The 56,348-nt window shown below is 66.4% G+C and carries 56 protein-coding genes (1 of these 56 cut by a window edge); 31 read left to right on the top strand and 25 right to left on the bottom strand.

Annotated features, from left to right (window positions below; all coding sequences use genetic code 11):
- From ACIBCN_RS27675 to ACIBCN_RS27690, 4 genes are all read right to left on the bottom strand, one after another.
- On the bottom strand, positions 1-836 hold the 5' portion of the coding sequence (locus ACIBCN_RS27675; RefSeq protein WP_396994599.1) for an NtaA/DmoA family FMN-dependent monooxygenase. The gene continues 460 nt to the left of window position 1, outside the view; 836 of the gene's 1,296 nt are visible here — the first part of the coding sequence; it begins with the start codon at positions 834-836; its stop codon lies beyond the left edge, outside the window.
- Positions 837-985: 149 nt separating this feature from the next.
- Positions 986-1,897 carry a ketopantoate reductase family protein gene (locus ACIBCN_RS27680; RefSeq protein WP_396994600.1) on the bottom strand — a complete coding sequence of 304 codons (912 nt, stop codon included), beginning with the start codon at positions 1,895-1,897 and terminating at the stop codon, positions 986-988.
- On the bottom strand, positions 1,894-3,171 hold the full coding sequence (locus ACIBCN_RS27685) for a glutamate synthase-related protein (RefSeq protein WP_396994601.1): 1,278 nt from the start codon (positions 3,169-3,171) through the stop codon (positions 1,894-1,896). The genes ACIBCN_RS27680 and ACIBCN_RS27685 overlap by 4 nt, the downstream gene beginning before the upstream one ends.
- Positions 3,168-4,169, bottom strand: a complete 1,002-nt coding sequence (locus ACIBCN_RS27690) for an asparagine synthetase A (protein ID WP_396994602.1) — start codon at positions 4,167-4,169, stop codon at positions 3,168-3,170. Before ACIBCN_RS27690 ends, ACIBCN_RS27685 begins: the two co-directional genes overlap by 4 nt.
- A 666-nt stretch (positions 4,170-4,835) precedes the next feature.
- Here ACIBCN_RS27690 and ACIBCN_RS27695 point away from each other — a divergent pair.
- The 8 genes from ACIBCN_RS27695 to ACIBCN_RS27730 all read left to right on the top strand — a co-directional run bounded on the left by ACIBCN_RS27695 (position 4,836) and on the right by ACIBCN_RS27730 (position 13,972).
- A complete protein-coding gene (locus ACIBCN_RS27695; protein WP_396994603.1) occupies positions 4,836-5,948 on the top strand; it encodes an LLM class flavin-dependent oxidoreductase in 1,113 nt (370 codons plus the stop codon).
- Between the two features lie 44 nt (positions 5,949-5,992).
- A complete protein-coding gene (locus ACIBCN_RS27700; protein ID WP_396994604.1) occupies positions 5,993-7,225 on the top strand; it encodes an MFS transporter in 1,233 nt (410 codons plus the stop codon).
- A complete protein-coding gene (locus tag ACIBCN_RS27705) occupies positions 7,222-7,710 on the top strand; it encodes a cobalamin B12-binding domain-containing protein (protein WP_396994605.1) in 489 nt (162 codons plus the stop codon). Before ACIBCN_RS27700 ends, ACIBCN_RS27705 begins: the two co-directional genes overlap by 4 nt.
- Positions 7,710-8,948, top strand: a complete 1,239-nt coding sequence (locus tag ACIBCN_RS27710; protein WP_396994606.1) for an acetyl-CoA carboxylase biotin carboxylase subunit family protein — start codon at positions 7,710-7,712, stop codon at positions 8,946-8,948. Before ACIBCN_RS27705 ends, ACIBCN_RS27710 begins: the two co-directional genes overlap by 1 nt.
- Complete coding sequence (locus tag ACIBCN_RS27715; RefSeq protein ID WP_396994607.1) at positions 8,945-10,468, top strand: hypothetical protein; 1,524 nt, start codon at positions 8,945-8,947, stop codon at positions 10,466-10,468. Before ACIBCN_RS27710 ends, ACIBCN_RS27715 begins: the two co-directional genes overlap by 4 nt.
- A gap of 1 nt (position 10,469) precedes the next feature.
- Positions 10,470-11,717 carry a methylaspartate mutase gene (locus ACIBCN_RS27720; protein WP_396994608.1) on the top strand — a complete coding sequence of 416 codons (1,248 nt, stop codon included), beginning with the start codon at positions 10,470-10,472 and terminating at the stop codon, positions 11,715-11,717.
- A 20-nt stretch (positions 11,718-11,737) separates the two neighbouring features.
- Positions 11,738-12,979 (top strand): ATP-grasp domain-containing protein, encoded by a 1,242-nt coding sequence (locus tag ACIBCN_RS27725; RefSeq protein WP_396994609.1) that lies wholly within the window; start codon positions 11,738-11,740, stop codon positions 12,977-12,979.
- 141 nt (positions 12,980-13,120) lie between these two features.
- Positions 13,121-13,972 (top strand): SAM-dependent methyltransferase, encoded by an 852-nt coding sequence (locus tag ACIBCN_RS27730; RefSeq protein ID WP_396994610.1) that lies wholly within the window; start codon positions 13,121-13,123, stop codon positions 13,970-13,972.
- On the opposite strand, the gene ACIBCN_RS27735 is transcribed toward ACIBCN_RS27730, so the two are convergent.
- Positions 13,973-14,431 carry a winged helix-turn-helix transcriptional regulator gene (locus ACIBCN_RS27735; protein ID WP_396994611.1) on the bottom strand — a complete coding sequence of 153 codons (459 nt, stop codon included), beginning with the start codon at positions 14,429-14,431 and terminating at the stop codon, positions 13,973-13,975. It abuts the gene before it with no gap.
- Positions 14,432-14,517: 86 nt separating this feature from the next.
- Between ACIBCN_RS27735 and ACIBCN_RS27740 the strand changes: the two genes are divergently transcribed.
- The gene (locus ACIBCN_RS27740; RefSeq protein WP_396994612.1) at positions 14,518-15,735 is read left to right on the top strand and encodes an MFS transporter; all 1,218 of its coding nucleotides are present in this window, start codon (positions 14,518-14,520) and stop codon (positions 15,733-15,735) included.
- Positions 15,736-15,796: 61 nt separating this feature from the next.
- Positions 15,797-15,934: a hypothetical protein gene (locus ACIBCN_RS27745; protein WP_396994613.1), complete on the top strand. Its 138-nt coding sequence runs from the start codon at positions 15,797-15,799 to the stop codon at positions 15,932-15,934.
- A gap of 40 nt (positions 15,935-15,974) precedes the next feature.
- On the opposite strand, the gene ACIBCN_RS27750 is transcribed toward ACIBCN_RS27745, so the two are convergent.
- The 4 genes from ACIBCN_RS27750 to ACIBCN_RS27765 all read right to left on the bottom strand — a co-directional run bounded on the left by ACIBCN_RS27750 (position 15,975) and on the right by ACIBCN_RS27765 (position 19,397).
- Positions 15,975-16,424, bottom strand: a complete 450-nt coding sequence (locus tag ACIBCN_RS27750; RefSeq protein ID WP_396994614.1) for a nitroreductase/quinone reductase family protein — start codon at positions 16,422-16,424, stop codon at positions 15,975-15,977.
- Between the two features lie 180 nt (positions 16,425-16,604).
- Positions 16,605-17,147, bottom strand: coding sequence for a histidine kinase (locus tag ACIBCN_RS27755; RefSeq protein ID WP_396994615.1), 543 nt, complete (start codon positions 17,145-17,147; stop codon positions 16,605-16,607).
- Between the two features lie 115 nt (positions 17,148-17,262).
- Positions 17,263-18,105 carry a class I SAM-dependent methyltransferase gene (locus tag ACIBCN_RS27760; RefSeq protein WP_396994616.1) on the bottom strand — a complete coding sequence of 281 codons (843 nt, stop codon included), beginning with the start codon at positions 18,103-18,105 and terminating at the stop codon, positions 17,263-17,265.
- A 59-nt stretch (positions 18,106-18,164) separates the two neighbouring features.
- On the bottom strand, positions 18,165-19,397 hold the full coding sequence (locus tag ACIBCN_RS27765; protein ID WP_396994617.1) for a cytochrome P450: 1,233 nt from the start codon (positions 19,395-19,397) through the stop codon (positions 18,165-18,167).
- 202 nt (positions 19,398-19,599) lie between these two features.
- On the opposite strand from ACIBCN_RS27765, the gene ACIBCN_RS27770 reads away from it, so the two are divergent.
- From ACIBCN_RS27770 to ACIBCN_RS27780, 3 genes are all read left to right on the top strand, one after another.
- Positions 19,600-19,677, top strand: a complete 78-nt coding sequence (locus ACIBCN_RS27770) for a tryptorubin family RiPP precursor (RefSeq protein WP_218023992.1) — start codon at positions 19,600-19,602, stop codon at positions 19,675-19,677.
- Positions 19,678-19,758: 81 nt separating this feature from the next.
- Positions 19,759-20,820 carry a cytochrome P450 gene (locus ACIBCN_RS27775; protein WP_396994618.1) on the top strand — a complete coding sequence of 354 codons (1,062 nt, stop codon included), beginning with the start codon at positions 19,759-19,761 and terminating at the stop codon, positions 20,818-20,820.
- Between the two features lie 205 nt (positions 20,821-21,025).
- Positions 21,026-21,694 (top strand): hypothetical protein, encoded by a 669-nt coding sequence (locus tag ACIBCN_RS27780; protein ID WP_396994619.1) that lies wholly within the window; start codon positions 21,026-21,028, stop codon positions 21,692-21,694.
- Here the strand turns inward: ACIBCN_RS27780 and ACIBCN_RS27785 are convergent, their stop codons facing one another.
- The 3 genes from ACIBCN_RS27785 to trpS form a co-directional block, all read right to left on the bottom strand.
- Positions 21,695-22,939: an RNA polymerase sigma factor gene (locus ACIBCN_RS27785; RefSeq protein WP_396994620.1), complete on the bottom strand. Its 1,245-nt coding sequence runs from the start codon at positions 22,937-22,939 to the stop codon at positions 21,695-21,697. It lies immediately after the preceding gene.
- On the bottom strand, positions 22,936-23,328 hold the full coding sequence (locus ACIBCN_RS27790) for a YciI family protein (RefSeq protein ID WP_396994621.1): 393 nt from the start codon (positions 23,326-23,328) through the stop codon (positions 22,936-22,938). The genes ACIBCN_RS27785 and ACIBCN_RS27790 overlap by 4 nt, the downstream gene beginning before the upstream one ends.
- Positions 23,329-23,420: 92 nt before the next feature.
- Positions 23,421-24,461: a tryptophan--tRNA ligase gene (trpS, locus tag ACIBCN_RS27795; protein WP_396994622.1), complete on the bottom strand. Its 1,041-nt coding sequence runs from the start codon at positions 24,459-24,461 to the stop codon at positions 23,421-23,423.
- Between the two features lie 265 nt (positions 24,462-24,726).
- Here trpS and ACIBCN_RS27800 point away from each other — a divergent pair, with 265 nt between their 5' ends.
- The 3 genes from ACIBCN_RS27800 (at position 24,727) to ACIBCN_RS27810 (ending at position 27,606) form a co-directional block, all read left to right on the top strand.
- The gene (locus ACIBCN_RS27800; protein WP_396994623.1) at positions 24,727-25,614 is read left to right on the top strand and encodes an LLM class flavin-dependent oxidoreductase; all 888 of its coding nucleotides are present in this window, start codon (positions 24,727-24,729) and stop codon (positions 25,612-25,614) included.
- A gap of 38 nt (positions 25,615-25,652) precedes the next feature.
- Positions 25,653-26,714, top strand: coding sequence for a serine hydrolase domain-containing protein (locus ACIBCN_RS27805; protein WP_396994624.1), 1,062 nt, complete (start codon positions 25,653-25,655; stop codon positions 26,712-26,714).
- Between the two features lie 196 nt (positions 26,715-26,910).
- Positions 26,911-27,606, top strand: a complete 696-nt coding sequence (locus tag ACIBCN_RS27810; protein WP_396994625.1) for a DUF2993 domain-containing protein — start codon at positions 26,911-26,913, stop codon at positions 27,604-27,606.
- Between the two features lie 14 nt (positions 27,607-27,620).
- Here the strand turns inward: ACIBCN_RS27810 and ACIBCN_RS27815 are convergent, their stop codons facing one another.
- Entirely contained in the window at positions 27,621-28,526 is a 906-nt protein-coding gene (locus ACIBCN_RS27815) for a helix-turn-helix domain-containing protein (RefSeq protein ID WP_396994626.1), read from the bottom strand.
- 101 nt (positions 28,527-28,627) lie between these two features.
- On the opposite strand from ACIBCN_RS27815, the gene ACIBCN_RS27820 reads away from it, so the two are divergent.
- Both ACIBCN_RS27820 and ACIBCN_RS27825 read left to right on the top strand, forming a co-directional pair.
- A complete protein-coding gene (locus tag ACIBCN_RS27820) occupies positions 28,628-29,533 on the top strand; it encodes an MBL fold metallo-hydrolase (RefSeq protein WP_396994627.1) in 906 nt (301 codons plus the stop codon).
- A gap of 27 nt (positions 29,534-29,560) precedes the next feature.
- Complete coding sequence (locus ACIBCN_RS27825; protein WP_396994628.1) at positions 29,561-31,006, top strand: carboxylesterase/lipase family protein; 1,446 nt, start codon at positions 29,561-29,563, stop codon at positions 31,004-31,006.
- A 66-nt stretch (positions 31,007-31,072) separates the two neighbouring features.
- Here the strand turns inward: ACIBCN_RS27825 and ligA are convergent, their stop codons facing one another.
- Both ligA and ACIBCN_RS27835 read right to left on the bottom strand, forming a co-directional pair.
- Entirely contained in the window at positions 31,073-33,064 is a 1,992-nt protein-coding gene (gene ligA, locus ACIBCN_RS27830) for an NAD-dependent DNA ligase LigA (protein ID WP_396994629.1), read from the bottom strand.
- 67 nt (positions 33,065-33,131) lie between these two features.
- Entirely contained in the window at positions 33,132-33,581 is a 450-nt protein-coding gene (locus ACIBCN_RS27835) for a MarR family winged helix-turn-helix transcriptional regulator (RefSeq protein WP_396994630.1), read from the bottom strand.
- Between the two features lie 93 nt (positions 33,582-33,674).
- Here ACIBCN_RS27835 and ACIBCN_RS27840 point away from each other — a divergent pair, with 93 nt between their 5' ends.
- Complete coding sequence (locus ACIBCN_RS27840) at positions 33,675-34,409, top strand: SDR family NAD(P)-dependent oxidoreductase (RefSeq protein ID WP_396994631.1); 735 nt, start codon at positions 33,675-33,677, stop codon at positions 34,407-34,409.
- Positions 34,410-34,678: 269 nt separating this feature from the next.
- On the opposite strand, the gene ACIBCN_RS27845 is transcribed toward ACIBCN_RS27840, so the two are convergent.
- Positions 34,679-35,578: a class I SAM-dependent methyltransferase gene (locus ACIBCN_RS27845; protein ID WP_396994632.1), complete on the bottom strand. Its 900-nt coding sequence runs from the start codon at positions 35,576-35,578 to the stop codon at positions 34,679-34,681.
- Positions 35,579-36,025: 447 nt separating this feature from the next.
- Here ACIBCN_RS27845 and ACIBCN_RS27850 point away from each other — a divergent pair, with 447 nt between their 5' ends.
- The gene (locus ACIBCN_RS27850) at positions 36,026-36,415 is read left to right on the top strand and encodes a hypothetical protein (protein WP_396994633.1); all 390 of its coding nucleotides are present in this window, start codon (positions 36,026-36,028) and stop codon (positions 36,413-36,415) included.
- Between the two features lie 498 nt (positions 36,416-36,913).
- The gene (locus tag ACIBCN_RS27855) at positions 36,914-37,231 is read left to right on the top strand and encodes a hypothetical protein (RefSeq protein WP_396994634.1); all 318 of its coding nucleotides are present in this window, start codon (positions 36,914-36,916) and stop codon (positions 37,229-37,231) included.
- Positions 37,232-37,276: 45 nt separating this feature from the next.
- Here the strand turns inward: ACIBCN_RS27855 and ACIBCN_RS27860 are convergent, their stop codons facing one another.
- Entirely contained in the window at positions 37,277-38,143 is an 867-nt protein-coding gene (locus ACIBCN_RS27860) for an oxidoreductase (RefSeq protein ID WP_396994635.1), read from the bottom strand.
- A gap of 75 nt (positions 38,144-38,218) precedes the next feature.
- Between ACIBCN_RS27860 and ACIBCN_RS27865 the strand changes: the two genes are divergently transcribed.
- Entirely contained in the window at positions 38,219-38,830 is a 612-nt protein-coding gene (locus tag ACIBCN_RS27865; protein WP_396994636.1) for a TetR/AcrR family transcriptional regulator, read from the top strand.
- 90 nt (positions 38,831-38,920) lie between these two features.
- Here ACIBCN_RS27865 and ACIBCN_RS27870 read toward each other — a convergent pair whose 3' ends face one another.
- The 3 genes from ACIBCN_RS27870 to ACIBCN_RS27880 all read right to left on the bottom strand — a co-directional run bounded on the left by ACIBCN_RS27870 (position 38,921) and on the right by ACIBCN_RS27880 (position 45,387).
- The gene (locus tag ACIBCN_RS27870; protein WP_396994637.1) at positions 38,921-39,973 is read right to left on the bottom strand and encodes a fatty acid desaturase family protein; all 1,053 of its coding nucleotides are present in this window, start codon (positions 39,971-39,973) and stop codon (positions 38,921-38,923) included.
- 229 nt (positions 39,974-40,202) lie between these two features.
- Positions 40,203-41,408 carry a glycoside hydrolase family 76 protein gene (locus tag ACIBCN_RS27875; protein WP_396994638.1) on the bottom strand — a complete coding sequence of 402 codons (1,206 nt, stop codon included), beginning with the start codon at positions 41,406-41,408 and terminating at the stop codon, positions 40,203-40,205.
- A gap of 100 nt (positions 41,409-41,508) precedes the next feature.
- Positions 41,509-45,387 carry a hypothetical protein gene (locus tag ACIBCN_RS27880; RefSeq protein WP_396994639.1) on the bottom strand — a complete coding sequence of 1,293 codons (3,879 nt, stop codon included), beginning with the start codon at positions 45,385-45,387 and terminating at the stop codon, positions 41,509-41,511.
- 208 nt (positions 45,388-45,595) lie between these two features.
- Between ACIBCN_RS27880 and ACIBCN_RS27885 the strand changes: the two genes are divergently transcribed.
- On the top strand, positions 45,596-46,189 hold the full coding sequence (locus tag ACIBCN_RS27885; protein ID WP_396994640.1) for a hypothetical protein: 594 nt from the start codon (positions 45,596-45,598) through the stop codon (positions 46,187-46,189).
- A 141-nt stretch (positions 46,190-46,330) separates the two neighbouring features.
- On the opposite strand, the gene ACIBCN_RS27890 is transcribed toward ACIBCN_RS27885, so the two are convergent.
- Both ACIBCN_RS27890 and ACIBCN_RS27895 read right to left on the bottom strand, forming a co-directional pair.
- Positions 46,331-47,164: an MBL fold metallo-hydrolase gene (locus tag ACIBCN_RS27890; RefSeq protein ID WP_396994799.1), complete on the bottom strand. Its 834-nt coding sequence runs from the start codon at positions 47,162-47,164 to the stop codon at positions 46,331-46,333.
- A gap of 1 nt (position 47,165) precedes the next feature.
- Complete coding sequence (locus tag ACIBCN_RS27895; RefSeq protein ID WP_396994641.1) at positions 47,166-47,729, bottom strand: ester cyclase; 564 nt, start codon at positions 47,727-47,729, stop codon at positions 47,166-47,168.
- 114 nt (positions 47,730-47,843) lie between these two features.
- Here ACIBCN_RS27895 and ACIBCN_RS27900 point away from each other — a divergent pair, with 114 nt between their 5' ends.
- Positions 47,844-48,536: a TetR/AcrR family transcriptional regulator gene (locus ACIBCN_RS27900; protein ID WP_396994642.1), complete on the top strand. Its 693-nt coding sequence runs from the start codon at positions 47,844-47,846 to the stop codon at positions 48,534-48,536.
- Between the two features lie 94 nt (positions 48,537-48,630).
- On the opposite strand, the gene ACIBCN_RS27905 is transcribed toward ACIBCN_RS27900, so the two are convergent.
- Complete coding sequence (locus ACIBCN_RS27905; RefSeq protein ID WP_396994643.1) at positions 48,631-49,080, bottom strand: hypothetical protein; 450 nt, start codon at positions 49,078-49,080, stop codon at positions 48,631-48,633.
- Between the two features lie 44 nt (positions 49,081-49,124).
- On the opposite strand from ACIBCN_RS27905, the gene ACIBCN_RS27910 reads away from it, so the two are divergent.
- From ACIBCN_RS27910 to ACIBCN_RS27935, 6 genes are all read left to right on the top strand, one after another.
- Entirely contained in the window at positions 49,125-49,442 is a 318-nt protein-coding gene (locus ACIBCN_RS27910; protein WP_396994644.1) for a WXG100 family type VII secretion target, read from the top strand.
- A gap of 5 nt (positions 49,443-49,447) precedes the next feature.
- Positions 49,448-49,741 (top strand): WXG100 family type VII secretion target, encoded by a 294-nt coding sequence (locus ACIBCN_RS27915; protein ID WP_396994645.1) that lies wholly within the window; start codon positions 49,448-49,450, stop codon positions 49,739-49,741.
- Positions 49,742-49,900: 159 nt separating this feature from the next.
- The gene (locus ACIBCN_RS27920; RefSeq protein WP_396994646.1) at positions 49,901-50,347 is read left to right on the top strand and encodes a hypothetical protein; all 447 of its coding nucleotides are present in this window, start codon (positions 49,901-49,903) and stop codon (positions 50,345-50,347) included.
- Between the two features lie 5 nt (positions 50,348-50,352).
- Entirely contained in the window at positions 50,353-51,744 is a 1,392-nt protein-coding gene (locus ACIBCN_RS27925) for a putative toxin (RefSeq protein ID WP_396994647.1), read from the top strand.
- Positions 51,741-52,433 carry a HEAT repeat domain-containing protein gene (locus tag ACIBCN_RS27930; RefSeq protein ID WP_396994648.1) on the top strand — a complete coding sequence of 231 codons (693 nt, stop codon included), beginning with the start codon at positions 51,741-51,743 and terminating at the stop codon, positions 52,431-52,433. Before ACIBCN_RS27925 ends, ACIBCN_RS27930 begins: the two co-directional genes overlap by 4 nt.
- Positions 52,430-52,900 carry a YbaB/EbfC family nucleoid-associated protein gene (locus ACIBCN_RS27935; RefSeq protein WP_396994649.1) on the top strand — a complete coding sequence of 157 codons (471 nt, stop codon included), beginning with the start codon at positions 52,430-52,432 and terminating at the stop codon, positions 52,898-52,900. Before ACIBCN_RS27930 ends, ACIBCN_RS27935 begins: the two co-directional genes overlap by 4 nt.
- Before the next feature lie 86 nt (positions 52,901-52,986).
- On the opposite strand, the gene ACIBCN_RS27940 is transcribed toward ACIBCN_RS27935, so the two are convergent.
- Positions 52,987-54,255 carry an alpha/beta fold hydrolase gene (locus ACIBCN_RS27940; RefSeq protein ID WP_396994650.1) on the bottom strand — a complete coding sequence of 423 codons (1,269 nt, stop codon included), beginning with the start codon at positions 54,253-54,255 and terminating at the stop codon, positions 52,987-52,989.
- 291 nt (positions 54,256-54,546) lie between these two features.
- Here ACIBCN_RS27940 and ACIBCN_RS27945 point away from each other — a divergent pair, with 291 nt between their 5' ends.
- Positions 54,547-55,326, top strand: a complete 780-nt coding sequence (locus ACIBCN_RS27945; protein ID WP_396994651.1) for an alpha/beta fold hydrolase — start codon at positions 54,547-54,549, stop codon at positions 55,324-55,326.
- 7 nt (positions 55,327-55,333) lie between these two features.
- On the opposite strand, the gene ACIBCN_RS27950 is transcribed toward ACIBCN_RS27945, so the two are convergent.
- Positions 55,334-56,209 (bottom strand): LLM class F420-dependent oxidoreductase, encoded by an 876-nt coding sequence (locus tag ACIBCN_RS27950; RefSeq protein ID WP_396994652.1) that lies wholly within the window; start codon positions 56,207-56,209, stop codon positions 55,334-55,336.
- Positions 56,210-56,348 lie beyond the last annotated feature (139 nt).

The following is a 56,348-nucleotide window of genomic DNA, read 5'->3' on the forward strand; positions in this document are numbered from 1 at the left end:
CGGACCAGTTGGCGGACCTCGGCTTCGGAGGCGCCGTAGGTCGCGTGAAACGAACTCATGATCAGCGGCAGTCCGTCCGCGCGCCCCAATTCGGCTGCGCGAGCGCGGATCTTCTTCGTGTAGGTAATGGCGTCGTCGAGGGTCGGCAGCGAGGTGAAGACGACCTCGGCGAAGCGCGCCCCGAGTTCGATGCCCGCCTCGGACTGACCGGCTTGGAACTGCACCGGGCGTCGCTGCGGTAACGGCGGGATGTTCAACGGTCCGCGCACCGTGAAGTGTTTGCCCTCGTAATCGATCGGACGGACCAGATCCGCGTCCAGGATGGCGCCGCCGTGCCCGTCCGGGGTGAGCGCGCCGGGCCGCCAGCTGTCGAACAGCGCGTTGACGACCTCGAGCGATTCCGTGGCGCGTTCGTACCGTTCCTCCGGCGACGGCAGATCCTGGTCACCGTAGTTCTCCTCGCCCAGCGACGAGGTGACCGCGTTCCAGGCGGCGCGCCCATTGCTGACGTGATCGAGGGTGCCGAACAGCCGGGCCAGGTTGTACGGATGATGGAAAGTTGTTGTCACCGTGGCGATCAGGCCGACATGAGTGGTCACCGCACTCAACGCGGACAGGAAGATCAGCGGCTCCTGCGCCCCGATCGCTCCCTGCGCCCCGAAGCTCAACAGATCCGCGGCAAACAACGCGTCGAACCCGTTGGCCTCGGCCAGTTTCGCGATCTCGATGGCCGAGGCCGCCGTGGACTGCCCCGGATCCACCGCCGCACCGTATACCTCCGCCGAACCACTCACTCCGGTAACGGTTTTCAACGGCCGCCGCCGCGTAGCACCCACCCCTCGACGCTATGGCTTCCGCTCACTCCCCGCGATGGTTACCTTCTGCGTGAACGAAACCCCCCGTTTCGGGTTCGAGTCAGGCATCGGGCCGGCCCTTGCCGCCGAGTTGGCCGGGGCGGGTGCGTCAATGACCGTGAACGGCCGTTCTACTGAGTGGGGGAAGATCCGTTGCTCAACGGGGTGAGGGCGGCGACCAGTCGCTCGGTCAGGGGCACCGGGGTGGTGTGTTGGTGGGCGATGCGGAGTAAGGCGCCGCCGATCGCGTCTAGTTCGAGGGGGCGGCCCGCTTCGGCGTCGCGTTGCATCGACGACTTGGCTTCCGGGGGGAAGGCGTCGTAGAAGCGTAGGGCTGCTTCGACATCGGAGGCGGGGTTGAGTGCGGCGATTTCGGTGACTAGGTCGACCAGTTCGGTGCGGTGTTCAGTGCGCAGGGTGCCGACGGAACATTGGTGGTGGGTGGTCAGTAGGGCGAAGGGGGCGAGGAAGAAGAGTTTGGCCCAGAGCATGGCGGCTTCGTCGTCGCGTGTTTTCGCTGGTACGCCAGCGTCGTTGAGGAGCGCGACGAGGGCGTCGAGGCGTGCGGGTGGGGTGGTGGCGCTGGCGAGATCGATCTCGATGAATGGGCTGCCGTGTTCGATGGAGCCTGGTGCGACGCGGTTCGACGCGACCCGTATCACGCCGGGTACAACCAGTTCCGGGCGATACCGCTCGCGGAGGGCCGCGGGATGTTCGATTCCGTTGAGCAGCGGTACAACCAAGCCGTCACCGAGGACAGTAGGGGACACCCGGTCGACGGCCGCGGCCAGGGCGTTCTGCTTGACAGTCACCAGGCACAGGTCCACGGGTTCACGTAACTCGGTGTCCGCCTGAGCTTTTACGGTGAAGTCGCCGAACATCGCACTGCGCACGTGCATTCCGTGCTCCTGCACGGTGCGCGCCGTCACGGTTCCGCCGAGGAAGGTCACCCGGTGCCCGGCGCGGGCCAGCAGCGCGCCGACCAGCCCGCCGACACCGCCGGGGCCGAGAACCGCCACGCGCCATGGTCGCTCTGTAGTCATCGCATCCTCTCGTTGGTAGCAGGGAACCATATGTCCTCGGTGGCCAGATCGGCGGTCCGGTACTTTCCGAGCGCGCTGATCAAGAGCCGGAGTTCTAGGTCGAACGCGGCGAGCAGGTTTGTCAGTCCATGATCGGCGTTCTCGTCGGCGGCGACCAACGCGGCCCGGCCGAGGCCGACGGCCGAGGCGCCGAGGGCCAGGCATTTGACGACTCGGGTTCCCTCCCAGCATCTTCCGGAGACCAGCAGGCTGTGGTCGTGCCGGTCGCGGTCGGCGACGCGGTGCAGACATTCGGCCAACGGCAGACCGACATGATCGAGGAAACCGTGTGGTGCCCAGCCGGTGCCCGCCTCGGCGCCGTCGATGGTCACCGCGTCGGCGCCTGCCGCCCAGGCGACCTCGGCGGCGTCGGCCACGTCCCGGGCCGGCGGCAGCTTCACCCAGACACGGCAGCGCGGATAGTTGTTGCGCATCAACCGGATCTGCTGACGCAGGATCTCCTCGGTGAAGGTGCCGGGGGTGGCCGAGCGCAACACCGAGGCATCGGCGGCGTCGTAGATGTCCAGGATGTCGTACTGCGCCGACAGATGCGCGGCGCGTGCGCGGGGGATGAGGGTCATGCCGCCGATGCCGGGTTTCGCGCCCTGGCCGACCTTCAGCTCGAAGGCGAGGCGACCGGTGGCCAGCAGCGGCTCGCTGGCCGGGTCGCTGTACACCAGGTTCCAGACCTCGGCGTCGGCGTCCTCGGTGCTCTGCTGGACGATCACGCCGCCGAGATCGTCGGCGGCCCGCTTGGTGTATTCGGTGAGCCGACGCAGCAGTGAGCTCTGTTCCTCGTCGGCCATCCGCCCGTATCCCGAGACGGGCACGATGTTTTCGCCGATCACCATCGGCACGCCCGCCGCGCCGGCCTGCCCGGCGACCGCGACGCCCAGGTCGCCGTTGGCCACGGCGGTGGATCCGAACGCGGAGACATACACCGGCAGCGTCGAGCGCAGACCGCCGATGGTGGTACTCAGATCGACGTCGCCGGCCAGCGGTTCCCGGCCGAGGTCGAACATCTTCTCCGCGCGCAGCGGCACGAACACGGGCGGCACCAGCCGGGCGTGGTCGATCGCGTCCCTCGCCTGCGCACCCGGCGCGTCTGTGTCCTGACCCTGCCCGAACAGGGTCGAGCCGTACCGCGCATTGTCCGGAAACACCGAACCCGCCGCGGTCCGCGCCCGCGCCCGCACCTGCCGCTCGGGAAATCCAGGAGCCGACAGCACACTCATGGACGTAGCTCCCCAGGGATTTTGGGGTAGGCGGTGGCCTGCCAGACCGCGTCGAGCCCGCCGAGGAATCGGGTGAACCGCTCGACACCGAGGCCGAAGCCCGCACTCGGCGAGAGTCCGTCCCGGGCCAGGGTGAGGTACCACTCGTATTTGGCTGGGTTCTCGCCGGTTTCGCGCATCCGGGTGAGCAGCGTGCGGTAGTCGGACTCGCGTTCGCTGCCGCTCATCATCTCGCCGAAGCCGCCGGGGAAGATCAGGTCGAAGTTGCGCAGCATGCCAGGCTCGTCGGGGTTCTCGCTGTCGTAGAAGCCGCGTGAACCCTTGGGGTAGTCGGTGATGAAGAACGGGCGGGTGGCGGCCGCGGAGATGATTTCCTCACCCTGCCAGTCGATTTCGGTGTGCTCATGCTGGTCGTGGCCGAGGTCGCGCAGTTCGGTCACGGCGGTGGTGTGCCGCCTGCGGTCGTAGGGCGCCGCGAGCACCTGCTTCAACTGTTCGAGATCGCGGTCCAGGATCTCCAGCTCGCGCTGGGCGCTGCTCAGGACGTATTCCACCGCGTGCTTGGTGAGGCGTTCGGCCACGTCCATGGCGTCTTCGCGCGACCCGTTCGCGATCTCCACATCGAGCTGATGGAACTCCGCGAGATGCCGATGGGTCACCGCGGTTTCCAGCGGCTCGAGCCGCACGTTCGGGGCCACGTGGAAGATCTTGTCGAAGGCGAGCAGCGACGCCTGCTTGTAGAGAATGCCGCTGGTCATCAGCTTGTAGCGATGACCGTAGTAGTCGATATCCACCTGTTTCGCGCCGCGCGCCCCCGGGTCGGTGACCGGGCCGATGATGGGCGGCAACAGCTCGGTGAAACCCTCAGCGGTCAGGAATTCGCGTGCGGCGGCGAGGAATCGGGCCTGCACGGTCAATGCCGCAACGGTTCGTTTCGACGTGAGATGCGCCCGCGGTAGTGGCGGCGCGGCTGCGGTCGGTTCAATCAATTCAGGCAAAGTCCGATCCGTTCAATAGTCGTGCGGGGGAGCTTGTCGTTCACCGGCGCGATGTTCGTCGAAACCGTGAATAGCAAGATCGGACGCGTGTGGCGTCGGAACTCCGTCCCGTGTATTTCGCCATCTGAAATATGTAGGCAAGCCGAAGGTGTTAACAGACGCCCGAGGATTTCTCGTATGCAATGGGTCGACTATCGGCTAACGTATATATCCGAGATTCTTTCCAGAATGCTCGGTAACTGGTGGGAAACTATTGCTTGACGGTTTACGTCGAACCCCCCGTTCCTGTTGTGCTGGAATGCTTACGCACTGGTAGCGGCCCAATTCTCCCCTGTCTGGGCGTTGCCGTCCACCCCCCGAGCGGGGGGATTTCACGCGGAAGATCATTTGCTGGATGAGCGCAGAGTTCGGTGGCCGAACAATTGTGCAAGTGTGACGTGCAGGCAGCTTATACTCCTTTGACAGCGGCGGACAGTCGAGGTAACTTTGCCTTAACAGGGCAGGGGAAGCCGGCACGGGGGCGCGACTTCCTTTGGGAGCTTCCGGGGGGCACAGCTCCGGACGTGTGCATTCTGAGAGGGTGGTCTTGGATCGGCTATTGCCTGAATTGGTGCTGCGCGCCTTATGCTGCCTCCGTTGCGATACCGGAAGTGAAATCCGATAAAAATGAACTACGACCGTACGAACTTCGCCCCACTGTCCCAGACCCGAAACCCGGGCGAGGGGGAGCTGCGGTTCCATTGGTGTGCGCCGCTGGACAGCGGGCAACAGAAGGCGACCGAGAAGTACCGAGTCGGCGAACTCGACTTCGACGGGATGGTGGACTTCGTACAGGAGGCCGACGCGCTCGGCGTCGACTCCCTGCTGATGGGCATCGCCGACTACATGCCCGACCCGCTGCCGATGATCGGCGCGCTGGTCCGGGAGACCGAGAATGTCACCTTCATCCTCGCCTACCGGCCCGGCCTGCTGTCACCGACGCTGTTCACCCAGGTCGTGAACACGATCTCCTGGATGTCCGACGGACGCATCTCGTTGAATCTCGTCGCGGGCATCTCGCCCGCAGAACAGGCGGGATACGGCGATTTCGTCGCCCATGACGGACGTTACGCGCGCACCCAGGAGTTCCTCGACATCTGCCACCGGTTCTGGAGCGGGCAGTCGCCGCTGTCGTATGAGGGTGAGCACTACGTGATCAAGGAGGCCGCGCTCGGCCTCGGTTACAAGGGTGGCGGCAGGCCCGAGATCTACCTCAGTGGCGCTTCGGAGATCGCGCAGGAGACGGCCGCCATGTACGGCGACTGCTGGCTGCGCTACGGCGATACGCCCGAGGGAATGGGCGCCGCGGCCCGGCCGGTCCTCGACAAAGGCGCCAGGGTCGGTACCCGTATGCACATCCTGGCCAGGGCGACGCGGGAGCAGGCGCTCGCGGATCTTGCTGCCATGCAAGAGAACCCGGACGAAAAACATCGGGAGTGGGTCGCGCAGGTCGTGGCCGCCTCGGATTCCGTAGCCGTGAAAACGACCTTCCGGCTGGCCGAGCAGGCTGCCGATGACTGGCTGTCGCCGATGATCTACTCCGGCTTCGTCCCCTATCGCGGCGGACCCGCGCTGTGTGTGGTCGGCAGCTATCAGGAGGTCGCCGACTACCTCTACCTGTACAAGGCGGTCGGGGTCAGCGAGTTCATCTTCTCCGGCTGGCCCACCCGCGACGAGATGCGCATCTTCTACACCCACGTCCTGCCGCTCATCCGGGATCACGAGAGACGGCTGGGGTGAAGCAGCGGGCGGTGCCCAGGCGCCGGGGGAATGCAGCCGACGGGGTGGGTAAACGCAGCGCACTGTTCGCCACCGGGGTTCTGCTCGGACTCGTTGCCGAACAAGTTGTGCTTTTCGCGGTGCCGCTGTTGATCTTTCACGACACCAAGCAGGTCTCCACTCTCGGCTTCGCGTTCGCACTCGAGTGGCTGCCTGCCCTGATCGCGTATCCATTCGCGGGTCTGCTCGCCGACCGTGACGGTGGCGCAAGGCTTTTCACCAGGGTTGCGGTGATGCGCGCGGTGATCCTGGTCGTGGTCGTGCTGGTCTGTCTCGCCCGGCCGGGTTGGCTGGTACCCGCGTTGATGACCGGTGGTGCGTGCCTTTCGGTGTGCGTGGCGCCCATCCGGATGTCGATCGAAAGGATGGTGCCGCAGATCGCCCGCGACTCGCAGATCGCCACGGTGCAGTCGCTGGTACAGAACATGGAGTTGCTCGCCATGGCGCTCGGACCGGCCCTGGCGATTCTGGCCGCGGCCTTCCTCGGCAAGCTGTGGCTGCTGCTCGTCGCAGCGGGCGCGTTCGCGATCAGCGCGGTGACCTGGCTGCCGCTGCCACGGCCGAAGGTGCGCACCGCCGTCGGGTGGGCGGCCCGAGAAGTGCTGGCGGAGTTGGCGATCGGGTGGCAACTGATGGTGCGCATCCGTCCGGTGCTGCTGCTCGGCATCCTCAACTTCACCATCAACCTGGTGGTCGGCGTGCTGATCGTGTCGAACGCGGCACTGGTCACCGACGTCTTCCACGCGCCCGACTCCGCGTACGGCCTGCTCAATGCGGCCGTCGGTGTCACCGGGCTGCTCAACCTGCTGCTGATGCCCGCCCTGCTGCGCCGCTTCGGCGTCGAACCCATTGGGGCGTTGGGCTTTTGGCTGATGTGCGCGACCGTACTGATAGCCGCCCTCGCACCCTCGTATCTGGTCTATGCCCCCGCTTTCGTCGTGATGCTCGTCGGCGACGCGCTCTACAACATCTACAACCGCACCCAGCGGGTGAAGGTGATTCCCCGTGCGCATCTCGGCAAGGTGATGGGTCCCTTCTATCTGCTCAACCTGTTGTCCTATCCGATCGCGGGCCTGCTGATCGGCGGTCTGGGCGCCGACATCGGCGCACAACGACTCGCGCTGTGGCTGGGCGGCCTGCTCTGCCTGTTCGGCGCGGTCTTTCTGCCGTTGACGATGGCCAGTTTCCGAAAAGCCTTGCTGGCCCGCGAGAACGCTAACGTTGAGGTCGTGACATGAACGCTCGTTTCCGGTGTGTGCTGAGCACCGTCGAATCGGATTCCCATCTCTGGAACCTGGTCTACCTGCAGAAGCTGCTCGAGGAGCACGGCGCGACGGTCAACAACCTCGGCACCTGTACGCCGGTGCGGCACGTGGCCGACGCGATCCGCGCGGACCGGCCCGACCTGCTGGTCGTGTCGAGCGTCAACGGTCACGGTTTTCACGGCGCGCAGGTGCTGCTGTCCGGCCTGCGGGAACGCGGGCTGGAGGTGCCGTGCGCGATCGGCGGCAAGCTGACCACCGCGGTTTCCGACGACGACCGGGTCCGCCGCACACTGCTCGAACTCGGCTACACCGACGTGTTCCTCGGCGACGACGCCATCGAACGCTTCCGCGGCTTCCTGCGTTTCGGTCTGGCCCAAGGGTTTTCGGCCTGGCACGCGGACCCGGCGCTGATCAGCCCCTGGGACAGCGCGGACGCGGCGACGCGAGAGGTGTTCTGATGCATATCGTCATCGTCAATCGGTGGCCGCGGTTCTTCGACGGAATCCGATGGGACAACGAGCTCACCCGCTACGAGGAGTTCGTCGATCACGAGGCCAACCGGGTGAGTTACGTCGTGGATGGTCCCGGCGCCGACGGGGTGCTCGCGGATCCGGCGAAGATCGCCTGCCTGGTGCGGGTCGAGGACGTCAACGATGTGACGGCCCTCGGTGCGGCCGTCCGGGAGATCACCGAGCGGGTCGGCCCGGTGGACGAGCTGATCGCCCTGTCGGAATTCACCCTGGAGATCGCGGCGAAAGTCCGTGCGGAGCTGGGGATTCCGGGGCCGACCCTCGATGAGGTCGCCGTCTACCGGGACAAGGTGCGGATGAAGCAGGTGCTGGACGAAGCGGGCATCCCGGTGCCGCGCTTCGCCGCCTGCGAGAGTCCCGACCAGGTGCGGGATTTCGCGGAATCCTGCGGCTATCCGCTGATCCTCAAGCCGCTCGGCGGCGCCGCCAGCATCGGGGTGCGACGGGTGGACAACGCCGCCGAATTGGCTGCCGCGCTGACCACCCTCGAGCTGGCCGATTATGAGATCGAGGAGTTCATCGCGGGGCAGATCTACCATGTGGACGGCTTCGCGGATGACGATGCCCGCGTCGCGTTCCAGGCGGTCTCGCGCTACATCAACGACTGTCTGTCCTTCGCGCACGGCACGCCGCTCGGCTCGGTCCTGATGGGGCCTTCGCCGCAGCGCACACTGATCGAGGAATTCTCGCGGCAGATCATCTCGGCACTTGGGCTGCGGCGCTTGCCATTTCACCTCGAGGTATTCCTCACCCCGTCAGGTGATCCGGTGTTCCTGGAGATCGGCGGGCGAGTGGGTGGCGCCGAAGTACCGCACCTGCTGTACCGGGTGTTCGGCGTCAATCTGTACGAGATGTTTCTGCGCGTGCTGTCGGGTGGTCCGGTCCCGCCGGTGCCCGAGGTGGTCGATTCCTCCGGGGGTTGGCTGATCATGCCCAAGTCCGCCGAGCGGACCGAGCGGGTGGTGCGGGCCGCGTCCATGCGGGACCAGGTGCCGATCGTCTGGCGTGAGCTGTTGCCCGCGCCGGGCGAGGTGCTGGCGCCGGGCGGCGCGTACGACGCGCTGCATCGGGGGCGCTTCATCGTGTTGCACGAGGATGAGCACGTCGTCGAGGCCGGCATCCGAAAGATCATCGAGAACTTCGACTTCGAGGCGGAACTGCTGTGAACAACGGACATGCGGCCTCGGACCTTCGTCGCTCGCAAGCGCTCCATGATGCCAACGCCGACCTAGTGCGCTACGAGCAGCTGATCGGCTTCCTCACCGCCGACGAGCGCCTCGGCGTCGCGGCCGTCGGCGACAAGTTGATCGAGGACGCGGGCGGCCTCAGCAAGCTCGCCGACTACAAGGTGATGGTGGCTTACGGCGGCGGCAAGGACAGCACCTATGTCGTGGCCTTCGTGCGCGCCGTGCAGTTGCGTCTGCAACTCGCGTACGGCAGAACCTTCCTGATGCGGGTGGCGAACATGCGGCACGCCGGGGTGGTCAGCGCGGTGATGGAGAACATCGATCGGGTGTATTCCGCGCTGGGCCTGCTCGACGATGAGCGGGTCGACCTGCTCACCATCGACCACACCGAGATTCGCCGCTTCCGTGTCGATCTGCCGCTGCCGGACAAGCTGGTGGCGATCAACCGGCTCGACGTGCTGATGAACGGGCACCGCTCGGCCGGTGACGGACGGCCCACCTTCTGCAATAGCTGCAACCTCGCGGTCGCCGACTTCTACGGTCGCGCCGCCTGGTGGCGCGGCGGTGTCGACGCGATCATGACCGGCGACTCGCGGCGCGAACAGGCTCTCTATGCCGCGTGGATTCTGCGGCTGGCCAAGGGAATCGGCATCGACGTGCAGCGCAAGGGCATGACGTTTCAAGACCTGCTCGCCGCGTTGCGCGGGGTCGGCGACGCGTATTTCCGTGAATTGTTCGGCGACGACGAGCACGAGCCCGCCGAACGTGAAGTGGCGGTGGGTGATCGGTCGGTGCAGCCCACCTTCGTGTCCATCTATGACCTGGTGAGCTATCGCGTGCACGATCATTGGGATCTGATCGTCGATTTCCTCGGCTTCCGATTCGATGATCTTGCGTTCAGCTTCACCGAATCCGATTGCGCCAACCCGACTCTCATGGCCCACCTGCGGGGGCTGCGGGTCGAATGCGTCGAGGGGCGGACCTATCAGGCCGGGATCCACGAGTACCTGGAGTTCGCCGAGACGATGATGCGCCGCAAGGAAATGCCGGACCGGCTCATCGATCTGGCGCTCGGCCGCTACGACTCGCCGGAGAAGATCGACAGGCAGCGCGAAGTGGCGGCGACGTATGCCGAGAACGCGTTCGGGCTTGGCGAGGACGAACTCGTCGCCATGGTCTTCTCGCCGTTCACCAATGCGGGTGCGCGACTGGCAGAATTCGTCGAACGGTGCCATCCCGAGCGGGTCGACGAGATACCGGCATTGCATGCCGCGCTGCGCGGCGAGCCGGGCACCGACAGCGCCGCCGGATGGCTGGCGGAGGTGTCCGGGCTGTCCATCACGCACCTGCGCACGCTGTACCGAAGCGCGCTGGTCGATTTCGCGGCCGGTGACACCGTGATGGCCAGGGTGCGCGCGGGTGATCCGCACAAGTCCCAGGTGCACACGGTCGATGCGCGATCGGGATTACCCACGCTCGAGCTGATTTCGGGCCGGTGACGTGGCGGGGTTCTTCGACAGTTTCGTGGCGGACCGGGCCGCCGCGGGGCAGTTGATTGTCCAGCCGCGGATGGGCATGGGCAGCCTCTCGGCCATGCGGTCGGGTCTGGCCAGGGTGGCCCACCTGGATTTTCCGGTGATCGGGACGCTCACGCTAGACAGTTACACCCGTGTCGGCGATTACCAGAGCCCGCTGGAACGCCTGGCCGCGGGGGAGGAGTTGAACGGGTATCCGCTTGTCTCGCACTCGGTGTCGGACACCCGGAAGGTGCTTGCCGGGCTGTACGGGCCCACGTTTCCGGTCCAGGTGCGCCACGGCACCGCGCTGCCGCTGCGGGTGTTCCAGCGGCTGGTCGAGGTCGGTCTGGACGCGACGGAAGGTGGGCCGGTCTCCTACTGCCTGCCCTACAGCAGGCTGCCGCTGCGCGAGGCGATCGAGGCGTGGGCGGAGAGCACCCGGTTTCTCGCGGGCGCGGCCGAGTTCGGCCATATCGAGAGCTTCGGCGGCTGCCTGCTCGGTCAGCTGTGCCCGCCGTCGCTGCTGGTGGCGATGGGGGTGCTGGAAGGGTGCTTCTTCCGGCAGCACGGCTTGCGGTACATGTCGTTCAGTTACGCGCAAGGGACGCTGGCCGAGCAGGATCGTGGCGCGTTGCGGGCGTTGCGAACCCTCGCCGCCGAGTACCTGGGCGACGTGACCTGGCATGTGGTGTTCTACACCTACATGGGTCTTTTCCCGAGGACGCCCGATGGCGCGACTCGGCTGATCCGCGACAGTGCCCGGCTGGCCATGGCGACCGGGTGTGAGCGGATGATCGTGAAGACGGTGTCGGAGGCGTGGCAGATTCCGTCCGTCGCCGAAAACATTGCGGCGCTGCGTATCGCGTCGGAAGAGGCGGACGGGCCGCTCGATCCGGCTGCTCCGGCCGAGGCGCAGTATTTCGGTGAGGTTCTCGATGAGGCGCGGACTCTCATCGACACGGTGCTCGACCTCGACCCGGATGTGGGGGTGGCGCTGCTGCGGGCGTTCGCCGACGGGCTGCTCGATGTTCCCTACTGTCTGCATTCCGACAATCTCGGTGCGACCACCTCGGTCATCGACGAGCAGGGTGCGCTGCGGTGGGGGAAGTTGGGGCGACTTCCGTTGCCCGCCTGCGCCGGTCGCGAGGACCTTGCGCGGCTCGGCTCGGACGCGCTCTACGGGATGCTCGACCACGTCGCGAATAGTTATGACAGCAGGCTGATTCCATGAACGAGCAGATGAGATGTGTTATGCCCAAGAATGATTCGTCCACCGTTGTGCTGGTTGACGCGTTCTCCACCGGGGCGCTGCTCGCTCGGCAGGCGCGGCACCAGCATCGGTTGATCCATGTCCAGTCTCGTTCGCACCTGCCCGCGACGTTCTCCGCGAGCTTGCCCGCCGAGTTGTTCGCCGCGGATCTGTCCTACGCGGACCAGGCCGACGATGTCTTGCGCAGGCTCGCCGACTTGGCGCCGGTCGCGGTGATCGCGGGCAGCGAGTACGGCGTCGAGGTGGCCGACGAGATCGCCGCGAAACTCGGGTTGCGCGGCAATGATCCGGCGCTGTCGCATGTGCGTCGGGACAAGTTCTACATGCTGGAGGCGGTGGCCGCCGCGGGGCTGCGGACCGCGCGGCAACGGCGCGGCAGTGACGCGACGGAGCTGGTGGAATGGCGGCGCGCCGAGGGCCTCGGGCGGGTGGTGGTCAAACCGCTGGACAGCGCGGGATCCGATGACGTGTTCATCAGCGACTCCGCGGCGGAAGTTCGTGCCGCGGTCCGGGCGATCATCGGCAAGACGAATTTGATGCTGCGGACCAACTCGGCCGTGCTGGCACAGGAATATCTGGTGGGGGACGAGTTCATCGTCAACTCGGTCAGCCGGGACGGTAAGCACTGGTTCACCGACGCGTGGATCAGCCACAAGGTGACGGTGCGGGACAACCGCAGGATCTACGACTGCGAGGACCTGCTGCCGGAGGACGATCCGCGCTGCACTGAGATCCTCGACTACGTTTCCGGCGTGCTCGACGCGCTCGGCATCGCGAACGGGCCCGCGCATACCGAATTGATCTATACCGCAGCGGGTCCCGTGCTGTTGGAGACCGCGGCGCGGCTCTCGGGGCTGGCCGATCCACGCGCGCTCGATCGCGGCACGGGAGTGAACCAGGTAGACCTGACGATGGACTGCTACCTCGGCGAAGGACGCGCGCTGGCGGCACAGCCGTCGGTGTATACCCGGCGGGCGCACGCACGATGCGTGAATCTCATTGCGCACCGGGAGGTTCCGCTGCCCGCCCAGGCGCTCCGGGATGAGCTCGAACGGCTGCCCGCCATCGAGAGCGTGCGCTTCCGCATCGCCGATCAAGCGATGACCAGGCCTACGGTCGACCTCAATTCGTCTCCGGGCGTGGTGTTTCTCGTGCATCAGGACGCAGCCGAGATCGAACGGTCCTATCGGACGCTGCGTCGGTTGGAGCACGAGCTGCTGTAGAAGCCGCCGGACGGGCAGCGAGCGGCGACGACGAATTAGCCGCTTGGCCAAGTCGTTCACGTAGCACCGCGCACCTGATCGAAATCGCGGCGGGTGGTTAACTCGTCAGGGAGACTGGGGTTGTCGAGTGCGGAGGGTGTCGTGGCGGACGCGAACGGGATGACGGATCTGAAGCAGGGGCAGGCGCATAGTGCCCGCATTTACGACTACTTCCTGGGCGGCAAGGACAACTATGCGGCCGACCGGGCGGCCGCGGCGCAGATAGAGCAGGCCATTCCGAATGTTCGGGTGGTCGCGCGGGAGAACCGCGAGTTCATGAATCGTGCGGTCGGCTATCTCGGCGAACAGGGTATCCGCCAGTTCGTCGATATCGGCACCGGGATTCCCACAGCGCCCAATCTGCATCAGGTGGCTCAGGAGACCGCCCGCGACGCCAGGGTGGTGTACGTCGACAACGATCCGATCGTGCTCGCCCATGCCCGCGCGCTGCTGACCGGGACACCGGAGGGACGGACCCAGTACATCGAGGCCGATGTCACCGAACCGGCGAAAATCCTTGCGGCGCCGCAACTGCGCGATACCGTCGACTTTGCCGAGCCGGTCGCGTTGAGCCTGATCGCGCTGTGCCACTTCGTGCCCGGCGAGCAGATGTACGACATCATCGACGAGCTGCTGGCACCACTTGTGCCTGGCTCGTTCCTGGTGATGACCCACCTCACCGCCGACCTCGATCCCGAGACGGTCCAGGGCACGGTGCGGGCCTACCAAGCGAGCGGCATCAAGATGGAGGCGCGGACCTATGACGGGGTTGCCCGTTTCTTTTCTGGTCTGCAACTGATCGAACCGGGCATCGTGCCGATCGGCCGGTGGTATCCCGATGGCGCAGCGCCGGATTTGACCGCGCCCGGTGTTGTCCCGCTGCCCGTCTCGGATTCCGCGACCGCACCGAAACCGCCTGCCGCCGGGTATGCCGCGGTGGGGCGTAAGAAATAGTCAGGGCGCGCCTACCTTGTGAACTCGGGTGGTTGCCACGGTGACGGGGTTGCCCGCGTGGTCTTCGGTGCGCAGTCGGGCGACGGGTCTGCCGTCGTGGTCGACGAGGGTCGAGCGGGGTTCGTCGGCGGTGAAGGCATGGCGTTCTCCCCACTGGCGTAATGCGACGACGACGGTGAAGAGGTCTCGGCCTGCCGTGGTGAGTTCGTAGCTGTGCCGCTTGCCGCCGGGGGCGGTGCTGGTGGTGAGGATGTTGTGGTCGACGAGTTTGCGCAGGCGATCGGTGAGGATGTTTCTGGCGATGCCGAGCCGTTGCTGGAATTCGGTGAACGTCGCCGCGCCGTCCATGGCGTCGCGCACGATCAGCAAGCTCCATCGGTCGCCGACTAGGTCGACGGTGCGTGCGACGGGGCAGGTGGGGTCGGTCCAGTCGCGGCCGGAACCGGGCGTCGCGGTCATGCGCCTCCGTTCGATCAGTTGCAATATGAAACTATTATGCCTTATCTTCGAATAGTTGCATTTTGCTACTAATTTCGGGAGGTGTTGTGGCCGTAGGAGTCACGAGATCGCAGCGGTGGGTGCTGGCGCTGGTGTGCGCGGTGGCGGTGTCGACGATCTATGCGATCCAGCCGGTATTGGCGACGGCGGGCACTGGATTGGGACTGGCGCGCGAGTCGTTGGGGTGGCTGGTCGCCGCCGGACAGGTCGGCTATTTCGCCGGTCTCGTCCTGCTGGTTCCGCTCGGCGATGTGTTGAATCGTCGTCGGCTCATCACCGTGCATCTGGTGCTCACCGCCGTGGGCGCCGCGGTCGTGGCCGTCGCGCCGAACGGTGTGGTCGCCGTGGTGGGGTTGGCGGTCGCGGGTCTGTTCGCGGTCGTGGTTCAGGTGACCGTCGCCTATGTCGCCGCTGTTTCCGCGCCGAACGAGCGGGGGCGCAATATCGGCGCGGTCACCTCCGGTGTGGTGATCGGCATTCTCGGCGTTCGTGTCGTCGCGGGTGCGCTCGGTGACACGGTCGGCTGGCGTGCCGTGTACGCGCTGCTGGCCGTGCTCTGTGTGGCACTGGCGCTCACCGTCCGCGCGATACTCGACCCGGACAGCAGAACTTCCGGCGCACGGTACGCGCAGGTGCTGGCATCGATGGGTCGGCTCGTCCGCACGGATCGCCTCTTCCTGAGTCGAGGGCTGATCACCTTCTTCCTCTTCGCGTCCTTCGGAACCCTCTGGAGCGGGCTCGCCCTCCCGCTCGGCACCGACCCCTGGAATCTCGGCACCACACAAATCGGCCTATTCGGAGTGGTCGGCCTGGCCGGAGCATTAGGCGCCGCCCGAGCCGGACAATGGGCCGATTCCGGTCGTGCACAGGCGATTACCGGCTCCGCGCTGGTGCTACTCACCGCCGCCTGGCCATTCATCGCCCGAACAGGAGCAACCCTGTGGTTGCTCATCGTCGGCATCATCCTGCTCGACTTCGCCGTCCAGGCCGTCCACGTCAGCAGCCAGCACCTGCTGACCGCGGCGCACCCGAACCACGCCAGCAGCGTCATCGGTGCCTACATGGCCTTCTACTCCCTCGGATCCGCGGTCGGCGCAATCACCACCACCTGGGCCTACAGCACGTGGGGATGGTCGGGTTCCTGCTGGGTCGGCGCCGCCTACTCCGTCGCCGCACTGATTCTGTGGGGAGTAGCCCAGGTCAGCGGCATCACCCGGCGCGGTGCCGCGAGTCACTCACCGGCCCATCAGCCAGCCAGGGTTTGACGCTCGAGGAACCGGGAATCGCGGTGCTATCCCCCCGCCCGACTACCGGAGGTTTCCATCCATGGCAGTCTCACGCTCGTACCGCACCGAACCCGCTCTCATCGACAACATCCCCGGACCCTTACTGGGGCTGTTGCTGCTGGTGGTGATCGCCGCGATCGGCCTCACCTGGTCGCTGGCCGCCGCGAGCCCGTTCTGAGCACCCCGGGTCCCGGCGGCACTCACGGCTCCGTTCGGCCTTACCCGGGTTCGACGCGGAACACGGCGATCCGATCCGCGGCATCGGCGACCGCCTGCGGAGTCGGGTTGTCGACCAAGCCGGTGGTGACGAACAGATTGCCTACTCGCGCATGACTGTTCGCGATGTGGTCGTGCAGGATCGGCCGTCGTTCCTCGACCGGCAATTCGACCAACCGCACTACCGAGGACCGGCGACCCCTGGACAGGGTGACTGTCTGCGCAGCGCGCACGTTGGCAACCCAGGCGGCCTTCGGATACGCCTGGAAGATATAGCGCTGTCCGGCAATGGGGATCACGCCGATCGCCGCGATTCGTGTCTGGCCGGTCCGGCGCCCCTTCGTGGTGATCAGGTAGTGCGGGCCGAGCGCGATCCCCATCTTCTGCAGCCTGATGACCACCTTGTTGAACTTCCTGACCTTGCGAAGCCACGCATCGGCGTCCTGCGCCATAACTGTCATCCTCCCCATCAGACCTACCCGGCCTGGAAATCTCCGATACTCGACAGCGTGCGCGCACCCTGTCGAAAGGTGCTGTCGGAAAATGGCTTTGATACGTTACGTACAGAACAGCGCCTCTCCCCGGCAGGCGTGCCCGCCGGGGAGAGGCGCTGCGTGGCTGTCGAAGGGAGCTCAGCCGGCGTCTGCCGAGGCCAGCAGTCCCGGCACAGTCTTAGTGGTGTTGTGGCGGAAGATATTGACCGCGCCGACTACCTCGTCGGACTCGTCGCGGATGGGGAAGACGTTGACCAGCGCGAGCAGCCGGAAACCATCGGGCTGTTCACAGATAACGTCGGCGTCGCGGACGGTGCCGCCGTTATTGATGACCACCGAGGGCGGAGCCGCTTCATGCGGCATGACCTCGCCGGAGGGGTAGCGTAAGCGGAACGCGCCGCAGTACTTCTCGCTGGTGCCCAGTTCGGGACTGCGTCCCCAGGCTCCGATGGCGGTCTTGTTGCAGGCGATCAGCGTGCCGTCCTTCTCCAGCACGTAGATGCCGACCTCGATGTCGTCCATCGCGGCCTGATCGCCGAGCAGGCCATCGGGCACCAGATGCCCGTCTTCGAGCTTGCCGTGAAACGTGAGATTGTCCAGTTCGCCAGCGGCGATTTGTTTGCTGATGCTCATTTCGTTCCCGTCACTCGGAATAATGCGTTCGATGACATTCGGGCGCATCGCTCAGCCAAGAGGACGTGACACCCGCACCCTTTTCACCGTGGGTAAGTGTATCGAAATCGCCTGTCCGGACGGTCTGTTCACACAAGAGGAGCTCACGCGGATCTGGAACTATTCATCCGCTTTGACGCTGCCAGATGTCGATGCCGATCTCGTGGGTGTGCTCGCTGAACATTCCATTCGGGCTGGCGTTGTGTAAGAGCTGGCGGAGTTCGGTCTCGAAACTGGCCAGGGTTTCGCCGAACAGATGTGGTGTCGAGCTGGATAGCGAGAAGACCACTGCCACAACGTCATCGGTCGTGCGTGTGACAACGCTGCCCCGGACATCGATTCGGCGCTGTCGGGTGAAGCCCGCGGCCTGGTAGATCGCGTCCTCGCCGGACGCTGTGCCGTTCGGGAGCAGGCTCGCGCCCGCGCGGCGCACCGGACCGAGGTAGGCGTGCACCAATTTCTCGATCGCCGCATGCGGTGGTTTGGGGTACGGAGTCGCTATCGTGCCGGCGATCCCTTGATATGTCTTCGCATGAACGTGGGCGCAAACACCGCCGGGCTCGAGCATATGATGCACCGCCGCAGCGACTTTCGGCCGTTCCATCCAGTGAAACGACTGCGCGAAGGTGATCAATTCGAAGCGGCCGAGTCCAGCGGGAAGATCCTCGGCGCGCATGCACACCCACCGGGTGTTGGGGATCGCAGCCTGTGCGGCGAGCCGACCCGCTTCGCGGATCATATCGGCGTCGGCGTCGATCCCGATGGCTTGCTCGAACCCGCCGGCCAGCAGCAAAGTCAGCGAACCAGGACCGCATCCGACGTCCAACAGTCGACCGGAGCCATCGAGACGAAGCTCGACGGTCAGCGCCTCGGCAAGCGCCGTCGGATACGGCAACCGACCGCGCGCGTAGTACGCGGCACTACCGCGGTACAGCGAAGAATCCCATTCCCACCCGTTTCCCTCCACCTGGTGAGCATAAAGACCATGAACGGGCCTCTGCTGACGGCGGTCCCCGTAGTCAGGTGTCACCCTCGGCTAGCGCTGGTGGGACCCAGGCGTACCGGGAGTTCGGTGAGGGTGGGAAAGCCGAAGTTGTTGTGCCAGGTCAGGTCTGGGTAGGGACAGGCTAGGTGTAGGTTTGGGAAGCGGTGGAGTAGGGCGGAGAAGGCGACTGTTGCTTCCATGCGTGCCAGGGGGGCGCCTACGCAGAAGTGGGCGCCGTGGCCGAACGCTAGGTGGTGACCGGCGTCGCGGGTGATGTCGAGGCGGTCGGGGTCGGGGAAATGTGCCGGGTCGTGGTTGGCGGCGGCGATTGCGATGTGTACGAATTCGCCGGCTGGGATTTCTGTGTCGCCGATTTGTATCGGCTCGGCGGTGTAGCGGATGGTGGAGAAATGGATCGGGCCGTCAAATCGGAGGAACTCGTCCACGGCGGCAGGTAGCGTTGAAGGGTTGGTGCGCAACGTATTCGATAGCGAATCATCACGTAACAGGGCGAGTGATCCGGTGGTCAACAGATCGACTGTCGTTCCGTGGCCGGATACCAGCAACATGACGGCCATGTCTTCCAGCTCTACTTCGCTGAGAGACTCACCGTTGTCATGGGCGTGGATCAGCCTGGAGAGCAGATCGACGCCTGGGTGAGCTCGCTTTCGCGCCACCAATCCTCTTAGGTAAGAGCGTAATTCGCGGAATGCCTGCGCGCGCTCGTCGCCGACGATTCGGAACAGGTCCCGAGCCCACTGCTGAAATCCTGGTACGTCGTCGCGGGGGATGCCGAGCATGTCGCAAATCATCCGGACCGGCAGCGGCAAGACGAAGGCCGTGAGCAGATCGATCTCGTCGTGCTCGGCCATCTCGTCGAGTAGCGCGTGGGTGGTCTGCTCGATGTGGGGACGCAGCTCGGCGATGGCTCGGTGGGTGAAGGCCTTGTTGACCAGTCGTCGCAGTCGGACGTGTTGGGGCGCGTCACTATTGGCCATATTGTGGTCGAGGTTGGCGAGCGGCGCGTTCGCCGGCGCAGCCGGAAACTTCTGGCGGAAAAGCTCTTTCATGCCGTCGGCGCTCTTGCGTAACCGTGGATCTCGTAGCGCGGCGCGGGCCTCGGCGTAGCCGACGACCAGCCAGGTCACCACGCCCGATGGCGCGTGTACGCGCAGCACCGGGCCCTGCTCCCGCCAGCGGTGGTAATACCTGTGCGGGTGCGCGTGGAAGTCGTCGTCCAGCGTTTCGATCCGTGTCGATGCCGCTATACTCATTGTGCGCCTTCGTTATTCGACGACAGGCAGGTGTGGCCAAGCGCCACGTTACGTCGCGCAGCGTAATGTTCGCGTCACGCCCATAGCATTTGACGATAACTTCACCGAAACGTCCCTTTCGCCAACAGGTCTCACTTACTCTCGACAGGTGCCTGCGATCCAGGTGCGCCTACCGGACACACTCACAACCGAAGGTGGAGTCATGACTCTCGTACGTATGGTCAAGCGGATGAAGCAACAGAAGAGCCTGAAGAAGTACGCCTGGTACGGGTGGATCTGACGCTTCCGGATAGTTGTTGCACTCGCGCCCGCCGCTAACCCTGGCGGGCGCGAGTCCCGTCCTGCCATCCGGGAGTTCGTCATGTCCATACGGCACAGTGCTGGAAATTCACGGACCGTTGTCTTCGCGCCGCGAATGGCCGAACTTTTCGAAAAGTACCGTGGCGCCGACCTTTTTCGCCTCGAGCCCGACACCATTGGAATCGCCGGGGCCGATCTGATGGAAGCGGTACTCGGCGCCAGGCCCGCGCGACCCGACGAACGTCCGACCTTCAAGCCCGTACATCGGCGGCTGGTCAGCCGGGTCGACGCGTCCACCTTCATGCAGGCCGTCGGCGGGGATGTGCGCGCGGCGTTGAAGGCTCCGCTCGAGACGGATAGCCCGCTTGTCGGCGTCTGGCCGCAGCGGGCGCACGATTATGTTCGCGATCTCGTGTTCGGCGGTGAAGATTTCCGATTCCGGATGCTGGTCGACCGCAGGCTCGAACTGACCCCGAAGCTGACCTGGTCAGCGGTCACCTCGGGTGCCGCGCTGATCGGCAGAACGGGTCAGGAGCGACCGCTGTCGAAGCTGGCGACACAGGTTTTCCAGGCCAACGGTTTTCGGGATCGCCGATACGCGATGTACCTCTATCGCAGGGTCGCCGCGCCGGTGTGTTTCACGGTGGCCGCCTTGGTGACCAGCGCCGTGTGGCTGGCATCGCCGCTGGATCCCGAGGCCTCGAACCGCAACATCCTGCTCGAGACCCTGCGGCTGCTGCCGCCGTCCTGGAATCTATTGCGCCTCAAAGGTTCCGAGTATTCGGCGGTCGACGCACGGATCGGCGTGGGCGACGACCTTCTCCTGCTGCCCTTGCTCAGTCAGCGCGACCCGCGCCTATGGGAAGCCCCGGACGAATTTCGCCCCGAACGCTGGGAAAGGCTCGATCCCGAGGCGCACCCCGGCTATCTACCCTTCGGTCACGCGTCGGAACGATGCTGGGGCCGCCACATGGTCATGCCGCTGGCCGAACGCATCCTCGACCTCGCTCGCCGCGACAGCCTCTGTGTGGACGCGAACCAGACCGTCGGCAAGGTCGACCTCGACGGGCTGCTCGAGATCGCGTCAGTCCGGGTTTGCACCGGATCGGCTGTGGCCCAGTAGGTTGCGCGTCGCGGTATTCCGTAACGAGGACTGACCATCGCTCGCTCCGATCCGTTGGAGGTCACGACCTTCGATGTTGCCAGCGCGTGGCTCGCGCTGGCAACACAGGACATTTCGGGCGTACATTGACGGATTTCACTGGTACGGTTCGGTGCGTTGGGTCGGAGCGTGTCGGCCCGGTTCGAGAATGAGGGGTGGGACCTTGGTGGAGTTCGGGAAAGATTCAGGGACTGGGGAGAATTCGGGGGTTCGCGAAGGTGCTGCGGAGCAGAATTCGCCGGAGACGGTAGCGGGCGGCTCGTATGACGGGCGCCAGCTCGGATCGGATAGTGGATATGAGTCCTATCCGACGCGGCAGGGGTACGCGCCTGAGCAGCAAGGTGGATACGAGCCGTATTCGGCTGTGCCGCAGGGCGGTTACCCGCCCTATCCGGGACCGCCGCAAGGCGGATACCCGCCGAATCCATACGGCGGCAACGCATACGGGCAGTTCCAGCCGCCGATGACAAAAATGCCGGGGTCGGTGCGTGCGGCGCAGGTGGTCTCGATCATCTTCGCCACCTTGGGAATCGTGCTCATCGTGGTCGCGCTCGGCCTCGGCAGGCCCGAGCTGGCGGGCGGGCTGATGTTCGGCTTCCTGTTCGCGATCATCATGGCGGGATTCACCCTCACTTTCGGATACGCGGAAAACGGAACGCGGACCACGGTGATCGTGCTCGCCTCGATCGAGGGGCTCGTCGGGCTGGGCGGGATGGGCGCACAGCAGCCGCCGGGACTGCTCGGATGCATTGTCGGTCTCACCGTGGTCATCACGCTCTCGCGGGCCAGCGCGAGCGCGTGGTTCAAGCGGCCTCGGGGATATGCCGAGGTGTAGCTAACTGGGATCGGTAAGGCGACGTACCCGATCGTTGAGGTATCGCTGTTCGGGGACGCTCGCGGTGAGTTGCGCGGCCCGCCGGTAGCTGTCGATGGCGCCGGTGCGGTCGCCGATCATTTCCAGTAGATGGGCGCGTACCGCGTGGGTCCGGTGATGACGCCGCATGGCCGGGTTGTCGAGCAAGGGTGCGATCAGGTCCAAACCCTGCTTCGGGTCCACGGCCATGCTGAGGGCGACGGCCCGGTTGAGCGTGACGAACGGGCTCGGCGCGACTCGATCGAGCATGGCGTAGAGCACGCCGATCTGTGTCCAGTCGGTGCTCTCCCAGGTGGGCGCCTCCGCGTGCACGGCGGCGATCGCGGCGTGCAGCTGGAATCGGCCGACATGGCCGCGCGGCAGCACCCGCTCCAAAATGCCGACGCCTTCGGCGATCAGGTCGCGATCCCACCGGGTGCGGTCCTGCTCGGCGAGCGGGACTAGGTTGCCGTCCTCGGTGCGGGTCGCGGCTCGGGAACGAGTGAGCAGCATCAGCGCCAGCGCACCCGCGACCTCGTCGTGATCCGGTATCGCGCAATGTAATTGGCGGGTCAACCGGATCGCCGCATCGGTCAGACTGCCATCGACCAGTGTGCCACCGGCGGAACGGGTGTGGCCCTCGGTGAACATCAGATGGCAGACATCGAGTACGGGCGCGATGCGCGCGGGCAGGTCCGCCGGGCTCGGGAGTGCGAACACCGCGCCGGCCGTGCGCAGGGTCGACCTGGCCCGGGTCAGGCGCTGCGTCATGGTGCGCGGCGGGACGAGGTAGGCGGCGGCGATCTCGCCGACGCCCAGGCCGCCGACGGCGTGCAGGGTCAACGCGACCTGCGAGGAGCGGCTCAGGCTCGGGTGGCAGCACAGCACGAACATCTGCAGCATGTCGTCGCTGTCGGCGGTGGACGGCTGATCCGCGGGCCGCGCGAGATACGAGTCGCTGGGCTGTGCGACGGCCACCGCTTCTTCGCGTCCGGCCCGTGCACCGTCGGCGCGCGACCGGTCGATCAGCCGCCGCGACGCGACGGTGATGAGCCAGCCCCGCGGATTGGCGGGCAGCCCGTCGCGCGCCCACTGCACCGTCGCCGCCTCGGCCGCTTCCTGCGCGGCGTCCTCGCAGTCGCCGAGGTCGCCGTGCCTGCGCAGTAGGGCGGCGAGGACATGCGGCGACTCGTGCCGCCACACGTCCTCCACCACCCGGTTGCTCACTGGTCGTCGCCACCCGGCCACATCGTCGGCCGCAGTTCGACGGTTTCCCCCGGACCGGCGAACTGCGCGGCGATCTCCTCGGCGCGGGTCTGGTTTTCCACGTCGATCAGGAAGAACCCCGCCAAATGCTCCTTGGCTTCCGAATACGGGCCGTCGGTCACCAGCGGTTTCCCGTCGTCCCACCGGTACAGCCGCGACGACTCGGGCGCCCCGAGTGCCTCGCCCGTCACCAACTCGCCGTTCTCCCGCATCTCGCCGAGCAACTTCTCGAAATCGGCGGTCATCCGATCCCGCCGCTCCGGTGGCATGGCCTGGTATTCGGGCAGGTAATCACCCGTCGGATGGCCCCAGGGCTGCGGATTGGAGTGAATCAGGATCACGTACTTCATCACGGCTCCTTCGCGTCGCGGATGCGCCCGGCTGACCCATCCTCACCTGAGACGTCGGAACCGACGCCATGATGTCTACATAGTTGTTGCGCTCAATACGCGGTGCCCATCACGGCGTGTACCTCGTCGAGAGTGCGGGTTGCCAGCTCGTTGGCGCGGCGATTTCCGTCTCGCAGCACATCGCGTACGTAGTCCGGGTCGCGCGCGAAATCGCTGCGGCGCTGCCGATGCGGCGCGAGGAACTCGTTGACCGCCTCGGCGGTGACCTGCTTGAGCATTCCCGCCCCGGCCTCGCCGATGTCATCGGCCAGTGCTCGTTCGTCGCGACCGGAACACAGTGCGGCGGTGGTGAGCAGTGCGGATATGCCGGGCCGATGGACCGGATCGAAGGTGATGCGTCGTTGCGAGTCGGTGGGGGCTCGGCGGATCAAGGCGGTCGTTTCGTCGGCGGTCATCGACAGTGCGATCGCGTTGCCATAGCTTTTGGACATCTTTCTGCCGTCCAGGCCGGGAACTTCCGGTGCGGAGGTGAGCAGTGCCTGCGGTGCGGGAAAGACATCGCCGTAGCGTTCGTTGAAGCGTCGGGCGATCACCCTGGTCAACTCGACGTGCGGCAGGTTGTCCTTCCCGACGGGAACCAAGTTGCCCTTGCAGAAGAGGATGTCGGCAGCCTGGTGGACCGGGTAGGTGAGTAGGAGCCCGCTGAGTGCGCGTCCCGATGCCGCGTGCTCTGCCTTCACCGTGGGATTGCGATGGAGTTCGGCCTCGGTGACAAGGCTGAGGAACGGCAGCAGTAGTTGGTTGAGCGCGGGAACCGACGAGTGCGTGAAGATGGTTGCCCGACTCGGGTCGATACCGGCGGCTAGATAGTCCAGGACGGCGCTGTAGACGTTGTCGCGGACCTTGCCGATCGCGTCGCGGTCGGTGATGACCTGATAGTCGGCGAGGATGACGAACGTGTCCACACCCAGCTTATGCAGACGCACACGTTCGGCGACGGTGCCGAAGTAGTGGCCCAGATGTAAAGGGCCGGTGGGGCGTTCTCCGGTGAGAATGCGGTATCGATCGGGTTGCTCGGTGACCGCGGCACGTAACGTGTCGCTGCGTTCGACGGTGGCGGAGAAGGTATTCAACGTAGGGCTCCTAGGGTCAAGGGGCCGTACGAACCTCGTGCACGGGAGATGTGACTGCGGGCTGCGTACAGCCCGCGGACATGGTTAGACGGACTGTTGGACCAGCCAGCGCCATGCCTGTCGGATGTTCGTCACACTGCCACGATAGCAACTACGGCCCGGGGGAGCCCGCTGGATTACCTGCGGACGAGCAGCGCGACTCCGATCAGCTGGTGGTCGTCGAGGACTGCTGAAGGTGCGGTGACGAGGCTGGCATGATCGCGGGGTGATCTTACGATTCGGTATTCAGTGGGCGCCGACGGTGACCGAGCTGCCGCAGCTGCGTGCGATGGCGAAGGTGGCGGATCGGGAGGGCCTGGATCTGCTGGGTATTCAGGACCATCCGTACTCGGGTGGGTTGGCTGACACGTTCGCGGTGATCGCCACGGTGCTGGCGGAAACCGAACGGCTGCGGGTGTTTCCGGATGTGGCGAGCCTGCCGTTGCGCGGGCCCGCGATGCTCGGGAAGCAGGCGGCGACCTTGGATCTGCTCAGCGGCGGGCGCTTCGAACTCGCGTTGGGGGCCGGCGCGTTCTGGCCCGCGATCGGTGCCATGGGCGGACCGGTGCGGTCGAATCCCGAAGCGTTGCAGGCGTTAGCGGAGGCGACGGCGATCATCCGGGCCATGTGGCTGCCCGGGACGAAGGCGAAAGTTCACGGCACGCACTACACCGTGCACGGCGTGCAGTCCGGACCCGCGCCCGCGCATCCGGTCGGCATCTGGTTCGGTAGCGTCGGCCCGAAGGCCAACGCGCTCACCGGGCGGATCGCCGACGGGTGGGCCGCACCCATCCCGCACTACCTGCCGTACGAGAAATGGCAAGCGGCACAGGACATTATCGCTGCCGCCGCGATCGACGCGGGACGTAACCCGGCCGACATCACCCGGATGGCTCAACTCGTCGGAACGATCACCGACGCTCCTGGACCGGTCACCCTGCGCGGCGAGGAACCGATCCGCACCGACGCCGCGGGCTGGGCGCGCATCCTGGCCGATCTCGCCACGCAGACCGGCTTCGACACCTTCGTGTACTGGCCCGAATCCGCCGACGACACCCAGCTGCGCCGCTGGATCGGGGATGTCGTTCCCGCCACTCGAACCTTGTGCGCCTGACCATCCCCGTGTCCAGCCGACCAAGTGACAGGAGAGCGATGCAGGAACAGATTCAGCGGCATATCGACATGCTGGTTCGTACCGGCATGGAGGACGGGGTGCAGGTCGCTGTTTATCAGGATGGCGCGCTGATCGTCGACGCGGTGGCGGGCTCGGCCGACGGGCGACCGGTCACCTCGGGGACGCCGATCTTCAGTTTCTCCCTCGCCAAGAATGTGACGGCCACACTCGCGCAGCTGCTGGTCGCGCGCGGTTTCCTCGACTACGACAGTCCGGTCACCGAGGTTTGGCCCGAGTTCGGTGTGCACGGAAAGTCCACGGCGACACTGCGACACGTGCTGACCCACACCGTCGGTCTGCCGGCGATGCCGCGTGAGATCACCCCGGATCAGCTTCCCGACTGGTCGCGGGTATGTGCGTCGCTGGCCGCCGCCGAACCGCGCTGGCCGCCGGGCACCGCGATGGGCTATCACTCCTATACCTTCGGCTATCTCGTCGGCGAGCTGGCCCGCCGCACAACCGGGCGGTCCATGAGCGAGCTGCTGCACGAATGGATCACCGCGCCGCTCGGGATCGAGGGACAGCTCTACTTCGCCGCTCCGGAGCAGGCGTTGCCGGAGTTGGCGCGCCTGGAGCAGCAGGCTCGGCAATGGCCTGCCGACCCGGACGACGACGAGGCGATCCTCGCGCCGTGGGAAAGCCGGCCGAGTGCCGATTTCGGCAACAATGGCGACATTCTGCGCGCCGACATACCGTCGGTGGGGATCGCTAGCGCGCGTGGGCTTGCCGCGATGTTCGACGCCGTGCTGCAGGGCAAACTGGTGGACTCCGCGCGGTTGACGGAATTCTCCGCGCCGGCATTCGAGGGGGCGGATCAGGTTTTCGGTACTCCGGCTCGGATGGCGCTCGGCTTCCCGATCGGCAGAATGGGCGCCCCCGCCGAGGAAAACTCCGTGGCATTCGGGTGGCCGGGCGGCGGCGGAAGCTACGCCTACGCGGACCCCGCGCGGGGAATCGCCTTCGCACTGACCAAAACCCGGCTCGTCCCGAACTTCGACACCGCGCTGTCGGTCACCACAATCCTGGCCGACGGCTCATGACCGCCGAACTGCGCGGCCGCACCGTCCAGGGACGCGTACTCGCCGCGGGCTCGACCGCGGAACTGGTCGAGTCGACCGACGATTATGTGCGCACACTTCTCGGGTCGTAGTCGCTGAAACTGAAGCTCGAGGGGTGGTGGGCAACGGGCGGGCGCGACGCACAGCATGATGGTGGGATGACTGAGCCGGTGAGCGCATGCGCGCATTTCTGATACTGATCGTTGTGCTGGCGATCGCGCTGATTGTCGGCGACCGGGTTGCGGTGGTGCTGGCGCAGAACGAGATCGGGCGCAAGATCGCGGCCGATTACCAGCTGCCGCAGCAACCGAGCGTTGATATTCGCGGCTTCCCGTTTCTGACCCAGGCGGTGGACGGCAAATATCACGACATCGGCATTCGGGTCGGTGACTGGAGCGAGCAGAAGCTGTCCGTGCACAACCTCGATATCACGTTGACCGACGTGGCCGCGCCGTTGACCGATCTGCTCAACAACCGCACCTCGAACCTGGTCGCGGCGACGGCGTCGGCGACGGCCGTGGTGCCCTACGACACCGTAAAGGGCTTCGCGCCGGCCGGGGTGGAGTCGATGTCCGACAGTCCGGACGGACTGCGCGTCACCGGGACGTTCTCGATGGAGGGCATCCCGGTGCCGGGGACGGTTGTCGTCACCGTCGCACCGACCGACAACGGCATCGAGGTCACGCCGGTCTCGGTCCAGTCGGCGGCGGGTGGGCCGACGATCTCGCTGGCGCTGCTGCGCCGCACCCTCACCTTCACGGTGCCGCTGCAGCGGCTGCCGCTCGGCGCGAAACTGACGTCCATCGAGCCGGGCGCCGACGGCCTCCACGTGACCGCCGTGGCGCACGATGTGCGGTTCTCCGACCTGCCGTGAGTGGCGGAGCAAAGCTATTGCGCGACTGTGCCGTTCATGCCTGGTACCGGCACCTGCGCTGACGTGCGACCCTCGCCTGCCTGTCGGAGTAATGCGAGAGCTTCCTCGGCGGGGGACCCGGCGGGGGTTGTGCACACGATCAGTGCTTGGTCGGGGGCACGGGCGATCGAGAGGGTCTGCTGCGTGACCGTCATCGCGCCGACGACCGGATGGTGCAGTTCATAGGACGCGGCGTCGCAGGGTGTCACACGATGATCGCCCCACAGCGTCACGAACTCGGGGCTTTTCATCGTCAGCTCGCCGATCAGTTCCGCGAGCAGCGGGTCGTCCGGATGCTTGCCGACGGCGATGCGCAGGTTGCCGACTACGGCGCGGGCCTTGCGTTTCCAGTCCGCGTACAGCTCGCGGCAGTGCGGGTCCAGGAAGACCAGCCTGCTCATATTCGGCCGTCGCGCAGGGTCGTCCGGACTGTGGAAGTCCAGGTGTCCGGCCAGCAGCGCGTGTCCGAGGGTGTTCCATGCCAGCACGTCCGTGCGTCGGCCGAGCACCAGCGCCGGGACGCCGTCGACGGCGCGGAGGAGGTCGCGCGTCTCGTCGACGAGCTTCTCGGGTCGTGGTCGGCGCACGCGGGGGAGGTGGCGAGCGGCGTCGGCGAGGCGGTCGAGGTGCGCGCGCTCGTGGTCGTCGAGCAGCAGCGCGCGGGCGACGGCATCGAGTACCTCGGCCGAGGCTCCGCGCGACATCCCCTGTTCCAGCCGTGCGTAATACGAGACGCTGACCCCCGCGAGCTGGGCGAGTTCTTCGCGCCGCAGGCCGCTGACCCGCCTGCGGGGTCCGGTTTCGCGCAAGCCGACATCTTCCGGCCGCAGCCTGGCCCGTCGGGCTTGCAGAAAGTCGCCTAGTGGTCCGGGTCCGTCCATTGCTCCAGTATCCGGGGGCGGGTCGCGCGCAGCCACACCCTGCCAGTGGTAGGACAAAGCGGGAGTGGTTGGTTTGCGTCCTGATTGCCAGGCTCGACCACATGGAACAGATCACCCTTGGCGACGTCACCGTCACCCGAATCCGCGAGTTCTACGGCACGGTCGAGATGAGCCCGGACCAGTTCTTCCCGGACAGCCCCGACGGCTCATGGGACGAACACCGCGACCTACTGGCACCCGACTTCTGGAACCTCGAGACCAACGAATGCCACTCGGCGCTCCAGACCTGGGTGCTGCGCAGCGAGGGGCGCACGATCCTCGTCGACACCGGCGTCGGCAACCACAAGGATCGGCCGTACGCGCCGGTGTGGAGCCGCCTCGACACGAACTACCTCGACAACCTCGCCGCCGCCGGGGTTCGCCCCGAGGACGTCGACCTCGTGATCAACACCCACCTGCACATCGACCACGTCGGCTGGAACACCCGCCTCGACGGCCGTGCCTGGGTGCCGACCTTCCCGAACGCCACCTACCTGATGCCGTTGCGGGACTTCGAGTTCTGGGATCCGGCCAACGAGTCCGAGACCGTGTTCGGCCGCGGCAACCAGAACGTCTTCGAGGACAGCGTCATGCCGATCCACCAGGCGGGGCTGGCGCACCTGTGGGACGGGTCGTATCGGATCGACAAGAACCTGCGGCTCGATCTCGCGCCCGGCCACACGCCCGGCTCGTCCGTGCTCGCCCTGGAGTCGGGTACCGACCGGGCGCTGTTCGTCGGGGACCTGATGCACACCCCGATGCAGATCGTGGAGCCGGAAATCAACTCCTGCTTCTGCGAGGACCCGGCCCAAGCCCGCGCCACCCGGCACAAGCTGCTCGGTCATGCCGCCGAGAACAAGGCGCTCGTCTTCCCCGCGCACTTCGGCGGCCAGGGCGCGGCGCAGGTCGAGCGCACCGGGTCGAAGTTCTCGATCAAAGAGTGGGCGGGTTTCTCCCACATCTCCTGAACTCTCCCAGATAGGAAGCGTTTCCCGATGCCTGAATATCCAGACCCGGTCGTTGACACTCCAGCGGGCGCCGTGCGCGGCGGTCGCGACAAGTCCGGTGAGTTCTTCCGTGCCATCCCGTATGCGGCGGCCCCGACCGGTACCCGCCGTTTCGCGCCGCCCACGCGGCATCCGGGCTGGTCCTATGTCCGCGACGGGACCCAACCGGGGCCGACGGCTCCCCAGCCCGCTCGCGATTTCGGCAAGCTCGACATGATTCCCTACTTCGGACCGGGCTGGGTGCGGGGCGCGGAATACCTGACGGTCGATGTCCGCACGCCTGCCGCCGACAGCGGCAAGCGTCCGGTGATGGTTTTCGTGCACGGCGGCGGGTTCGTCACCGGCTCGACCCGCGCCGCGCTCTACGACGGCAGCGCCTTCGCTCGTGACGGTGTCGTGCTCGTGACGGTGAACTACCGCCTCGGGATTCCCGGTTTCCTCGATCTGGAAGGCGCTCCGGCCAACCGGGGGCTGCTCGATGTGCTCGCCGCGCTCGGTTGGGTGCGCGACACGATCGAGACGTTCGGTGGGGATCCGGAGAATGTCACGATCTTCGGGCAGTCCGCTGGTGCCACCCTTGTCGGCGCGCTACTCGCCGCCCCGGCGGCCAAAGGTTTGTTCCGTCGGGCGATTGTCCAAAGCGGTAATGGCACAGGTGCTTTCACGCCGGAGCAGGCGCAGCGGGTGACCGCGGTGGCGGCCGCCGCGCTGGCGGTGGAGCCGACGGTCGAGGCGTTCGCCGCGATTCCGGACGAGCGTTTTCTGGCGGTACTGCCTGCTTTGAGCGGCTTGGATCTGCGCACCGGCACCGCGACGGATCCGCTGGTCGGTCTCAGCCCGTTCAGCCTGGTACTGCCCGTTCAGCCTGCCGACGGTCTGGCCGACGGCCCGGCCGGCGATGTCGACTTGCTGATCGGCACCAATACAGCGGAGGGGCGACTCTATGTCGTGCCCGCGGGCACCTTGGAGTCCACTACCGAGGCTGATCTACTCGCTGTCGCCGGCCGCGTGTACGCGGAGCCGAAGACCGCGGTCGCCGAGCTCCGCGCACAACGGCCGGATGCCGTACCGGGTGAGCTGCGTGCCGAAGTTCTCGGTGAGGCCCTGTTCGGGGCCGGTACGACGCGGATGGCGCAGGCGCACAACCGGATTTCGGGTGGCCGCACCCACGTCTACTCGTTCGGGTTCCGCTCGACAGCGCTGAACGGGCGGCTCGGCGCTGCCCACACCGTCGAGTTGCCCTTCGTCTTCGATGCGGTCGACGACCCGTGGCTTCGCGGGGACACCGGCTTGCTCGGTCCCGGCGATGTCCCGGTAGGCCTCGCGACCCAAATGCATGCCGCCTGGGTGGCTTTCGCGAAAACCGGGGACCCGGGGTGGGTCACCTACGACCCGCGACGGCCGGTCGTGCAGGTCTTCGCCGATACCCGCTGACGCCGCCGTCAGCGCCGTACCGACCCCGCCGGAACCCGCGCACGCGAGATGTGCGGCCCGGCGGGGCTAAACGACCTTGGCGGCGATCAGTAGGTTCCAGATCTCGCCTTGATCGACGACCTCGACGCCGAGCTTCTCCGCCTTGGTCAGCTTGCTGTCGCCGACGCCCGCGCCGGTGATGAGCATGTCGGTGTTCGCCGAAACCGAGGAGGCCGCCGTCGCGCCCGCCTGCTCGCACAGGCGTTGGAATGTTGGGCGAGCGACCTTTTCGCCGGAGCGTGGGTCACTGATGGCGCCGGTGATCACCACCGTCTTGCCTTCGAGTGGCGCCCCGGCGGCGATGACCGGGGGCAGGTCTTCCTCGCGTACGTCGAGGGAGACCCCGGCCGCGCGTAGCCGCTCGAGTTCCGGACGCAGGCGGGTGAGGTGCGCGACCAAGGAGGCGGCGACCTTCGGTCCGATATCCTCCACCGCTACCAGACGTTCCTCGCCCGCGTCGGCGACCTCTTCCAGTGAGCCGAATCCCGAGCGGGCCAGCCGGGCGGCGGTGCCGTCGGAGGCCATCGGGATCGCCAGGCCGATCAGCGCACGGCGCAGGCCGACCTGGCGGCTGGCGTCGATCGAGTCGATCATGCGCGCGGCGGAGACCTCGCCGATGCGGTCGAATTCGAGCAGGCGCTCCTTGGTGAGCGTGTAGAAGTCCGAGGGATTCTCCAGGATGCCCGCCTCGGCAAGGCGTTCGATCCACACGCCACCGATGGCGTCGATGTCGGCCGCCGCCCGCGACGCCCAATGGATCAGCCTGCGCACCGTCTGCGCGGGGCAGGCGACGTTGGTGCAGAACAGTTCTCGACTGTTGCCCTGCTCGGTCACCGGCTGCTCGCACGAGGGGCACCCGGTGGGTGGCACGATCTCCAGCTCGTCGCCCGTGCGTTTGGCGGCATCGAGTACGCCTGCCACGAACGGGATCACGTCACCCGCGCGGCGCACCAGGACCGTGTCGCCGACCTTGATGTCGCGGGCCTTGATCACCTCTTGATTGGCCAGCGTCGCCTTCGTCACCGTGGTGCCGCCGACGAATACCGGCTCCAGCCACGCGACCGGCACGATCTTGCCCGTCTTGCCGACGTCCCAGATCACCTCGCGCAGCAAGGTGGTCTTCTCCTCGGCGGCGAACTTGAACGCCAGCGCGCCGCGCGGCGAGTTCGACCGAGTTCCGGCCGCCGCGTAGGCATCTCGGTCGGCCAGGCGCAGCACCGCACCGTCGAGGTCGTAGTCCAAGTCGTTGCGGCCCTGCTCGATCGCGGTGATCGCCGCCTGCGCCTGCGCGGCGTCGGCGCAGTGCCGCATCTGCGCGCCCGCGATCCCGAGCGCCCGCAGGCCCTCCTCCAGATCGACGGCGGCATCACCGGTGGCGGTATCCAAGTCGAAGCCGAAGAACTGCAGGCGCCGCTCGGCGACGGTGGCCGGGTCTTTCGCCCGCAGCGTGCCCGCCGCGGCGTTGCGCGGATTGATCAGCGGCTTGTCCGGATGTGCGGTGTTGTAGGCGAGGAAGGTCGAGCGCAGCATCACCGCCTCGCCACGCACCTCCACCCGGCCAGGGACGTCGATCCGCTCGGGGATGCCGTCGACCAGCGCGCGGACCAGCATGGTCACGTCGTCGCCGGTGGTGCCGTCGCCGCGGGTCACTGCACGGGCCAGCCTGCCGTCCTCGAAGACCAGGGCCAGGGACAAGCCGTCGAGCTTCGGCATCACCACCACCGACTGGCCGGGGAAGCGGTTGAAGAACGCCTCGACCTGCTCGGGCTTGGTCGCCTTCTCCAGCGACAGCATCGGCCGCGAATGCCGGATCGGGGCGTGCAGCACCGCGGGCGCGCCGACCTGCTCCAGCGGATTCGGGTCCGGCGTGAGGTCGGGGTGCGCCTCGATCAGGGCGCGTAGCTCGTCCTCGATCGCGTCGTAGTCGGCGTCCGCGACCAGCGGCGAGCCCTGGTAGTAGGCGTCGCGCAGCGCCACGATGCGGTCCGCGAGCTCTTGGATATGTTCCCCTGTTTCCACAGCACCAGACGCTACCGATACCCACCGACACCCGCGCGCAACGACGGGCGGATGCCCGAGATCAGCGCTACTGGTTCGCCACGATCACGGTGTGCAGGTTGTTCTTCAGCTGTTCGGCGGCCGGTCCGCGGAGCGCGGCCAGGAACTGCCGCTCGCACTCATCGATGAGGCGCGCGCCGCGCCGCAACATATCCCGTCCCTTCTTGGTGAGGATGACGGTGTTCTTGCGGCGATCACCGGGATGCGGCCGTCGCTCGACCCAGCCCTGTGTCTGAAGTCGGTCGATCAACGCGACCATGGTCGTGCGGTCGATGCCGAGCAGCTCCGCGACGTCTTTTTGGGAGTGACCGTGCTGCTCGTCCAAGCAGTTCAGCGCCGCCCACTCCTGCGGGGCGATGCCGAGGGGCTCGAGTTTCGTCGACGTCAGTTCGCCGTATCGCAGGGCTGCGTGTTTCAGCAGATACCCCAGCCGGGGGACTTCGCCGTCATCAGGCGTCGGGTGGTCGGGGTTCGGCACGGCATAACCATATACGTTTCTGATCGTCAGTATTACTGATGATCAGATACTATGACGAGTACTATCCATTTTCGTTGCTACCGAAGGTGTTTCATGTCCAAGACAATCGCAGTGTTCGGCGCGGGCCCGGGCCTCGGCCAAGCCGTCGCGCACCGCTACGCACAGGACGGTTACGACCTGGTGCTCGTCGCCAGACGCTGGGAACCGCTCGAATCGTTCGCCAAGGAGTTGGGTGCGACAGCGCACGTCATCACCGCCGACCTCGCCGACACCGATGCCGTTCCCGCACTGGCCGCGCGGATCCGCGCCACGGTCGGCGATCTCGACGCGTTCTACTACGGGGCCGCCGCCGACGGGTTCGTCCCGGTGCTCGACCTGACGCCGCAGCGCGTCAAGGACCTCATGCCACTCGGCGTCTACACTCTGCTCGAACTGGTGCGAGAGTTCTTGCCTGCCATGCTCATTCGAGGGGAAGGCGCGATCCTGAGCGCGCAGGGAGCCAGCGCCCTACAGGGGAATCCGCGCGTCGCGGGCGGGCTCACCCTCGCCGCGCAACGCAACTATCTCCAGGCGTTGCATGCCGAGGTGGCTGAGAAAGGCGTCTATGTCGGCGGCCTTTACATAGGTGCGGCCATCGAGAACAGCGCTTGGCACACCGAGATGGCGCGGGCCAAGGCCGCGGGCGAGCCGTTCTGGGAAGTGCCTACCGTGGACCCCGCCCATCTCGCCGACCTGCTGTGGAATATGCACCACGGCAGCGGCGAAGCGGACGCCCGATACCCCGCGCTCCCGCCGAGCTACACCGGGTCCGGCACGTACGGCAGGTGACGGGGTGGCGCTATCACCCGAACGCGCACGGCCGTCGGCCCTGCGCCTGTCCGGGGTGCTGGGGCGCGGGGAATTCAAGGCCGCCGACCTCCGCCGCCGACTCCCCACTGCTGGCCCGGTTGGCCGCCGACCCCGATTCCGACGTGCGCGATGCGGCAACGCGACCATAGCGGTCGTGGATCTGTTGGCGGACACGGCATTCGGGCGGCCCGCCGGGCCCGCTGAATGCGATCGATTCGCTGCGGGCGGTCGGATGTGTACGGACTACGTCATGATGTGTGCGGTTTCGCGACCGTCACCCAGCGCGAACTGTGGAACATCGCCGCGAGGGGTTCGGGGATCGGCGGCAGTTCGCGGTGGTAGCGGGCCGCCAGTTCGGGCACCCTCGCCGGGTTCGCCGACCAGCCGCGGGCGGCGAACCAGTCCTCGGGCTCGATGCGGTGGTCGGTGTAGAACAGCTCGCTCAAGTCGATCTCGGCCATCGGCGAGTTCTGCGTCTGTTCGCCCTGATGCTCGGTCACCTGATCGAGGTTCTGATAGTTGCCGATCCAGTCGAAGGCCAGCTGACTTCCGGGCGCCGACAGCTGCGTGACCTGATCGAACAGCCCCTCTTGCGCCACGCCGGGCAGATACGGCAGCAGACCCTCTGCCAGCCACGCGGTGGGTGTGGACGCGTCGAAACCCGCGTCGGTCAGGCTGGTTGGCCAGTCCTCGCGCAGGTCCACGGGGACCTCCCGCCGATCCGCCGACGGCCGCGCGTCGTTGTCGATCAGCACCCGGCGCTTGAATTCGAGCACCTCGGGCTGATCGAGTTCGAACACGACGGTGCCCGCGGGCCACGGCAGCCGGTAGGCGCGTGCGTCCAAGCCCGCGGCCAGAATCACCGCCTGGCGTATTCCATCCTCGGCGGCCGCGCGGAAATGGTCGTCGTAGAACTTGGTGCGCAGGCCGATCATGCCCGAGCCGAGCAGCCAATCATCCTGGGCCGCAGGGCCTTCGAGCATGGCGATCATTCGCTCATGGCCGGACGCGCGAACGAAGTGCGCGGCGTACTCGTCGCGCACCAGCGGGTCGGGTTTGGCGGTCTCCATGGCCCTGGCGGCGGCGATGCCGAGTGCGGTGGCACCGACACCGCTCACGATGTCCCAGGAATCTCCCTCAGCGCGCACGGCATTCCTCCGATCAGAGAACCAGCTGTGGCACGGTGCGATACGGGCCCGCGGCCACGGCGTGACCTTATGTCCGCTGACCAAACTACGCCCAACTGGAATCAACTCGGTGTGGCTTCGATGTCTTTCGGCATCGGGATCGCGCACGGCGGTGGGGCGGGGATGCGTTCGAGCACATCGACGGGACAGTCTCGACTGCTCCGGCGTGACGATCCGCGGCCGCGGATACCGAGTGGGGAAGGGGCAGAAAACGCGCGCGGCGGTCCTGAGGGAGAATGAGGGTCGTGAGTGACGCACTAAAGATGAAGTTCGGAGATCAGCTCGGGGTATCAACGGTCGTGGCGTCGGCGGGTGCCACGGCATTCGTCGGCTGGTAGCTCGATGTCGGAGCGGGACGAGCCGGGACAGGGATCCTTGCCTGGGCCTGGTGAGAACAGGTTTGACGCGGTGGAACGTTTACGTAGGAAGCTCGAAGGACTGAAGGCGGCCGAGTCCGATCGCGCCGAGGAGGGGGAGTCGAAACTGATCCGGCTGCCGCATCACCCGCGGCGCATGACCGAGGATGCCGCCGAGCGTCCCCGCAAGACGTGGCGTTCGGAGGGCGGCTCCGCCTTCGACGCCCCACCGACCCGGCCGGTGACGCGATCAGAACTGCAGGGTGAGACAGGTGCGTGGCCGGCCGACGCGGGCTCGCAGGACGATCAGGGCGGCGTCGGGCAGGACGCGAGCATTATCGATTTCGGTGCGTCACGGCGGAAACGAGCCGGTCGCGACGCCCCGGCCGCAGGCATTCGGCGCATGGCCAAGCCGCGCAGAATTGGACCCGACACACCGTAATACGGTTGGTCGCGCCAATCACGCAGACCAAAGCCCCATCCCGCGAACGCAATCCGCTGACGGCGCTTCGCATCTTTGAGAAGATGGTGCGGTTGTGGACGAATCGCAATCGGCCGGGGGGATGGGCTTATGCCGCATACAGATCCGATCAACTCGCACGCTGCCCGCCGGACCAGACTGTCCTCGATTCTGACAACGGTCTTGGTCAGCGCCGTCGTTGCTGCCATCGTCGCGGGTGGCGTTGCGCCGCGCGCCGCCGATCCGGCACGTTCGACGAACGTCAAGTCGTGGTGGCCGTGGAAATGGTCGTGGATATGGCGATGGTCCTGGGAATTCAAAGTGGTCGTGGGGGCGGCCGATACAAAACAACCCCCTTCCTGAGTCGGTCCGGATCATTAATTTGTTCGAGGACGACAGTCCACGTCACGGGTTGTTTCCAGTAACAAGTGCGACGCGTATGCGATGTGTTCCAGACAATACCTATTCAGGAGGTTCGGAATGCTATCTGCGAAACGGCTCACTGCCGGCGCCGCCGTTGCCACCGCAGCCGCGGCCGCTGTGCTCGCTGGTGGTGGCGTTGCCCAGGCTGATGTACCGGTATGGCAGGCCAACTGTCACGTGTACAACATCTTCAATACCGGCGGGATGTCCAATTGTGAGCTGCCGACCTGGCATCAGGTAAAGCTCACCTGCGTTGCGTGGCCCGTCCCCTTCACCTACTGGAAATACGGCCCAATTCAGTACGGGCAGAATCAGTCCTGGGCCAGTTGTGACTCGCTGAACGCGATGGTGGGGATCGAGGTTATTCAAGCGTAGGTCGTGCACTATCGCGTTCATCGAAATGCGTTGGTGCCTGCCTGCTCAACCCGGCAGTTGCGCGCCCTCGGCGAAGTCGGTGGTGCGCGAGAGGTCGGCCCACTTATCGATCTCGGCGTCGACGGCCGCTCGGCCGGCTCGTACCAGGCGCAGGGCGTCGGAGCCGAGTACCAGGTGGGCCGGCGGGTCCGCGGCGTCGATGACCGAAAGTATTGCGGCCGCGGCCTTTTCCGGATCGCCGAGCTGATTGCCGTCGGCGGCTCGACGGTGGGCGCGCACCGGATCCATCAGCTCGTCGTAGTCCGGGATGGAGCGGTCGGTGCGGATCATGGACCGCCCCGCCCAGTCGGTGCGGAACGAGCCGGGCGCGACGGCCGTGACGTGGATGCCGAACCCGGCGACCTCTTTGCCGAGCGTCTCGAGGATGCCCTCCAGGGCGTACTTGCTGCCGTGGTAGTACGCCAGGCCGGGCACAGTCATCAGCCCGCCCATGGAGGTGATGCCCAGAATGTGGCCCGAGCGCCGCGCGCGCAGGTGTGGCAGCACCGCCTGAATGGTGGACACCGCGCCGAAGACGTTGACCGCGAACTGGTTTCGCAGTTCGGTCAGCGGTGATTCCTCGAATACCCCTTCGTGGCCGTACCCGGCGTTGGCGATGACGACGTCGATCGGGCCGACGGTGGCTTCGATGTTGTGCACCGTGTCCAGGACCGCCTCGTCGTCGGTGACGTCGAGAATGCGCGCGATGGCGCGGCCGGCATGCAGTGCTCGGAATTCCGCGGCGTCCGCTTCGTGCCGAACCGTCCCCACCACCACGTGGCCGTCCTGGATGGCCTTACGTGCGATGGCCTGTCCGAGGCCGGAGCTCACGCCGGTGATGAGGAAGGTCTTGACGGCTGTTCGATCGGTCATGGTCGAGAATCTACACTTTGATAGATAAAATCGACACTGTGTAGAAAATAATCGCCCCGAGGTAGAGTGAGTGCCGTGCCCGAGACCGGAACCACCCGCCGCCGCACCGCGCCCACCAAGGGAGATCAACGCGAGCGAGCCATTCTCGACGCCGCCGAAGAGCAGTTGAACACCCTGGGATTCGATCGGATGACGATCGAGACGATCACCAAGGCCGTCGGCATCACCCGGGGTGCGTTCTACTTCTATTTCGGCTCCAAGAACGCGGTGCTGGCCGCCTTGGTCGAACGAACCGTCGCCACGCTGCGCGCGGAGATCGAGGCCGCCGACGGCTCGGGCGAACCGGCGCTCGCCCTGCGCCGCAGCGTCGGCCAGACCCGCGACATGTGGCGCGACCACGGGGATGTCATGCGCGCCGCCGTGGAACTCAGCCCCACCGTCGAGGCCATCGGCGCGAGCTGGCATTCGGCCGTCGCGGCGATCCGCGACATCACCCAGGCCATCGCCGAACGCGCCGGGCTGCCCGATGACGACGGACCGACCGGCGCGCACGCCGTGACGACCGCACTCGTGTGGATGACCGAGCGCGCCTTCTATCAGGCGTCGAAAACGGGAATCTCACTCGACGACACCGCGGCGACGCTCACGCATCTGTGGCTCAATGCCCTGGGGCTGCGTTCCCGGTAGCAGTGCTGCGATACCCACATGCTGATAGCGCCTGGGCACGCAACGCCCAAAGACGTACGCGCCGAGACAGTTTCGGCGCCGAACGCGGGTTCAGTCGGCGGCGCGGATCGGCGCGCCGACGTGGTGCAGGTGCCGCAGCGCCTCGCCGTAGGAGGCGATCAGCCCGGTCTCGTGGTACGGCACGCCGATTTCGGCGCAGTAGTCGCGGACGATCACCTGGGCGTGTCGCAGATTCGGTGTCGGCATGCTCGGAAACAGGTGGTGTTCGATCTGATAGTTCAACCCGCCCAGGGCAATGTCGGTGAGCACGCCACCCCGCACGTTGCGTGAGGTCAGCACCTGCCGACGCAGGTAGTCGGGGCGGTCGTCGCCGGTCAGGGTCGGCATGCCCTTGTGGTTCGGGGCGAAGATGCAGCCCATGTACAGGCCGAACAGCGCCTGGTGCACCGCGAGGAACGCGACGGCCTTATCGGCGGGCAACACCGCGAACAGCGCCGCCAGATAACCGGCGAAGTGGCCGAAGAGCAGCGCACCCTCCAGCACGCGCCGTTTGACCGACCGATTCCTGAGCGCGCGCACGCCGGCCACGTGGAGGTTCAGGCCCTCCAACAAGAGCAGGGGAAAGAACAGGAACGCCTGCGCCCGGCCGATGAGGCGAGCCAGCCCATGGCTGGCCCGCGCCTGCTTTTGTGACCAGACCAGAATGTCGGGCGCGACATCGGGATCGAGCTCCTCGTGGTTCGGATTGGCGTGATGCCGAGTGTGCTTGTCCTGCCACCATCCGTAGGCCAAGCCGATGCCCGCGTTGCCGACGATCCGGCCGACGATCTCGGTCGGCCCGCGCAGCCGGAAGACTTGGCGGTGCGCCACATCGTGCATGACGAGGGCGACCTGAGCGAACGTCATCGCCATGCCCGCCGCGATCAGCAGCGTCCACCACGAGTCGCCGACCAGGACGAACGCCACCCAACCGGCGACGAACGCAAGCCCGACGAGGCTGAGCCGAACGGCATAGTAAACGGGACGTCGATTCATCAGTCCCGCCTCGGAGATCCGGCGCAACAACCGGGCGTAATCACCGTCGGCGGCGCTGCGCCGCGGTGACCGTGGAGCTGACTCTGGGACCAAAGCCGATGTCGTCATAGATCTTTCCTGAGCGCTGAGTCGGAGATACCACGTCAGTCCGTCCTCGATGTCGATCGGAGATCTGACCCAGCGGGGAGTGCTCGGCGCATCAGGGCGAGGAGACGATGTCGATACGCCCGACGTTATCGGCCGATGTCTCGTTCCGGGTAATCCCTTGGTATGAGGCGGAATAGGACTCCGGTGTGATATCGGCTCGGTCAGCCCCCGCGCCGCGCGGAGACTCGCCTCAGCGTCCCGCGGCGCTGAGCTGATAATCCGCCTCGAGCAGCATCCACCCGCTCAGCTGCACCGAGAGATCGCGGCTCAGATTCGCCGACGATGAGGCGGGCGAGACGGTGAGCTGGGACAGGGTTCCCGGCAATTCCGGCACCGTGACCGGGCGCGACCAATCCGGACCGAACAGCGGTAGTCCGTCCACCTCAGCGCGGTTTTTCCAGGCGGCCCGCGCGGAGGCGTGCACGATGTCCGCGGCGGTGGTGTCGCCCAAGGCCAGTGCGGCTTCGGCGAGATATCGGGCGAGGATGCCCATGAACAACCCGGAGTCGTCCCCGGCGGCCGCGGCGATCACCCCGGCGTGGGTGAGCCTGTCGCCGGTGGCGGCGATGAGTTCCGCCGCGCGCTTGCGATGGCCGGATTCGCCGGTGCGCAAAGCCAATTCGGTTTCCAGCCCGATGGCGACGCCCTGGCAGTAGGTGAGAAGGGTCGCCTCGATTCGTCCGCCGGGTTCATGGATACCGTCGAGGATCAGGCCGCTGGCGGTGTCGCGCAGCCGCGTGTTCAGGAACTCGGCGAGTTCTCCGGCGCGGGACAGCTCGCCCAAACGGGCCATCGCGATACCGGTCGGACCGATCGCGGGGGTGTTGTAGTACTCGTCGCCCGCCCGCCAGGGCACCGCGCCGACGTCCGGGTTCCAGCCCTCGTTCAAGCCGGCCTTCAGCTCGTCGAGCGCGCCGCCGAATCGGACGCCGAGCAGCCGGTCGGCGCGTTCGAGGGCCAGCACCAGCCACGCCATATCGTCGTAGTACCGATTGGTCCAGCCGGTGAGGTTGCGGGTCCGAATACCGTTCGCGATGGAGACAACCAGGTCGATGCGTTCGGGGGTGCGGGCGCGGTACGCGGCGTCCACCGCACAATCGAGCAGGTGGGCTTGCCACCACATGCACCAGCGCACGAACGACTGGTCCAGCAGCGACCCCGGCCAGAGCAGCATGCCGAGCCGCATCTGCGGCCGACCCCACAGCGTGCGCACGTGCCGCTGCACGATCGCCTGTTCCGCCAGTTCCGCGCGCTTCCCCGGCTCGGCCGGGCCCGCGGACACCCGCCGCGTGATCGACATCGCCTGCGTCGGCTCCGCCATCACGGTGAGCGCGATCGAAGCGCCACCCGCCACCAGCACACTGCGCCGGCTGATTCCCTTGTTCCGGCGATCCATCGCTCGGACTCCCTAATTGAAACGACCACCGCAGCCGGAAATCATGCAGCAACATTCTATCGTGCGACGCCAAGCGCGGCGCGCCGAAGAGCAGCGGCGTTCAGCGGCAAGGCGGGTGATATGGCAGGTCAGGGAGGTGGATCTGCCATTGCGGTTGCGTGATCGTGCCGTGGGTTATCTTGCAGATCCGTTGCGCGGCATGGTCGGTTTCGAGATCGAACAGGAGAACAGTGTCGGCGTCGGCGGTGGCGGCCAACGTATGGGTGTCGGGGCTGAAGGCGAGCTCGATTGTCGCGTCACCGTGCGTGGTCAGCAGTTGCCCCGATGGTTCGGGTCGTACCGGGCTGGCGACGTTCCAGAGCCGGATAGTGTGGTCGGTGCTCGCGCTGGCGAGGTTTTTGCCGTCTGGGCTGAAGGCCAGGGTGTTGACGCCGTTGGTGTGGCCGGTGAGCACTGCTATCGGTGTGGGTTGGCTCGGGTCGGTGATGTTCCAGAGTCGGATGGTGTGGTCGATGCTCGCGCTGGCCAGCGTGTGTCCGTCGGGGCTGAAGGCCACAGCCATGACCCGGTTGGTGTGGCCGGAGAGTATCGCTATTGGTGTGGGCTGGTTCGGATTGCTGACGTTCCAGAGTCGGATGGTGCGGTCGGTGCTCGAGCTGGCCAGAGTCTTACCGTCCGGGCTGAATTCGGTGGCGGTGAGGTAACTCGTGTGGCCGCTGAGTAGTCCGAGCGGTGCGGGGTGCGCCGGGTCGGCCACGTCCCACAGTTGTGCGGTCTTGTCGTCGTGCCCGATGGCTAGAGTTCGTCCGTCCGGGCTGTATCCGAGGAAGCTGGCGTCTCTGGTATTCAATGCCAGCGTCGGCCCCCGGAGCGTCGGATGGGCCGGGTCGGTGACGTCCCATAGCTGAACGACTCTGGCGTAGCTGAGGATGGCGAGGGTTCGTCCGTCCGGGCTGAACCGCGCGAAAGTTCTACAGTTACTACACGATTGCAGGTAGCCCGGTGCGGCTGGGATGCGTCCGACCGGGGTCGGCTGCACCGGGTCGGTGGTGTCCCACAGTTGGAAAGTGTTGTCCTCGGCGCCGGTGGCGAGCAGCGTGCCCCGGGGGTGGTAGGAGATCGAATTCACCCCGGTGCGGTGGCCGATCAGGACAGTCGACGGCAGGGACCACAGTCGGACCGTACCGTCGGCACTGCCGGTGGCCAGCGTATGCCCGTCCGGGCTGAAGCTGACGGTGAAGACGGTGCTGTTGCCGTCGGCGAGCGGCGGGCCCACTTGTGCGGCATGTGCTGGGTCGGACACGTTCCACATCCGTGCGGTTCCGTCGTCGCCGCTGGTGGCCATCCGAAGGCCGTCGGGGCTGAACGCTACCGACCAGACTCCCGCGGTGTGGCCGGTCAGCGGCTGTCCGACGGGGATCGGGCCTGCGGGATCGGCCACCTCCCACAGCCGGACTGTTCGGTCGCTGCTAGCGGTGGCGAGCAGGCGACCGTCGGGGCTGAAAGTCACCGAATGCACGATGGCGGCGTGACCGGTCAGCGCGGCGCCCAGGCGCTCGGCATGGTTTGGATCGGAGACGTTCCAGAGCCGGACAGTGGTGTCGTCGCTGCCCGTGGCCAGGGTGTGGCCGTCTGGACTGAACGCCAGCGAGCGCACCGGCCCGGTGTGACCGGTCAATGGCACACCGGCAGGTATCGGGTTGGCTGGATCAGCCACGTTCCACAGCCGGACGGTGTGATCGTCGCAGCCGACCGCCAGGGTGCGCGCATCGGGGCTGAAGGCCACCAGATAGATCGAGCCGCCGCCGGCCGCGAGCGGCGTGCCTAGGGCGACTGTGTGTTCGGGGTCGGACACGTTCCAGAGTCGGATGGTGCCGTCGTCGCCGGTCGTCGCCAGCGTGTGTCCGTCCGGGCTGATCACCGCCGAGCTCAGCCAGCCGGTGTGGCCCCTCAGCGGCTGGCCGATCGGTCGCGGCTGAGTCGGGTCGCGGACGTCCCACAGCCGTGCGATGCGGTCCTCACCGGCGCTGGCCAGCGTGTGACCGTCGGGGCTGAACGAGGTCAGATAGATCGCACCCTCGTGCCCGTGTGCGGAAGCGGCCAACGGAATGTTCTGGGTGGCGATGAGTCTGTTGCGGCTGTCCGGATCGTTCGGGCGGCTGCGCGCGGCGACCAGATCCAATTGCGCCGCGAGGGACGGCTCACGCTCCGCCAGACGGTCGGCCTCGGCCAGCACATTGCGATAGACGACGTCGTCGCGCTGTTGCAGAGCGGTCGATCGCTGTTGCACGGCGACGAACGCGGCGACGCTGGCCAGCACCGCGAAGACAACGACAGCGGCGGTGAGCAGACGGGTGAGGCGAGCCCGTCGATCGGACCGCGCCTGCTCGTCGATGCGCGCGCGCACGCTGGCCTGCAGAAACGACTTCTCCCGATCGGCCATGCCGGGGCGGCCGGTGCGGGACCACGCGGACGCCTGAGCCAGGCGGACTCCCTGATACAACAGCGTCGGATCCCGGTTCAGCGATACCCACGCCGCGGCCGCCTCGGCCAACTGCCGGTGGGTGCGCAGGCCGTCGCGGTCGTCCTCCAGCCAGGTTTGCAGGCGTGGCCAGGCCCGGATGAGAGATTCGTGGGCGAGTTCCACGCCGTGCTCGGTCGTCGTGACCAGCCGCGCGACCGTCATCCGATCGAGGACGGCCCGCGTGACATCGTCGTCGAGTTCCGCGTAGTCTGCTCGGCGTTTGGTGTCCTCGGTGCCATCGCCCGGGGAAATCAGCCGCAGCAGTAGGTGTTTGGCGACCACGCGCTGTCGGTCGTCGAGCGCGGTGTAGAAGGTCTCGGCAGTTTGGGCCAAGGCACCGTCGACCCCGCCGACGCTGTGGTACCCGGACAGGGTCAACGTCGTGCCGCGGCGCCGCCGCCACGTTTCGAGCAGTGCGTGCGAGAGCAACGGCAGCGCGCCCGACTGCCCGGCGGTAGTCGCGATCAGCGCCGCCAGCAGCGGACCTTCCACCACGCACCCGGCTTGCGCGGCCGGACCGGCGATCGCCTGCCGGAGCTCGTCGACGCTCATCGGACCGACCGGCACCTGGGCATCGCGCAGGGCGGCGACCAGGCCGGGGTGGGTGGTGAGGCGGCCGTAGAAGTCCGCGCGGACGCCGATCACGACCCGGCAGCGGCTGGTCGGCGCCTGCGCCGCGGCCAGCAGCGCATCGATGAACTGCTCTCGCTCCGCGCGATCGTGGCAGAGGGTGAACACCTCTTCGAACTGGTCGACCACCAACGTGAGCTCGGCCTCGGCGGGTTGGTCGGCGAGGGCTCGGCGCACCAGCCGGTGCAGTCCCTGGGGGTCGGCGATCAGATCCGCGTGCACGTCGCCGGGGGTGTGGCCGACGAGCGTGGACAGCGTGATCGCGCACTCTGCCATCGGGTGGGGGCCGGGCATGAATACCAGCGCTGGCCGCGGCGGCGTCGCGTCCTGGCGGAGGTGAGCGACGAGACCCGCGCGCAGTAGCGAGGATTTACCAGAACCGGACGCACCGACGACAGTGAGGAATCGATGGCGGATCAGTTGTGCCAGCAGGTCTTCGATGAGGTTGTCGCGGCCGAAGAAGCGGTCTGTGTCCTGTGGCTCGAATGCTGCCAACCCGACATACGGTGCCTGCCCGTCGTTCGGGAGGGCGGGCGGTGGCTCCTTGGCTGCGGCGAGTTCGGCAGCCAGCGCTCGCCAGCGCTGGTCCCATGCCGTCACGTCGCCGTCGCATGCCCGCACGTACGCCAGCGTCACGGCGAGGCTCGGCAGCTTGCGGCCGGAGGCGGCCTCGGACAACGCCGCCGCCGAATAGTGTGCCCGCCTTGCCAACTCGCGGTAGGTCGGCCCGCCCGCCTTCGCTCGCAGGCCGCGTAAATCCATCGCCAACAGGCACAGTTGCCCGTCATCCCCGTCGAGCAGACGTTCCGAGCGTGGCACCGTCACCCCCTCCACATCCCACACCGTTGTTCAGCAATTGTTGTTCAGCGCAACGAGATCGACGCTGAACAACCAATCCGGGCTAAAACTAGCCCAGTCCACACCGCAAGACCTTCAGGGGAATCCCCACTTGGAGATGGCCGCCGACGTCGTCGACAGCCTTCGGGAGGGGAGTGGGCTGAGGTTCCGAGCCCTCGACGTGTGTCGAGGTGCGATGTCGATCATCAGCAAGGAATTCACGATGAATCTGTTGTCCAGAGTCAAGACAGTCGCGGTCGCATCCGCTCTCGCCGCGACGGTGCTGTCGATGAGCTCCGTACCCGCTCAGGCCTCGCCTGGCGGATCGGCGCCGGGTGGTAACGGCCCGAGCGCCGCGCAGTTACGCAATACGGATTGTCCAAACAGCAGCCCGCTGATCACCTATCGGGTCCACGTGCAGGACTATGGCTGGATGGGCCAGTCCTGCGACGGCTATGTTGCCGGCACGACCGGCGAATCCAAGCGGATCGAGAAGCTCGAAGTGCATGCGAATATCGGCTATCTCTGCCTCAAAGGCCACATCCAGGACCAGGGCGACGATCCTTATTGGAGTTGCCAAAACGGGGCCGCCAGCGCGGTAACCGGAACTGAGGGGCTGGGCCGACGCCTGGAGGGCGTTCATATCTGGATTGCCGATTCCCCGCCGATCTGTGCGGAGGCCCATGTGGAGGGCGACGGATGGCAGGAGGCGAGGTGCGGCACCGATATCTGGGTGGGCACCTCGGGGCAGGGCAAGCGGATGGAAGCCATAAAGATCTGGAAGCAGTAAACGGCTCGGCGTAGCCGAACTCGTTTGCCGCCGAGGAGATCCGGTGCGATTCGGGCTCGGAGTGGGGCTGGTTCCCGCCATCGAGCACGAATCGCGCCGGAACCGTGCTACGGCAGTCCGGCGCCGGATATGTCTGCGGCATTAGTCATTTGGTTGGTGCAGTCGATCCGGATGGTTGTGATCGGCTGCGTCGAATTGCTGGGCGCGGCGGAAGAGGACGGGGTCGTGGGCGTTGACGAGCAGTAGGTCGGGTACCGGGGTGGCCCATAGGTCGGCGAGGCGCTCGTGGTTCGCCTGGACGGCGGACATGTCGTGGGCGACAAGGCGTTCCATCGCCGTCAGTGCTCGGGGCACCTGGCCGGTGCCGTCGATCTGCCCTCGGTGGTAGAACGCGTCGCCGGCGTGCAAGATCCATCGCTCGCCGAGGTCGACGGCGACGGCGGCGTGGCCGCGGGTGTGCCCGGGCAGGCTGATCATGACGAGGCCGGGTGCGATGTCGGTGAGCTCTTCGGTGCCGGCGAAACCGCGCCAGGGCTCGCCGGGTGTGTGCGGAACGCAGGTCGGGTGGTGGTCACGGTGCGTCGGCAGATACCGGCCCTTTTCGACGAAACCTTGCGGGTGCAGTGCCGCGTTCGCTTCGATCGCGGTGAGATGGACTCTGGCCCAGGGGAAGTCGGCGAGACCACCGCTGTGGTCGGCGTCGAAGTGGGTGAGGACGATGTCGCGGACATCGCGCGGGTCGAAGCCGAGGCGTTCGAGCTGCCGGATGGCGGACTCGTTTTCGTCGAAGCGCGGCCGGACGAAGAAGCGGCTCGGCCCGAACCGGGCAGCCGGATCGGCGACGTCGCGCAGGCCAAGTCCGCTGTCCACCAGCACGAGGCCGGTGTCGGTTTCCACGAGCAGGACGTGGCAGACCAGGCCCTCGGGGGTGCCGAGCGGACGCATAGTGCCGCAGTTGAGGTGATGAACTTTCATCTCACGCATCCAGATTCGGTGGTGTGGTGCTGAGCAGGCGCGGATCCGGCGGGGCGCCCGCGGTGGCGACGGCTCCGGCGGTCGCTCGGGCGAGCGTGAGCAGGTCGCGGGGGTTGCGTTTGTCCAGCCCGCCCAGCAGCTGTTTCAGGACGGTGAGCTGGTCGAAGTAGATGCGCTCGATCGCCAGGTTCTCCTGCTCGTCGAACACGAAGTAGGCCGTCATCCTGGTTCGATGGGTCGAGCCGGTCGGCGGGATCTTGCCGAGCGGACCCAAATGTGTTCCGAGCAGCCAGAATTCCACGACCACCGCGTCGTGGCTGTGGCGCAGGGCGATGATCTCGTGGTCCTGGTCGGGAAAGGCGCGGCGGGTGTCGTGGTAGTAGCCGCGGACCTCGTCGTCGCCGTCGTGGACGACCATCGGGGCGATCAGCTCGTAATGCGGGTGCGGGAAGGTGGAAAGCGTTGCGTCCCAGTCCTGGAGCACCTCGTCGTGGAAATGGTCGAGGACAAGTTTCTCCCGTGCGCGCAGGATGTCTTCGGGTGGCAGGGTGAATCGGGTCGACATCGGTGACTCCTGGGGTACGCGGGTGGGCTTCGATATCCACAGCGTGGGTTTACGTACCGCCGACAATATACCCACGGTGTGGATTTAATCAACGGGTTGCGGCATCATGACCTCATGACCAGCCATGTTCCAGCAGCGCGCCGAGGGCGACCCCCGAAAGGTGCCGGCCAGCTGACCCGTGCGGGGATCGTCGAAGCAACCCTCGCCGTCATCGGCAGCGAGGGTGTCGGCGCGGTAGGTGTGCGGCCGGTCGCCCGAGTGCTCGGAGTCGACCCGAAAAGCTTGTACAACCACGTCGACGGCAAGGATGGCCTGCTCGACGCCGTCGTCGAACATCTCCTCGGCTCGATCGAATTACCGTCGCGCAGTGGTGATCTCCGCGTCGATCTGCGTGCCATCGCGGACGCGTTCCGTCGTCGCGCGCTCCTGCATCCCTCGGCCGCGGTGCTGGTACTCACGCGGCAATTGGGATCGATAGAGGGATTGGCACCGACTCAGGCGGTCCTGGAGGTGCTGCACGCCGCCGGTTGCCGGCCGGAGCAGGCGGTCCATCTGTTGCGCACCGTGCTGGCGACCCTCGTGGGTACTCTGCTGCGCGAGGTGAACGCGGGCCCCGCCTACGGAACCGACGACATTCCCGGTATCGCCGCGCGTCGAGCGACGCTGGAGCAGTCGGGGCTACCTGCCGTCGTCGAGGCGGCTCCATACCTGGCGCGATTCGACAGCCAAGCGGAATTCGATTTCGCGATGGATCTGGCGCTCGACGCGCTCGTCGCGCGCATCGACGCTTCCGCCTCGAACAGCTGAACCCTTTGTTTCATAACATGATTCGTGCCGGGGTCGGCGCGACATCGGGGGCGTTCATGTGCGGCCTCCCTGCGGCGGAAGTGGTTCCGGCGAACTACTCCGCAGCGCCGGCCCGCATATCCCACAACCGGCGGCCGACCGCGGTCGCATGCGCTCGCTCCATGTCGATGTCGAGCGCGTCCTCGCTCACGCGGTACGGCACAACGATGTCGATCGCCTGCCCTTCGCGATGCTCGAGCGTCACCTTGATCGCGTCACCGCGGACAGGCGTCAGCGCGTTGACGGCGAAAACGGTTGCCCGTGAACGCAGTTCGGTGCCGTCGTCGGGGAGTTCGAGCCGGGCGCGGATCGCGTCCTCGGTCGTGGCGGCGCCGGGCTCGCCCAACGCGCGCAATGCGCGCGCCCCACCCCGGTCGATCACCAGCATGAACGGTGCGAAACTTCCGGATTCTCCCAATGTGTCGGCGGCCGCACTTATACTTGCCTCGAACAGTGTGTCGAGGTCGTCGCGGGTTTGCGGGGAGGCCGAATCTCGCCAATCCAACTGTTCACTCCGGGGATTTCGTTGCTGATGCGGGGAGGCAGAGCATGGCAGAACAGATCTTACAGGTCGAACCCGGCCAGTTGCAGCACGGCGCAAGCCGATTCGACGAACATCATGGTGACCTGTCCGGCGTCGTGGCCGACATCCACCGTGGCCACGAGCAGTTGCAGGAATCGTGGTCCGGCGCGGCGGCCGGCACCGTTCACGAGGCGTGGGACGACCTGCATCCACAGATCCGCACCCACGTCGACCGGATCGCCACCTGTGCCGCGCACCTGAGTTCGGCCGCGACCGTCTACCAGCGCACCGATTCCGGCAATGCGTCGGACATCGTCGGCACCGCTGCGCAGCGGAGGGTCTAGCGACGATGGCGCATCGATACGATCTCACCGCGATGGACCGGTTCGTCACCGACCTGGACGGGCACATCCGACGGCTGGAAGGCATGCGCGAGGCCGTTGGACAGTCGGCCGCCGCCATCAAACCCGATTTCGTCGGGGCGGGCGGCGACGGCTTCGACACCGCCCATGCCGGTTGGCAGTCCGAGTGGGGCGAGCACCTCGACAATTTGCGCGCATTGCGCACGCAGGTGCACGCCGCGCACGCCAATTATGCCGAGGCGGAACGGCTCAATCGCGAGATGTTCGGCTTCGCGGGTTAGCCGGTGAGCGCCCGGTATATCGCGGCATTCGCGTTACTGGTCGTCCTGACCGGGTGCGGGAGGTCGACTGGCCACCCGCTCGCGGAGCCTACGAGCCAGGTCGCGTACTCCTGCGATGCGGCGAAGCCGAGTGGGCAGATGTTCGTCCGGGAGCCCAATGTGCGTCAGCCCTTCCGGATTTCGCTGCCCCGGCTGGCGGGGTGGGCCGAGAATCCGGTGTCGACCGGCGAACTGTCGGTGGTTCGCCGCGATGGCGCCCGGTTCGCCCTGGTGTCGGCGATCGCCGGCGAGGCGCCGCACCGCGACGACGAGGCGAACGCGACCTATCTGGCCAGCCTGGCCGGCGTGCCGAACACCAGCGGCTGGCACCAGCGAGCCGGTCAGCGTGCCCAAGTGTGCGGGCATCGCGCCGTCGCCATCGACGGAGAATTCCAGCAACCGTATCTGTATGAATCGGAATCATTTCTGGGACTTGTCATTCCGTGCACCGGGACAACCGCCACGGTTCAGCTGTCCGGGTTGGTGCACGGCGCGACCTCGGCGTTCGACGACGAGATCGCGACGATCATGCGGAATCTGCAAGTCGGGACCTGTGTGAAGGAATAGACGTCATGACGACTGTGCATCCCGAGTGGTATTGGGACGTCGCGAGCCAGTTGGGTGCCTTGAGCACGAGGCTGGAGCAGAAGTTTCACGAACTCGACGGGAATCTGGATGTGTCCCGCTCGGCCGGCGAGCACTCCACCGCCGGAACGGGTTGGGCCGCAGCATATTCCCAGTCCGCCGCGGACGTGTTCGAACTCGGTTCGCTCAGTGCCATCGCGGCAGGCAACTTCGCGAAGATGGTGCATGCCGCCGGCGTCAACCACGCCGAGGCGGAAAACAAGAACGCGCCGGGCAAGGCGCCGATTCCGATCCCGCCGCCGCCCCAGGTGACCGGCCTGCAATATTCGCTGCATCCGACCCGGCTGTGCAACGGCGGTTTGGGTGATGTTCCGGACCGGTGGTATCTGATCGACGGACGTAACCACAAGGCGTGGGCCGATTGCGATACCGGCAAGATCGACCACGCGAGCCAGACGTTCGGCAAGTTCAGTACCGAATTCAAAGACGTCCAGTTGAAGTTGCCGAAAAACCAGGACGAGCCGGCGGACGTGCCGATGATCCGGGCGGCCGCCGGTGGCCTGCTGAAAGCGGTCGACGATGTTTCGGCGTTCTCCGATTATCTCAGCCGTGCGTGCCACGAGGTCGCGGACAAGTCATACATCGAGCGGGAGACGATCAAAACGATCCTGTTCTACTGCGAGTTGACGATCGACACGTGGAAGGTCACCCGGTCGGCGCCGATCGTGAAATGGTTCGTGAAGAGACTGATCGATGAGTACATCGAGGAGTTGAAGGACCAGGCTGGTCGCGATGTCGATACGTTGCTGAAAGAATTGGACGGGTTCGTCGACGGCGCGATACAGCAGACCGGTGGCTCGATGGCGGGCGCGACCGGAGACGTGCAGCTGTGGCTGGCACCGCTGCTGGGACGGTATGCGCGCCAAGGCTATCCGACGAGCGGGCGCTACCTCTTCGACAACATCCGGGCCGGGCGCGACGGCGAACTGCGGGCCGGACTGGATCCCACCACACCCAAGCGCGCGGTATACGTCAACGGGCGCACCCGCATCCCCGACCGGATCGACGATGTGAATCGTCAGGTCACCGAGGTCAAGAACACCAACGACACGCAACGGTCGGCCGAGCAGATCCACGACGAAGCCGATTGGGCGGCGCAAAATGGCTACACCATGACCCTGATCGTCGATCACCGCACGCAGCTGGCGCCCGACACACAGCAGTTGGTCAACGAAGGCAAGGTCACCGTCGTTCGTGAGGAATTGGACGACAATCTCGCCAAGGGACAATCGCCCGCACCGTTCATTCCCAAAACGGATTGGGGTCCGCCGACCAGTAATAAGGATCCGCGCGGATCGACCGGGGTGCCGACGCCATGAACTTCGACTACGCACGAATGCCGAAGGGCGACAACTGGCTCGACGAACTGCCCGCGGGCTACCGCGACGGCCGGAACGGATTCGACCTGCGGATCGCCAGGGAGCTCGCCGCGGTCGGGGTGCGCTGCTACACCCTCGACGATCTGGCGAACGGACCGCGGACGATCCCGCCGGCCATTCCCATCTTCGTCGATTGGCTCGAACATCTCGATGAGCGCATTCCAGGCCCCGAGACCCACCACAAATGGGCTATTCGCACCGGTCTGATCCGCAATCTCATCGACCCGGCGGCCAAGCGCAACCGGCGCGCGATCGAGGTGCTGTTCCGCGAACTCGAACGCACCGACGCGCCGCTGCGACCGCACGTCGAATTCTGGGCGGTGCAGGCGCTGGACACCATTGCCGAACGCGGCGATTACGACCGCATGGTGCGCCTGCTGCACATCCTGCCCAATACCGCGTCGAAGGTACCGATCCTGCATTTCCTCGGTCGATTCAATACCGAGGAGGCGCGTGCGCTGGTGCTGCCGTTCGTCGCCGATCCCAACACCAGGGGACCGGCGATCAGGGCATTGGCCCGGTTCAAGAACCCCGCCGATCGCGCACTGGTCGAGCAATACGCCGGCGATCCGAACAGTCAGGTGCGTACGGCCGTCAAGGCGGCCCTCGGAAAGATCCCGGTCCGATGACCGCCGGCTACTCCGCGTTCGAATCGCGCGGAGCCGAACTGCTGAACCGGCTGGCCGCACAGGCGCGCGGCCTCTCCGAGATAATCGGCGAGGTCGAAGAACTCGAGGCCGAGGCCACCGATGACCACCGAACGGTCACCGTGCGCTGCACAGCGGGTGGTCTCGTGCGGGCCGTGACGATTCGCCCCGCCGCCCGCCGCTTGACCGATCAGGTTCTCGGCGAGGTGATCACCGCGACCACGAACTCGGCGTTCGCCAAGGCGCAGGCCGCCGCAGCCGAACGCGCCGCCGAATACCATGCCGCACAACGAGAGTTCAACGAACACCTGCGTCGACAAGATCCCGCCGCGGCCGACGCACTCACCGAACTCGCGGCCAAGCTCAGCGGACCCGCACCCACACCGGTGGCCACCGACGAAGACGACGACGATCCCCGCCCCCGCAGACCCGCGATATTCGACGACTAGGCAACTGTGTCGTCGAAGAGTGCACTGACCAACTCGCCCTTCACACGCCGCGTCACGACGAACCAGCTCGACGTCGGTGTTCCGCTTCAGATCTGGCCGTGCAGCATTCGCAGCAGTTGGTCGAGGACGCGTCCGCTACTGGCGCGAAGCCCGTCGTGCTCGTACTCGTTGGTCGCCCACAGCCGTAGGCCCCTGATGGTCTCAGCGGTCTGCAGCGAGTAAGTGGCGTCGACGTACATGTCGTCGAGGTAGACGGCGGCGGCCACGGGGACGTCGTTCGCGGCCAAGCGCTGCGGATCGTAGAGGTCGGGCCAGTCCTCGCAGGCGGACAGCACCTCGGCCGCTTCGCGCAGGGGCGCGAGACAGGGCTGGTCGAAGTGGCACCGGTAGGTCATCTCGCCGGTGAACAGTATCGGGTCGTCCCCGGCCAACGCCGTGCGCGCGTCGAACTGGGGGAACTCGTCGCGCACTCGCTGAGCCGCCCAGTTCGTCGCGCCGGTGCCGCGCTGGGCGTAGGTGAGTTCATGCATGAGCGGGTTCAGCGGCAGTTGGGCGTAGCTGAGGAAAGCCGCGGCGCGGGCGAGGAAGTTGTCGGACAGCTCCGCTCCGGCCCAGGTGTCTTCGAGGAGGTAGTGCAGCACGTCCGCGCTGTCGCTCCGGCCGAGCATCAGCCCGAGCGACTGGAAGGCCTCGACGGTGAGCGAGGATCCGTCCGGCATGGGCGTCGGGCGCTCGATCAGGTGCGCGGCGATGCGGCGGACCGCGGCGGCGTCTTGCGGGTACCGGCGGTAGTAGGCGGTGTTTTTGCGGTGTACGCGCGGATAGGTGGCGCGGTAGACCTCGTCGGCGGTGACGCGCAATCCGGGAAGGCCGCCGGTGATTATTGCCTCGCGCAGGCCCTCGGGTGCGAACGAGAGGTAGGTGACGGTGCACATGCCGCCGAAGCTCTGGCCGAGCACCGACCATGGTTCGCCGGTCAGTTCGCGCCTGATCAGTTCGGCGTCGCGGACGATGGCGTCAGCGCGGAAATGGGTGAGGTAGTCGGCTTGCGCGGCGGGCTCGCCACGAGCCGGGAGCGTTTGACGGGTGATCGGACTGGAGCGGCCCGTGCCGCGCTGGTCGAGCAGTAGCACGCGGTAGTCGTCGAGTGCGCGGTCCAGCCAGGAGTCCCGGCCGACCGGACGGGGTGCCGGCATGCCGGGGCCGCCTTGCAAAAACAGCAGCCAGGGCAGCCGCTCGCGCTCGCGTCCGGCGGCCACCACCTCGCGAGCGTAGATCTCGATGCGCTCACCGTCTGGCTGATCATGGTCGAGGGGGACGGAGAAGAGATGATCGGTCAGCGTGACACCTGGCATGGAAAGCTCCTTTACGGCAATGGATTGATCTTGGTACGGGCGGTGTTTCGGCGCACGTTGAGCACCCACCCGCGCAACATCGCTTGCGACACCGCGTCTTCGGGATCGCCACCCCATCGACCAGCTCGAGGTGGGCCGGGGTAGGCGCGGCATCGGGGGTATGGGGGCGTTCATGTGGGCTCATTCGGCGCTTCAAGATATTCGAGGCAGGATTCGAGTTGAACATATGTCTTGCACAACTGTCTTAATATGGTTAGTGTTGTCCTTGTTCGAGCTGAAGGAGACACTGAAATGACCGCTACCCGAGCCGCTTTCGACATCGATGGCCGCCACCTGTCCTACCTGGACTTCGGCGGCACCGGGCGACCGCTGTTGGCGCTGCACGGCCACATGTCCGACGCCGCCAGCTTCGCCGGGCTGGCCGAACGGCTCGCGCCCGGCTGGCGGCTGATCGCTCTCGACCAGCGCGGGCACGGGTACTCCGACCGCGCCCAGGACTACACCCGTGCCGGTTACCTCGACGACATCACCGCCCTGCTCGACCACCTCGGCCTGGACAGTGTTGTGCTGGTAGGACATTCGCTCGGCGGCATCAACGCCTACCAATTCGCCGCTCGCCACCCCGAGCGCGTCGAGGCCTTCATCGATGCCGACGGCCCGGCCAGTCTCGGCCTCGACGGCGCCAATCCGCTGCAGTTCGTGCTCGCCCTGCCCTATGCGGCGCCCACCCGCCAGGAACTCGTCGACGGCATGGGACCGATGGCCGCGATGTTCGGCGACCTGGTGCGCGAACGCGCCGACGGCAGCTGGGCCCTCCCGTTCCATCCTCGCGACATTGTCGACTCCGAAGGCCATGTCCACGGCGATCATTGGGCCGATTGGACCGCCAGCAGCTGCCCCGCCCTGCTCATCCGCGCCAACCACGGCGTTATCCCACGCGAACAAGCCGACGCGATGATCCAACGCCGCCCCAACACTCACCTGGTCGAACTCGACACCGACCACTTCATCTACGCCACCGACCCCGACGGCTTCGCCAAGACCGTCAACGAATTCCTGACGAACCTTTGAACAGCGGCTATCCGAGGTCGGCGAGTCGTGGCACGGCCGGTGCCATGCCGTCGATCCACGCCGCCGGTGTGCCGCCCATCGGGATGACCACGGCCTCGTGTACGCCGAGTTTCGCGTAATCGGCCATCCCGCGCACGAATTCATTGAGCGTGCCCGGAGTCGGCCGCGGGTTGCTGGCGATGATCGTCGTGCGGATTTCCTGGTAGTCCCGGCCGACGTCGTCGCAGTGGCGTCGCAGGACGTCGAGCTTGTGCCCGACATCCTGCGGAGACGAGCCGACGAGATTGCAGGCGTCACCGTACTGCGCGACGAGTCGGAGCGTTTTACGTTCCCCGCCACCGGCGATGAGAACCTTGGGCCGGTTGATCGGCTGTGGTACGCAAAGCGTTTCGGTCAACTGATAGTGCTTGCCCTGAAATGGCCCGTCGCTCTGCGGATCCCACATCTGCGCACAGATCCGCACCGCCTCTTCCAGCCGCTCGAACCGTTCCGCGACGGGCGGAAAGGGCACCCCGAGCCCGCGATGCTCGCGCTCGAACCAGGCGGCGCCGATACCGAGTATCGCCCGCCCGCCGGACAATACATCGAGGGTGGCCACGATCTTGGCCAACAGCCCGGGATGCCGATAGGTCACACCGCTGACCAGCAGACCAAGCCCGATCGTCGAGGTGTGCGCCGCCAGATAACCGAGCGTGGTGTACCCCTCCAACATGGCCGACTCCGCCGGAAGCCCGGTCAGCTCGATCTGAAAGTAATGGTCCATGAACGACAACCAGCTAGCCCCCGCCGCCTCGGCCGCGACGCCGACCCGGCCCAGCTCACCGGCGAAAGCGCCGGAACCGCCCTCGATTTCGAAAGTAGAGAGATGAAAACCGAGATCCATGAAATCCCCCTAGTGCATGGATGATTCGCATCTCCACGGTAGATCCCGAACGCTCGATTAGCCATGCCGAGTCAACCAACGCCCGCGCATACGACGGACACGTCCGCAAGGTCCCGCACATGTTCCGCCGCCTCACCCC

Source organism: Nocardia sp. NPDC051052 (assembly GCF_044456045.1).
Lineage (GTDB): Bacteria > Actinomycetota > Actinomycetes > Mycobacteriales > Mycobacteriaceae > Nocardia.

Bases quoted from the DNA above. Each gene is read 5' to 3' on its own strand.
- ACIBCN_RS27680 (WP_396994600.1), bottom strand. From the start codon at position 1,897: ATGACTACAGAGCGACCATGGCGCGTGGCGGTTCTCGGCCCCGGCGGT.
- ACIBCN_RS27685 (WP_396994601.1), bottom strand. From the start codon at position 3,171: ATGAGTGTGCTGTCGGCTCCTGGATTTCCCGAGCGGCAGGTGCGGGCG.
- ACIBCN_RS27695 (WP_396994603.1), top strand. From the start codon at position 4,836: ATGAACTACGACCGTACGAACTTCGCCCCACTGTCCCAGACCCGAAAC.
- ACIBCN_RS27705 (WP_396994605.1), top strand. From the start codon at position 7,222: ATGAACGCTCGTTTCCGGTGTGTGCTGAGCACCGTCGAATCGGATTCC.
- ACIBCN_RS27710 (WP_396994606.1), top strand. From the start codon at position 7,710: ATGCATATCGTCATCGTCAATCGGTGGCCGCGGTTCTTCGACGGAATC.
- ACIBCN_RS27725 (WP_396994609.1), top strand. From the start codon at position 11,738: ATGCCCAAGAATGATTCGTCCACCGTTGTGCTGGTTGACGCGTTCTCC.
- ACIBCN_RS27735 (WP_396994611.1), bottom strand. From the start codon at position 14,431: ATGACCGCGACGCCCGGTTCCGGCCGCGACTGGACCGACCCCACCTGC.
- ACIBCN_RS27745 (WP_396994613.1), top strand. From the start codon at position 15,797: ATGGCAGTCTCACGCTCGTACCGCACCGAACCCGCTCTCATCGACAAC.
- ACIBCN_RS27750 (WP_396994614.1), bottom strand. From the start codon at position 16,424: ATGGCGCAGGACGCCGATGCGTGGCTTCGCAAGGTCAGGAAGTTCAAC.
- ACIBCN_RS27755 (WP_396994615.1), bottom strand. From the start codon at position 17,147: ATGCGCCCGAATGTCATCGAACGCATTATTCCGAGTGACGGGAACGAA.
- ACIBCN_RS27765 (WP_396994617.1), bottom strand. From the start codon at position 19,397: ATGAGTATAGCGGCATCGACACGGATCGAAACGCTGGACGACGACTTC.
- ACIBCN_RS27770 (WP_218023992.1), top strand. From the start codon at position 19,600: ATGACTCTCGTACGTATGGTCAAGCGGATGAAGCAACAGAAGAGCCTG.
- ACIBCN_RS27775 (WP_396994618.1), top strand. From the start codon at position 19,759: ATGTCCATACGGCACAGTGCTGGAAATTCACGGACCGTTGTCTTCGCG.
- ACIBCN_RS27790 (WP_396994621.1), bottom strand. From the start codon at position 23,328: ATGAAGTACGTGATCCTGATTCACTCCAATCCGCAGCCCTGGGGCCAT.
- ACIBCN_RS27805 (WP_396994624.1), top strand. From the start codon at position 25,653: ATGCAGGAACAGATTCAGCGGCATATCGACATGCTGGTTCGTACCGGC.
- ACIBCN_RS27810 (WP_396994625.1), top strand. From the start codon at position 26,911: ATGCGCGCATTTCTGATACTGATCGTTGTGCTGGCGATCGCGCTGATT.
- ACIBCN_RS27815 (WP_396994626.1), bottom strand. From the start codon at position 28,526: ATGGACGGACCCGGACCACTAGGCGACTTTCTGCAAGCCCGACGGGCC.
- ACIBCN_RS27820 (WP_396994627.1), top strand. From the start codon at position 28,628: ATGGAACAGATCACCCTTGGCGACGTCACCGTCACCCGAATCCGCGAG.
- ACIBCN_RS27825 (WP_396994628.1), top strand. From the start codon at position 29,561: ATGCCTGAATATCCAGACCCGGTCGTTGACACTCCAGCGGGCGCCGTG.
- ACIBCN_RS27840 (WP_396994631.1), top strand. From the start codon at position 33,675: ATGTCCAAGACAATCGCAGTGTTCGGCGCGGGCCCGGGCCTCGGCCAA.
- ACIBCN_RS27855 (WP_396994634.1), top strand. From the start codon at position 36,914: ATGCTATCTGCGAAACGGCTCACTGCCGGCGCCGCCGTTGCCACCGCA.
- ACIBCN_RS27860 (WP_396994635.1), bottom strand. From the start codon at position 38,143: ATGACCGATCGAACAGCCGTCAAGACCTTCCTCATCACCGGCGTGAGC.
- ACIBCN_RS27870 (WP_396994637.1), bottom strand. From the start codon at position 39,973: ATGACGACATCGGCTTTGGTCCCAGAGTCAGCTCCACGGTCACCGCGG.
- ACIBCN_RS27875 (WP_396994638.1), bottom strand. From the start codon at position 41,408: ATGGATCGCCGGAACAAGGGAATCAGCCGGCGCAGTGTGCTGGTGGCG.
- ACIBCN_RS27885 (WP_396994640.1), top strand. From the start codon at position 45,596: ATGTCGATCATCAGCAAGGAATTCACGATGAATCTGTTGTCCAGAGTC.
- ACIBCN_RS27890 (WP_396994799.1), bottom strand. From the start codon at position 47,164: ATGAAAGTTCATCACCTCAACTGCGGCACTATGCGTCCGCTCGGCACC.
- ACIBCN_RS27895 (WP_396994641.1), bottom strand. From the start codon at position 47,729: ATGTCGACCCGATTCACCCTGCCACCCGAAGACATCCTGCGCGCACGG.
- ACIBCN_RS27900 (WP_396994642.1), top strand. From the start codon at position 47,844: ATGACCAGCCATGTTCCAGCAGCGCGCCGAGGGCGACCCCCGAAAGGT.
- ACIBCN_RS27910 (WP_396994644.1), top strand. From the start codon at position 49,125: ATGGCAGAACAGATCTTACAGGTCGAACCCGGCCAGTTGCAGCACGGC.
- ACIBCN_RS27915 (WP_396994645.1), top strand. From the start codon at position 49,448: ATGGCGCATCGATACGATCTCACCGCGATGGACCGGTTCGTCACCGAC.
- ACIBCN_RS27925 (WP_396994647.1), top strand. From the start codon at position 50,353: ATGACGACTGTGCATCCCGAGTGGTATTGGGACGTCGCGAGCCAGTTG.
- ACIBCN_RS27930 (WP_396994648.1), top strand. From the start codon at position 51,741: ATGAACTTCGACTACGCACGAATGCCGAAGGGCGACAACTGGCTCGAC.
- ACIBCN_RS27935 (WP_396994649.1), top strand. From the start codon at position 52,430: ATGACCGCCGGCTACTCCGCGTTCGAATCGCGCGGAGCCGAACTGCTG.
- ACIBCN_RS27940 (WP_396994650.1), bottom strand. From the start codon at position 54,255: ATGCCAGGTGTCACGCTGACCGATCATCTCTTCTCCGTCCCCCTCGAC.
- ACIBCN_RS27945 (WP_396994651.1), top strand. From the start codon at position 54,547: ATGACCGCTACCCGAGCCGCTTTCGACATCGATGGCCGCCACCTGTCC.
- ACIBCN_RS27950 (WP_396994652.1), bottom strand. From the start codon at position 56,209: ATGGATCTCGGTTTTCATCTCTCTACTTTCGAAATCGAGGGCGGTTCC.